A 57,671-nucleotide genomic window follows, 5' to 3' on the forward strand; every position below is an offset into this window, starting at 1 on the left:
AACACCCGGTCCCATTCCGAACCCGGAAGTTAAGCCCTTCAGCGCCGATGGTACTGCATGGGAGACCGTGTGGGAGAGTAGGACACCGCCGGACACATATTGCGAAGAGGCCCCGCCGATCACGGCGGGGCCTCTTCCATTTTCAGGGTGACCGGGCGGCCTCTAGCCGGCGGAACCCGGATGGGGAACGTCATCCAGACGCGGCTGTTCATTAGAGTAGGGTGGCTCTCCGACTGTTCCGTCGTCCGCCTCAGCCCCCGTGAGGACGCCTGCCGACATGAGCGAACCGCACGAGCCAGTCCAACCGCAGTGGGGAGGTCCGCCTCCGCAGCCGGGCCAGACCCCGCCCCCGGGAAATTTCGCGCAGCCATTCGGCCCGCCCGGGACGCCGCCCGGCGCGCCGCCAGGTCCGCCTCCGGGAATGCAGCCGGGCGGCCCGCAAGCCGCCGGATATCCGGCGCCTGGTTACCAGGGCACTCCGTACCAGCAGGCACCTCCCTACGGGCCGACGGGACCTCAGGCGACGCGTGGGCGCGGGCTGAATTGGTTCGGCTTGGTGATCGCGGGAGCGGCGGTCCTGTTGCTGGTCTCCACGATCCTGCCTTGGGTGCGGGTGTCGTTGCAGGAGAAGGGCCTCTCGTCGAGTGCCGCGCAGACCATCGAAAGGTCGTACAACGGGTTCGAGGGCAGTGTCGGCTGGGGTTACCTGACGCTGCTGTGCGCCCTGGCGGCCGGCGGTCTCGGCGTGCTGGGGGCGGTCCTCCGGAACGGACGGCTCGCCGGGGCGGCGACGATTCCGGGACTGCTCGGCATAGTGTCACTGGGCCTGGTGGTCACGCGCCTGAACGCCGCCAAGTCCGCGGTTCTCGACGGTCAGCCGCGTGCGCTTCCCCCTGTGGTGAGAGCGATCCTCGAGAAGGACCTCCATGCCTCGTTGGACGTCGGCTGGTTCCTGGCGCTGTTGATGACTCTGGTCATCACGGGCGTGGGCGTCGCGGCGTTCGTCACCGCCCATGGGCGTCCGGTGGACGTCCCCCGGCAGCCGCCTCCGCCGGGACGCTGAGTCACCGCATTGTTTCTCAGTGGTAATTGCGTGACAATTGCGAGGCCCGGAGCGCTGGTGGTGTAGAAAGCAGGTTCGGGTGCGGGGATGCCGGCCGGTGATGCAGCGGCCCGGGTCGTGATCGGAGAAACATGCTCAGGCGTACTTTGGTCGGTGCGTCCGTGGCCACGGTGGTGGTCGCGGGAACGGTGACCTACCTGGTCTCCAGTGGGTCGGACGCCACCACGTCGGCGAGCGGGAAGCCGAGTCCGGGGCAGGTGCGCCAGTACGCGCTGCGGGACATGACGGCCAGTACCGCGGCGAAGAAGGTGGCGGGGCTGCCGGCCGCGTCCACCGAGCCGTTCAGCCTCCTCGGCGTGACGTGGGACAAGCCGCGGTCGGAGCTGCGCGGGACGGTCCGGGTCCGGACCCGGGACGCCGCGTCCGGACGCTGGTCGGGGTGGCGCGAGGTCGAGCCGGAGACCGAGGACGCACCCGACGCCCGCGAGGGCGCGGCGCGGGGGAGCCGGGGCGGGACGAGCGGGCTGTGGGTCGGTCCCTCCAACGGGGTCGAGGTGCGGGTGACCGGGCATGGCCGGACGCTCCCGGCCGGCCTGCGCGTCGACCTCGTCGACCCGGGAAAGGGGACGGTCGGGAACGGGACGTCCCGTCCGCGGGCCGCCGGTGAGGGCGGCACCGACGCACGGCTGGCCGCCGCCGCCGATCCGATCGACTCGCCCGCTCCGGGCGACTCGTCGACCGCGACTCCGGAACCGTCCGCGCCCGCCGGCGCGGAACCGACGCCTTCCGAGTCGCCGACGGCGACGGACACGCCGACGCCGACGCCGACCGCGACCACGGCGTCACCGTCGGAACGTACGACGGCTGCGACCGCGGTGACGGCGCCGAAGCCCGCGATGGTGTCGCGGGCGGCGTGGGGCGCCGACGAGTCGCTGGTGAAGGACCCGCCGGAGTACGACACGTCGGTGAAGGCGGTGTTCGTCCACCACTCCGACACCGGCAACTCCTACACGTGCGCCGAGGCCCCGTCCGTGGTGCGGTCGATCTTCCTGTACCACGTGAAGAGCGAGGGCTGGAACGACATCGGCTACAACTTCCTCGTGGACAAGTGCGGCACCGTGTACGAGGGCCGCGGGGGAGGCGTCGACCGTCCGGTGCACGGCGCCCACACCTACGGGTTCAACACCGACACGGCTGGGATCGCCGTCCTCGGCACCTACACGAACGCGAACGAGACGCCTGCGGGCGTCGCGCCGACGCAGGCCGCGCTGAACGGCGTCGCGAAGGTGGCGGCGTGGAAGCTCGGCCTGACGGGCGTCGACCCGGCGGGGAAGACGACGCTGACGTCGATGGCGCCGAACGGGACCGGCGGGAAGTACCCGTACGGCGAGAAGGTGTCGTTCTACACGATCTCCGGGCACCGTGACGGGTTCGCCACGGCGTGCCCGGGTGCGCAGCTGTACGCCAAGCTCGGCGCGATCCGCACCGCCGCGAAGGCGCTCACCACCCCGGCGGTGGCCGTCACGCTGACGGACGCGACGAACGTGGGCGGGCGCTACTACACCAAGAGCGCCGTGACGGTCGGATGGAAGCCGGTCGAGGGGGCGACGTACGAGGTCCGCGTGGACGGAGCGCCCGCGGCGACGCCGGCCGCCGGTGCGTCGTCCGCGGCGCTGACGCTGCAGCCGGGCACGCACAGCGTGGTGGTGCACGCCAAGTACAGCGACGGCAGCACCGCGGACTCGCCGGCGTCCACGGTCGTCGCGGACGTCACCAAGCCCGTCTTCGCGACGCCACCGGCGCTGGCGCTGCGCCGGGCGACGGTCAACACGACCGCCGTCCCCGTCACGCTCGGCTGGAAGGCCACCGACAACACGCTGCTCTCCTCGGTGAAGGCGACGTCGCCGGCCGCCAAGACGTTCGCCGGCACCACGACGAGCTGGGCCGCGACGGCGACGCCGGGCGCGGCGCAGACGTGGTCGCTGACCGCCGCCGACGCCGCCGGGAACACCGCGGCGTCCGGCGTCTCCCGGAGCGTCGCGCTCATGCCGGAGGGCCAGTCGACCCGCACCGGGACCTGGAAGAAGACGACGAACAGCTCCTACCTCGGCGGGTACGGGCTCTACAGCGGCAGCAAGGGCGCGAGCGCCAGCTGGACGTTCACCGGGCGCAGCGCGGGCCTGGTCGTCAAGCGGCAGTCGAACGTCGGCGCGGTCGTCGTCTACGTGGACGGCGCGAAGGTCGGCACGCTCGACACCCGCGCGTCCAAGCTCGCGTACCGGCAGCTCATCTGGACGCGGTCGTGGAGCGCCAGCGGGAAGCACACCATCAAGGTCGTGGTGGCGGGGACGTCGGGGCGGCCGATCGTCTGCATCGACGGGATCGCCTACATGCGCTGACGCGACCCACCGCGACGACCGGACCGCGACGACCCACCGCGAAGGCCGACCGCGACATCCGGAACACCGCAGACACCGAAGGGCCCGGCGTGCGCGACGCCGGGCCCTTCGGCCGCTCAGGTCCCTCGGCCGCTCAGGTCCCTCCGCCGGTCAGATGTCCTCGCCGGCGAGGATCGCGTCGGCGTCGACGATCCGGTACGCGTAGCCCTGCTCGGCGAGGAACCGCTGCCGGTGCGCGGCGTAGTCCTGGTCGAGGGTGTCGCGGGCGACGACGGCGTAGAAGCGGGCGCCCTGCCCGGACGCCTTGGGCCGCAGGAGGCGGCCGAGGCGCTGCGCCTCCTCCTGCCGCGACCCGTACGCGCCGGACACCTGGACGGCGACGCTCGCCTCCGGCAGGTCGATGGAGAAGTTCGCGACCTTCGACACGACCAGCACGTTCAGCTCGCCGGACCGGAACGCGTCGAACAGCCGCTCGCGTTCGCGGACCCGCGTCTCGCCCTTGATGACCGGGGCGTCGAGGAGCGCGCCGAGCTCGTCGAGCTGGTCGATGTACTGGCCGATGACGAGGGTCTGCTCGCCGCGGTGCCGGTCGACGAGCGCCTGGATGAGCTTGGTCTTGGTGTCGGTGGTGGCGCAGAAGCGGTACCGCTCCTCCGGCTCGGCGGTGGCGTAGGCGAGCCGTTCGGAGTCGGTGAGGGTGACGCGGACCTCGACGCAGTCGGCGGGCGCGATCCAGCCCTGCGTCTCCATGTCCTTCCACGGCGCGTCGTAGCGCTTCGGGCCGATGAGGGAGAACACGTCGCCCTCCCGGTTGTCCTCGCGGACGAGCGTGGCGGTGAGGCCGAGGCGGCGGCGGGCCTGCAGGTCCGCGGTCATCCGGAAGATCGGCGCGGGCAGCAGGTGCACCTCGTCGTAGACGACCAGGCCCCAGTCGCGGGCGTCGAACAGCTCCAGGTGCGTGTAGACGCCCTTCCGGCGCGTCGTCATGATCTGGTAGGTGGCGATGGTGACCGGCCGGATCTCCTTCTTCGTGCCGGTGTACTCGCCGATCTCGTCCTCGGTGAGCGAGGTGCGCCGCAGCAGCTCCTGCTTCCACTGGTGCGCGGAGACGGTGTTGGTGACGAGGATCAGCGTGGTCGCCTCGGCGCGGGCCATCGCGGCGGCGCCGACGATGGTCTTCCCGGCGCCGCACGGCAGGACGACGACGCCGGACCCGCCGTGCCAGAACGCCTCGGCGGCGTCGCGCTGGTAGGAGCGCAGCTCCCAGCCGTCCTCGTCGAGGGAGATGGCGTGCGCCTCGCCGTCGACGTAGCCGGCGAGGTCCTCGGCGGGCCAGCCGAGCTTGAGCAGCGCCTGCTTCAGGGAGCCGCGCTCGCTCGGGTGGACGACGACGGTGTCGTCGGCGACCCGGTCGCCGATCATGCCCTTGACCTTCTTGGCGCGGAGCACCTCCTCCAGGACCGAGCGGTCCGAGGAGGACAGCACGAGCCCGTGCACGGGGTGCTTCTCCAGCCGCAGCCGCCCGTACCGCGCCATCGTGTCGGCGACGTCCACCAGCAGCGCGTGCGGGACGGGGTACCGGGAGTACTTGATCAGCGTGTCGACGACCTGCTCGGCGTCGTGCCCGGCGGCGCGGGCGTTCCACAGCGCGAGCGGCGTGACCCGGTAGGTGTGGACGTGCTCGGGCGCCCGTTCGAGCTCGGCGAACGGGGCGATGTCCTTGCGGCAGGCGTCGGCCAGCTCGTGGTCGACCTCCAGCAGCAGCGTCTTGTCGGATTGGACGATGAGCGGACCGTCGGTCAATGCAGAAGCCCCCGTCGATGATCGCGATGGCTCGTCCGGACGCCGTGCACGCTACCCGAGGCGTGCCGGCGCGTCGCGCGTTCCGGACGGGACCGCACTGTTCAACGCCGGACCCGGCCCGGATATTGCGTCACGCGGCGCCCCCTGCCCGCCGGGCGCGCCGCGGGGCTCAGACGCCGCTGGACGAGGAGTAGTCCGGGTCGTGGGTGAGGATGATCGCGAAGTAGACGACGGCGATGATGATGCCGATCAGCAGCGACGCCGCGAACAGCGACCAGCTCCAGATCGTCAGCCGCCGGGCCGAGGCCGGGTCGGTCTGCACCCGGCCGAGGGCGAGCGCGCCCGTGACGATGCCGGGGATCGCGACGATGTTGCAGCACATCAGCGCCACGACGCAGTTGCACACCAGCGCCGCGATCGCGGAGCCGTTGTTCGCCGGCGCGTGCGGGACGCCGGGCGGCCCGTACGGGTGGCCCTGCGGGCCGTAGGCGCCGCCGTCGTCCCACCCGGGCGTCCCGCCGTAGCCGCCGTAGGGGTCGTGCCAGCCGGGGGGCACCCCTCCGTATCCGCTCACCGCAATGCCTCCTCGCGCTTGAGGGCACGGTACCGCCCGATAGCGCACATGGTTGGACAGAACGGGGCGCCCGCCGGTTCCCTCAGGCCTCGTCGTCCAGCTCGGCGACGCCGGTGATGCGGTGCAGCGCGAACCGGTGCACGGCGGCGCGGGTCGCGTCGTAGCCGGTCAGGAAGCCGCCCTCGACCCGGACGGGCTCGACGATCCGGCTGGACGCCTGGCCCTGCTGGTCGAGGTAGCCGATCCAGACCCGGCCGCCGCGGTCGACGGCGCCGCGCAGCCGCTCGATCGTCGCCATCGCCGGGGACCGGGGCGGCTCGCCGGACGGCGCGTCCGCGCGCAGCCGCGCCTGCTCGGCGCCGTGCCGGGACGCCTCGTCGCCGGCCCGCAGCGCGCGCACCGCCGCGGAGATCATCGAGGCGTCCGCGGTGTCGTCCGGGCGGAGCCGGACGATCTCGGCGGTCGGCGGCGGCTCGGCGCGCTGCGCGTCCGGCCGCGTCACGATCACGCCGCCGCCGGGCGACTCGGCGACCGGCGCGAGGCCCATCGCGCGCAGCCCGTCGAGCAGCTCGCCGCGGTGCAGGCTGGACGCCAGCACGGTCGGCGCGAGCCGGTGGAGGCGCAGCGCCGCGGAGCGCCGGTCGGCGAGGATCTCGTCGAGCGTGCCGGCGGAGTCCGTCCGCACGTAGGAGGACAGCGACCCGACCCGCAGGTGCCCGTGCCGGCGCGCGACGTCGTCGATGAGGTAAGTGAGCGGCTGCGGCAGCGGCGTCGCCGAGTGCCGGGCCAGCAGGCCCGCGACGTCGTCGGCGCTGCGGCCGGCGTCCAGGGCGCGGCGGATCGACTCGGCGGTGAACCGGTACACGGTCGCGCCGCCGGTCGACTCGACGTCGGCGGCGAGCGCCAGCTCCCGGCTCAGCTCGGTGACCAGCGGGCCCGGCGCGACGGCGGTCAGGTCCGCCTGGATGAGGATCCGGTCGACCGGCTCGGGCAGGTACTTCTCCAGGCCGGGCTCGGGGTCGTCGCCGGCGAGCAGGTCGCGGGCGAACGGCGCGAGCTCGCCGAACCCGGTGACGCCGAGCGCCGCGGCCTCCCGCAGCGTCCAGCCGACGAGGCGGTCGCGGAACGGGCCGCCGCGGCGCGGCCGCAGCCACGCCAGCCGGGCCTGCAGCGCGTCGGCGTCGACGGGCGTGCCGCGCTCGGCGCCGGCGAGGATCTCCAGCGCGGTGCGGCGGGTCGCGGGGGCGCTGCTGCGCACCATCGCCTCGCTGAGCGCGTTGATCAGCCGGTCCCGGTCGTCGCGCTCCCCGGCGAGCCCGGCGGCCCGGTCCGACTTCAGCCAGCCGCGCGCCAGCTCCGTCCAGCGGCCCGCGGTGTCGCGCATCAGCCACAGGTCGTAGGCGGGGGTCGGCAGCCACTCGCCGTCGAGGTCGCCGCTGCGGGTCAGCAGGCCCGCCGCGTACGCGACCTCGACCAGCAGCGCCGCCTTCCACTCCGGGACGTCCAGCAGCGTCGCGGCGTTGCGCAGGTCGCGGACGGCGAGGCCGCCGCTGCGCAGCACCGGCGGCGGCTCCAGCCCCCACCGCTCCAGCAGCTCCTCGATCAGCCGGACCGCGTTGAACGCCTCGCCGGCGGCGGCGCGGACCACCATGTCCTCGCCGCGGGGGGTGCCGGACGGCTCCTGCCCGAGCGGCGGCGGCTCCGCCGGAAGGTCCTGGAACAGGCGGCCGCCGCGCAGGTGGAGCGCGACCTCGCGGGGCAGCGTGACCGTCCGGTCGTCCTCGGCGGCGAGGAGCCCGCGCGCGAGGAGCCGCTCGATCGGGGTCGCGGCGGTGTCGACCCGCACGGGACGGCGCGCGTCGGCGACCCGTCCCACCGGCGGCCCCCAGGCGAGCGCGTCCAGCGCGGACCGCGCCTCCGGGCCGGCGGCCTCGACCAGCGGCGCGGGGTCGGCGAGCAGTTCGGCGAGCCGGCGCAGCAGCCGCGCCGCGTCGGCGAACCCGCGCGGCGCCTCGCCCTGCAGGTCGGTGACCAGCGCGGTGAGCCGCTCGACGGGATACCCGGCGAACACCTCCTGGACCGGCGGGCCGAGGCCCGCCGGATGCGGCAGGCCCTGCCGGACGCCCGGCGCGGCGTTCAGCGCGCCGTCGCCGCCGTTCCAGACGAGCCCGAACCGCAGCAGCCGGTCGACGGCGTCCCCCACCCGGTCCGTGGCGGCGTCGAACGCGGCGGCCAGCGCGTCCGGGCGGACGGGCGGCGGAAGCACGAGCACCGCCTCCAGCACCGCCAGCGTGAACCGGTCGAGGCGGTCGAGGGCGCGGGAGACCGCGGCCGGCGTCGCGGCGCGCGCGGCGAGCGCGGTCAGGTCGGCGGGGACGGGCGCGAGCAGCTCCGGACGCGCGGACAGCAGCGCGCGGAGCTCGTCATCGGCTCGCGCGCGCAACCAGTCCGCATACGATTCCATGCCGTTCGCCACCTTAGTGTCGCGGGCGTCCCGGCTCGCCGCGCCCCGGAGGCGGGGCGTTTCCGCACGTCGGACGCTGCGAGTGCGGGACCCTCCCAGCGTATGGGCGGAGCGGCGCGGCCGGTGCGGTGCCGCGGCACGTGGAGGAACGCGTGCCGGACACGCCGTCCGGCACGATACGGGACCCGGCGGTGACGGCGGGTCAGGACGCCGGCGTGCGCTCCAGGTTCACGAGGCCGAGCCCGAGCCGGGCCCAGCTCTCCACGAACCGCTTCTCGTCGATCCGCGTCGGCGGCTCGTACATCGACTCGTTCGCCAGCCAGTAGTTGACGACGGCGCCGCCCAGGATCGAGGCGACCGCCGCCCAGTCCTCGTCGGCGCCCGCGTACTCCGGCTGCTGCGACAGCCACGTCGCGATCCCGTCGTACAGCGGGTTGACGATGCCCTCGCGCATCTCGGCGACCAGGTTCGGGAACTGGTCGAGGTCGCGGAACAGCACCCGGATCAGGTCCTGCTCCTCGCGCATCTTCGCCAGGCCCGCCTGGCAGGTCATCCGCAGCCGCACCTCGAGCGGGCGGTCGGCGAACACCTCCGCCTGGTCCAGCACGGTGCTGATCTGCTGCCGGGTCCGCTCGATGTGCTCCCGGATCGCGGAGGCGAGCACCTCCTCCTTCGACCGGAAGTGCCGGTACAGGCCCCCCGCGCCGGGCGACAGCCCGGCCGCCGCCTCGATCTCGGCCACCGAGGTCGCCGCGTAGCCCCGATCGGCGAACAGGCGCAGCGACTCGGCCACGATCCGCTCGCGCGTAGATGTCGTCATGGTGATGAATTCCTCCGGAAGAACAGTAAGGCATCTTCGACCTGCGGGCCGCTGCCGCGGCCCGGCGCGCCCGAATTCGTGACGCGTCTCGCCCCGCCCCGGGGGCGACTAGAGTTCGATGCCCCGCGCCCCTGTGCCGGAAGGGGCGTCGCCGGAAGGGTCGACGATGTTCATGTCTCCGCGGAAGGCGGCCGACGGGGCCTTCCTCCCCGAGGACTTCGTGGTGCCCACGCTGGTCGCCGGACCCCGGTTCCAGATCCGCCCGATCACCGTGCACGACGTCGTCAAGGACTACGGCGCGGTGATCGGCAGCCTGGACCGGCTCGCCGGCCGGTTCGGCCCGGAGTGGGGCTGGCCGGACCGCGAGTTCACCTTCGAGCAGGCGCTGATCGACGTCGCGTGGCTGCAGAAGGAGGGGCAGCTGCGCCGCTCCTTCAGCTACGTGGTGAACACGCCGGACGGGGAGCGCCAGCTCGGCCGCATCCACGTCGCCCCGTCCGGCGAGCCCGGCGCCGACGCCGTCGTGGTGTTCTGGGTCCGGGCCGACGAGGAGGACACCGCGCTGGAGAAGGACCTGGAGGACTTCGTCCGCGAATGGGTCACCACGGCGTGGCCCTTCGACGTCGTCCGCTTCCCCGGCCGGTAGCCCTCCGCGCCGGCCTCCTTACGCCGGATGCCGATCACCGGACGCCGTTCGCCGGATGCCCGGGCGGCGGGGGCGGGGTCAGGCGGCGCGGCGGACGACGCTCACGATGATCCGTCCGACGACGAGGTAGACGAGCGCGGCGAGCCCGTAGTTGACCGCGACGTCGACCTTGGCGTTGTCGGGCTGGAACACGTCCTTGAACTGCCAGGCCAGCTCGTCCGCGCGCGCGCCGAACCAGTGCACGATGTCGTTGCCGGTGTTCGCCTCGAACACCACGAACAGGATGTGCACCGCGAGGATCAGCACGACGATCGTCGTCACGACCGAGATCACCGCGGCGATCAGGTCGACGGTGCGCTTGCGGGCGGCCGCCGCGGAGGCGGCGAGCGGCCGCCGGGACCGGTGGTCGCCGGGGTCGATGCGGGTGCCGGTCATCGCGTGCCGTGCGGTCGTGCCCGTCCCGGCGGGTTCGGTCCGGGCGGGGTCCGGACGCACCGGTTCCTGCGCGGCGCTCGTGCGGTCCGTGTCGTCTGCCATTGGGCCCTCCTTCGCCGGGCCGGCCTGCGGCTGCTCGTCCTTGGGGTTCGGGTGGCTCGTTCGAGCCCTACGTTTTTCCTGGTCACGCGGTTTTCGCCAGGGGGCGCGGGTATCACGACGGCACGGGCGGCCGCCCGGGACCCGGCAGACCAGACCGGGCCGGGCACGCAAGGTCCCCGCGCCAAGAGTTCCCGCGCTCTCCTACTCGGATCCCGTCGCATCGCCACTACCGGGAGAGCGCGGGTACTTGCGTCCGGGCCCCCGCGGCCCGGTCCGTCCCGCGCGCGCACCGGCGTTGGCATTCGCTCCATACCGGACCTTTACCCTGTGTGGCGTGCTGGACCTTGATTCCCCGAAGATTCCCCGTCCGGATGGTGCCGGATTCTCCGTCGGCTTCGACCTCGACCTCACGCTCGCGGACACGCGCGCCGCCATCGGCGCGGTGTACGCGGCGATCGCGGCGGAGACCGGCGTCCCCATCGACATCGACACCGTCGTCCGGCGGCTCGGCCCGCCGCTGGAGGTCGAGCTCGCGTACTGGTTCCCGCCGGAGCGGATCCCCGCGATGGCGGAGCTGTACCGGGCGCTCTACCCGGACGTCGCGCTCCCGGCGACCGCGGCCATGCCGGGCGCCGCCGCGGCGCTTGCGGCGGTCCGGGCGGTGGGCGGCCGGGTGGTCGTGGTGTCGGGGAAGAACCAGCGCGACACCGAGCGCACCGTCCGCTTCCTGGGGCTGGACGTGGACGCCGTCGTCGGCGGGCTTTTCGGCGCCGACAAAGGGGCCGCCCTGCGCGAGCACGGCGCGCGCGCCTACATCGGGGACCACACCGGTGACGTGGACGCCGCGCGCGCCGCGTCCGCCGTGGCCGTCGGGGTCGCGACCGGCGCGTTCGACTCCGCCGCCCTGACCGCCTACGGCGCGGACGTCGTCCTGCCCGACCTGAACGCCTTCCCCGGGTGGCTGGAGGGGTTCGCGGCCGCCTGAAAGGGGCGGATATCGGGGTGCCGCGGAGGCGGCGTCCGGGATAGCTTCATCCCGTTGCCCCAGGGGGCTTCGCGGGGGTCCCGGCGTGTTCACCGGTACCCGGTGAGGCACTAATCTTGGGGTCGATTCAGGACGATTACCGAACGAGGTATCCCGTGCCGACTGGCAAGGTCAAGTGGTACGACTCCGACAAGGGGTTCGGCTTCCTCACCCGCGACGACGGCGGTGAGGTCTTCGTGCACTCCTCGGCGCTGCCGGGCGGCGTGACGACGCTGAAGCCAGGCCAGCGCATCGAGTTCGGCGTGGTCGAGGGCCGGCGCGGCCAGCAGGCGCTGCAGGTGCGCGTGCTGGAGAGCCTGCCGTCGGTCGAGCGGACCATCGCCAAGCAGCGGCGCAAGAAGCCGGACGAGATGGTCGTCATCACCGAGGACCTGATCAAGCTGCTGGACGGGATCTCCAACACCTACCGGCGCGGCAAGCATCCGGCCCCGGCCGAGGCGAAGAAGATCGCGACCGTGCTGCGCGCGGTGGCCGACGACATCAACCCCTAGCCGGGCGCGGGCCCGCTGCGGGCCGGCGCAGGTCGACCGGCGCGGGCAGCCGGCGCGGTGGTCGGCCGGGCGGGTCAGCCGGGGGCGCGCATCCGGGTGTGGGCGTCCTTGATCGGGGCGCCCGGCTCCGGGCGGACGCGGCGGTGCGCGCCCGCGCGGCGGGTCAGCAGCAGGCCGAGCGACAGCGCGAGCGCCGCCGCGACGATCGCCAGCGCGACCCGGCCGTCCGCGACGATCGACATGCCGAGCCCGAGCAGCCCGCCGACCACCCAGGCGAGCTGGTGCAGCGTCTCGGTCACCGCGAACGTCGACGAGCGGACCTCCTCGCCGATCTCCCGCTGCACGACCGCGTCCATCGACAGCTTGCCGAGCACCTGGCCGAGACCGGCCGCGAGCGCCACCGCGAGCGCGGCCCACAGGCCGAAGAACAGCGCGCTGACGGCGGTCACCGCGGTGACGGCGCCGAGCGTCGCGGTGACGATCAGCCGCGGCGCCCGCGCCTTCATCCAGGCGCCGAGGGCGGTGCCGATCAGGCCGCCGGCGCCCGCGAACGCCGCGAGCAGGCCGAGCGCGAGGTTGTGCGACACCGGGTCGAACCGCTCCTCGCGGAGCAGGAACGCCAGGTAGAGCACGAGGAAGCCGGACAGGGCGCGCAGCACCGCGTTCGCCTGCATCGCCTCCGCGACGACCGGGCCGACGCGCGGCAGCGTCCGCCAGTGCCGGGCGGGCTTCGCGGGCCCGGCGTCCGCCGCCTCGGCGGGCGGCGGCGCCTCGCCGGCGTCGGGGAGGTCCACGCGCCGGGGCAGCCGCATCGCGAACACGATGCCGAGCAGGAACACCGCCGTGCCGATGCGCAGCACCCAGCCGGGGCCGATCAGCACGGCGAGGCCCGCGCCCGCCGGGGCGGCGACCGACGAGGCGACCAGCCCGGCGAACGACGCCCGGGCGTTCGCCGTGACCAGCGTGATCTCGTCCGGCAGCAGCTGCGGGGTCACCGCGGCGCGCAGCACGCCGAACGCCTTCGAGGTGACCAGCACGCCGAACGCGGCGGGCAGGAACGTGATCGGGTCGTTGTGCGCGACGGCGCCCGCCATGCCCCAGCACAGCAGCCCGCGGACCGCGAACGTGGCCGCCACCGCGTACCGGCGGACGTGCCGCATCCGGTCGAGCGCGGGGCCGATCAGCGGCGCGACCAGCGCGAACGGTGCCATCGTGACGAGCAGGTAGAGGGCGACCTGGCCGCGCGCCTGGTTGACGTCCAGGCCGAAGAACAGCGTCCCGGCGAGCGCGACCGTGACCATCGCGTCGCCCGCCGAGTTCAGCGCGGACGCCTCGATGAGGTCGCCGAGGCCGCTGCGCCCCGCGCCGCGCGCGTGCGTGACGCGCCGGGTGAGCCGGCCGGCGCCGCACGCCGCCGAGCGCATGCCGCGCAGCGTCCTGCCCATGCCGCCCACACCGGCGCGCACGGAGCGTCGCAGTCCCATCGCGCCCTGATCTCTCCTCGCGGGGTCGTGCCGTTCCCGGCCGTCCGCGGCCCGCCTGGCCGCGCGTCCGGCCGCCTGATTGAGAGTACGTTCCCTTTCGGCGGGCCGGATCACCTCGCGCCGTCCACGGCCCGCGTGTCCGGTCATGCCCCGGGATGCGCGAGAATCGAGATGTGAGCCCAACGCGTCAGTCCAGCCCCGCGCGTACCGCCGCCGCGCGCACCACCTCCGGGCCCGCCCGCCGGACCCGCCCGCCCGCCGTCGATCCCGCCTGCGCCGAGGCGGTGGACCTCGCGCGGACGGCGGCCGAGGAGACCGCCCGGCCCGCGCCCGTCGGGGAGCATCTCGGCCTGCGCGCCGAGGGCGACCGGGTGGTCACGCACTATTTCGCCGCGCTGGACCCGGCCTACACCGGCTGGCGGTGGGCCGTCACGGTCACCCGCGCCGCCCGCGCCAAGATCGTCACGGTGAGCGAGTGCGTGCTGCTGCCCGGCGACGACGCGCTGCTCGCGCCGCAGTGGGTGCCGTGGCTGGAGCGGCTGCGCCCCGGCGACCTCGGCCCCGGCGACCTGCTGCCGACCGCGCCCGACGACGTCCGGCTCGCCCCCGGCTACGCGCAGGTCGACGAGTCCGTCGAGCGCGAGGCGCAGTGGGAGCTCGGCCTCGGCCGCGTCCGGGTGCTGTCCCGGGAGGGCCGCGACGAGGCCGCCGCCCGCTGGTACGACGGCGTCGCGGGGCCCCGCGCGCCGATCGCCGCGTCCGCGCCGGCGCAGTGCTCCACCTGCGGGTTCTACGTCTCGCTCGCCGGCGACCTGCGGCAGATGTTCGGCGTGTGCGCCAACGAGTACGCCCCGGACGACGGCAGGGTGGTGTCCGCCGACCACGGCTGCGGCGCGCACTCGGAGGCGGTGAACCTGCCGGCGGCGTCCGAGCACAACCCGCCGGTGATCGACGAGCTGGGCTACGACGTCGTCCCGTCCGCCGGCGAGGACGCCGAGTCGCTGGACGACGAGGCGCTCGGGCACAGCTGATCGCGACGGGACCGGATCGGGGGCGCGGGCCGTCCCCGCGACGAGCCGCGGCCCGCGCGGCGAGGTGGTGACAGCGGTGGCGCCGGATCCGTTCGGCACGCGCGTGCTGCGCGAGCGCGTGCTGCGCGCCTGGGACGAGTCCCCGGCGCGGTTCCGCGAGGACGCCAACACCGAGGAGGACCACGCCCTCGGCGGCTACCGGGACCGCGTCGTCATCGAGCTGGCGCAGAACGCGGCGGACGCCGCGCTGCGCGCCGCCGTCCCGGGCCGGTTGCGGCTGGCGCTGGACTCCGCCGGCGCGGTGCTGGCGGCGGCGAACACGGGCGCGCCGCTGGACGCCGCCGGTGTCGAGGCGCTCTCGACGCTGCGGGCGTCCGCGAAGCGCGACGACGCGGGCGCGGTGGGGCGTTTCGGCGTCGGGTTCGCGGCGGTCGTCGCCGTGACGTCCGAGCCGTCCATCGCGTCCCGGACGGGCGGCGTGACGTGGTCGGAGGAGCGGGCGCGCGCGCTGGCGGGCGGCCTCGCCGGGGTCGCGGACGAGCTGGCGCGGCGGGAGGGCCGGGTCCCGCTGCTGCGGCTGCCGTTCGAGGCGGAGGCGCCGCCGGAGATCCCGGACGGCTTCGACACGGTCGTCCGGCTGCCGCTGCGGGCGGGCGCGGTCGAGTCCGTGCGGCGGCAGCTGGAGCAGGTGGACGCGGCGCTGATGCTGGCGCTGCCCGCGCTGGAGACCGTCGAGATCGACATCGATGGCGACGTGCGGGTGCTCTCCGCTGAGCGGCGCCAAGCCGGGCTGGTCGTCGTCGACGGGCAGTCGTGGCGGACCGTCGAGGCGCATGGCGCGACGCCTGGGGAACTGCTTGAGGACCGGCCCGTGGAGGAGCGGGCCCGCGCGTCCTGGCAGGTGCGGTGGGCGCTGCCTGAGGACGGCCTACCGGACGGCACGCCCGCCGTCGTACACGCGCCCACGCCCAGCGACGAGCGGCTCGACCTGCCGGCGCTGCTCATAGCGTCGTTCCCGCTCGCCCCTGACAGGCGGCATGTCGCCCCTGGGCCCTTGACCGACTTCCTTGTGGAACGGGCCGCCGAGGCGTACGTGGAGCTGATGAAGGCGCGTCCGGCCGAGCCGCGGTTGCTCGACCTCGTCCCCGGTCCCGTCGGCGCGGGAGAACTGGACGCGCGGCTGCGGCGGGCCATCCGCGAACTCCTGCCCGAGGCGGCTCTGCTGCCCGTCCCGGACGACCCGGAAGGCCGCCGTATGCGCGGCCTGGACGCGGTGGCACTGGACGCCCCCGCGCCCTTCCTCGACCTCCTGGCGGGCCGCGCCGGTGACGAGGCCGTCGTCGGCGGGCTCCTTCCGCCCGGCTGGCCCGCGCGGAGCCCGTCCCTGGCCGCGCTGGGCGTCCGCCGCGTCGAGCTGGCCGACGTCGTGGACGAGCTGGCCGCTGTGGACCGCGGACCGGACTGGTGGCACCGGGTCTACGAGGCGCTCGCCGAGGCCTCCAGAGACGCTCTGGGGGCGCTCCCGGTCCCCTTGGCGGGCGAGACGGGACGGCTGGTGCGCGGGCCGCGCGGCCTGCTGGTCGCGGACGGCGTCGACCCGGCCGGCCTCGACGCCCTCGGGCTGCGGTTCGTGCATCCCGGCGCCGTCCATCCGCTGCTGCTGCGGCTGGGCGCGGTGGAGGCGGGCCCGCGGGCCGTGCTCGCCGACCCGGCGGTGCGGGCCGCGGTGGAGGACTCCTTCGACGCCGACGATCCCGGCGCCGTCGCCGAGGCCGTGCTGGGCCTGGTCGCGGCGGCCCGGATCGACCCGGGCGACGAGCCGTGGCTGGCGGAGCTGGCGCTCCCCGGCGACGACGGCGATCTCTATCCCGCCGGCGAGCTGCTCCTGCCGGACAGCCCGCTGCGGACCGTGATGGCCGACGACGCGCCGTTCGGTGTCGTCGCGCCGGAGACGCTGGAGCGCTGGGGCGCCGAGACCCTCACCGCCGCGGGCGTGCTGGACGGCTTCGCCCTCGCGCGCGCCGAGGACGTCAACCTGTCCGGCCTCCTCGATGAAGCGGAAACGCTCGAACTCGACGACGAGGACCGCTGGGCCGACGACGTCCTCGAACGGATCGGCCCGCAAGAACTGCCGCCGCACGTGCCGGAGTTCCAGGCCGTCCGCGATCTGGAGCTGGTCGACGACTGGGCCGCTGCATTGTGGCTGCTGGCCGCGCCGCCATGGCGCGCCGCGATCGTGGAGCCCGCCCATGTCGCCCTCTACACGGGACACCGCGCCGTGGTCCCGTCCTACACGGCGTGGTGGCTGAGCCGCCGTCCGATCCTGGACGGCCGCAGACCGGGCGAGTTCCGGCTAGAGGGCGACGACGCGCTCGCAGGGCTCTACGACCTCGCGCCTACGGGATTCGACGAGCAACTGCTCCTGGCCTTGGGCGTCCGTACATCGCTGGCGGATCTGCTCGACGAGCCTGGTGGCGCCCAAGAGCTGCTCGACCGGATGGGCGATCCGGGACGCACCGTCAGCCGCGTCCAGCTCGGCGGCCTATGGACGGCCATCGCCGACGCCGACGTCACGGTGGAACCGCCCGAGAGCGTGCGCGCCGTGGTGGACGGCGTCGTCGAGGTGGTCGACGCCACCGACGCCCTCGTCCTGGACGGTCCCGACGTGCTGCCGCTGCTGGCCGGGCAGCCCCTCGTCATCGCCGCGCAGGGACGCGACGCACGGCTCGCCGAACTCCTCGACCTGCCCCTGGCCGGCGACGAGGTGGCCGGCGCGGTGGAGACGGCGGGGGAGAAGCGTCCCGTACCGGACGCCGTGCGGGCCGTCCTGCCGGACGCGCCGGAGACCTACCTCGCGCACGAGCGGCTCATCGTGGACGGCCAGGACGTCCCGTGGTGGACGAGGGACGGCGAAGTCCACGCGAGCGGGACCGGCGGCCTCGCGCGCGCGCTCGCTTGGTCCTGCGGGGACTGGGCGGCCCGGCTCCTCGCCGAAGCCGTCCTCCGCGACCCGGACGCGCTGCCCGTGCTGCTGGCCGAGGACGACCTGGAGCCCTAGACGTCCGCCTCGGACGTCTCCGACGTCTCTCGCGGCTTCGCGGCGGCGTCCTGGCGCGTGGCCCCGGGCCCGGGCCCGGCGGCACCGCCCTCGGCGGGCTGCGCCGCGTCCTCGACGGCGGCCTCCCGGCGCGCGGCGCGGGACGCCTCCAGCCGCTCGCGGCCCGCCTGGAGCCGCGGGATGTACCAGACGCCGAACAGGCCGGTCACCACGCCGGTGACGCACACCCACAGCCACCAGCGGTCCCCGGACGGCGTCCCGGCGACCAGCAGGACGACGAGCGCGATCGCCCACGCCGCGGTGCCCGCGAGGGCCACGCGGACGTCGTTGGTCCGCATGGGCGGCGGGTCCGGGCGGCGCGGAGGGGTCATGTGATCAGGTTACGCGGCGGGCGGGGGAGAGGGACGTCACACCCTGGGCCCGGAGAAACCCGAGGTGAAGAGGGTGATCAGCCGCTCGTAGCTGGCCTCCAGGTCCTCCGGGAGGCCGAAGCCGCCCGCCGCCTCCAGGATGGCGAAGCCGTGCACGGCGGAGCGCAGGCAGCGGGTCGCGTGGACGAGGTCCGGGCCGTCCAGGCCGTAGCCGCGGAGGGCGGCGAAGATGACGCCGAGGAGCCGTTCGGCCGCCGCCTCGCTGAAACGCACGTCGTCGGCGGACTGCTCCATGGACGCGTAGCGGCTAGGGTGCTCCACGACGTAGCCGCGGTAGGCGCGCATCACCGCCGCCACGGCGTCGTCCCGGGAGCGTCCCATGGCGGCGGTCCCGAGGCGGTCGGCCAGCTCGTCGAGGATTCTCGCGGTCACCAGTTGTCGCAACTCGGCCAGGTTGCGGACATGCTTGTAGAGGGAGGGGGTCGCGACCCCGGCCCTTCCGGCGACCGCGGCGAGCGTGAGGGCGCCGGGTCCGCCGGCGTCCACGACGGCGATGGCGGCGTCCACCACCGCGTCCGGCGTGAGGCCCGCGCGCGGCATCCCGATCCTTTCTTCGACTACTTAATAGCCAAAAAGCTAATAGGGTTAGCTGAACGTGTCAAGGAGCGGGCGTGGCAGCATGGGTCACCAGCACGGGAGAACGATGACGATGACAACGCCACCGACCGGCGGCCGGACCGCCTCGCCCCCGGGGCTGGCCGAGGAGCTGCGCATCTCGATCGCGCGGCTGTCGCGCCGGCTCCGGCACCTGCGGCCGCCGGCGCCTGACGGCGGGCCGAACCCGCTGTCGCTCACCCAGTTCGCGGCGCTCGCCGCCATCGAGCGGCACGGCTCCATGACGCCCCGCGAGCTGGCCGACCACGAGAAGGTGCAGCCGCCGTCGATGACGCGCGTCATCGCCTACCTGGAGGCCCGCGGGCTGGTGGTGCGCAACCCGCACCCGACCGACGGGCGGCAGGTGGTGCTGAACGCCACCGAGGACGGCTCGTCGCTGCTGCGCGCCGAGCGGCGCCGCAAGGAGGCGTGGCTGTCCACCCGGCTCGGCGAGCTGACCGAGGCCGAGCGCGAGATCCTGCGCCGGGCCGCCCCGATCATCGACAAGCTCAGCCGCTCCTGACCCCGCCCGGACGCCCCTGACCTCGCCCGGACGCCCCTGACCCTGCCCGGCCGTGCGGCCCGTTCCGTGCGGCCGGTTCCTGCGGCCGGTTCCTGCGGCCGGTTCCGTGCGGCCGGTTCCGGTGCCGTGGCGCCGCGCGGTTGCCGGAATAGCGGTCGCGCGATTATCGTTAGCCTTGATAATGACTTCTGCTAACGATGGACACGATGAACCGGACGGTGCCCCGGCGCGCGGGGCGCGCTCCGGGCGGGCCGGGCGCTCCGGCGCCGCGCTCCCCGTAGCGTCCCGCGCGCGCCGTCGCCGCCCCGCCCCCCGCACCCCCTCCCGCCCCCTCCACGCCGCCCCGCACGCGACCGCCCATCCGGCGGGCCGGTCGGACGCCGCCGGGCCGCCGCCGCACGCCGAGCGTGCCGGGCTCCCGGATGGAGCGGTCCAAACGGCCGCCGAACCGGCCGCCGACCAGGCCCCCGACCAGGCCGCCGACACCGCCGAGGCCGCGGAAACCGCCGAAGGCGTCGTCGTCGCCGAGGAGACCGACGCCGTCGTCGAACCGCCAGAAGGCGCCGACGACGACGCCCCCGAGGACGCCCGGGCCGGCGGCATGTTCCGGTCCCTGCGGACCCGGAACTACCGCCTGTACGCCATGGGCCAGGTCGTCTCCAACACCGGCACCTGGATGCAGCGCGTCGCGCAGGACTGGCTCGTCCTCGACCTCGCCCACAACAACGGCACCGCGCTCGGCATCACCACCGGCCTGCAGTTCCTGCCGCTCCTGCTGTTCGGCCTGTGGGGCGGAGTGATCGCCGACCGCTACCCCAAGCGCCGCGTCCTGATGCTGACGCAGGTGTCGATGGGCGCGCTCGCGCTGGTCCTCGGCGTCCTCACCGTCACCGGCCAGGCCCAGGTCTGGCACGTGTACCTGCTGGCGTTCGGCCTCGGCCTCGCCACCGTCGTCGACAACCCGACCCGCCAGTCGTTCGTGATCGAGATGGTCGGCAAGCGCGACCTGCCGAACGCGATCGCGCTGAACAGCGCCACCTTCAACGGCGCCCGGCTGCTCGGCCCCGCCGTCGCCGGCGTGCTGATCGCCGTGATCGGCACCGGCCCGGTGTTCCTGGTGAACGCCGCGTCGTTCGGCGCCGTCCTGCTCGGCCTGTACGCGATGCGCGAGAGCGAGCTGCACGACTCCGGCACCGTCAAGCGCGCCAAGGGCCAGCTCCGCGAGGGGCTGCGGTACGTCCGGGGCCGCCGCGACCTGGTCCTCGTCCTGGTGATGGTCGGGTTCGTCGCGACGTTCGGCATGAACTTCCAGATGACGACCGCGCTGGTCGCCAAGGAGGTCTTCCACAGCGGCGCGTCCTCGTTCGGGCTCGCGTCCAGCATGCTGGCGCTCGGCGCGCTGACCGGCGCGCTGCTCGCCGCCCGCCGCTCGACCAGGCCCCGGCTGCGGCTGATGCTCCTCGCCGCGGTCGTGTTCGGCGTGATGGAGACCGCCGCGGGGCTCGCCCCCACGTACTGGTCGTTCCTGGTACTGCTCGTCCCCGCCGGGATCGCGCTGATGACCTTCACCACGTCGGCGAACGCGACGATGCAGCTCGGCGTCCAGCCCGAGATGCGCGGCCGCGTGATGGGCCTCTACATGTTCGTCTTCATGGGCACCAACCCGCTCGGCGCCCCCACCGTCGGCTGGATGGCCGAGCACTTCGGGCCCCGGCTCAGCATCGTGCTCGGCGGCCTGATCTCGATGGCCACCGCGATCGTCGTCGCGGCGCTGGCGGCGCCGCGCGGCTCGATCCGGCCCGCACTGGCCCGGCTGGCGCGCGTCCCAGCCGCGGGCCGCTGACGTTCCGGACGCGGGGCGCTGACGTTCCGGCCGCGGGCCGCTGACGTCCCGGGCCTCCGCCCCGCCGCCCCGACGGCGCCGGGGCGGCGGGCCCCAACCGGCGCCGATGGCGCAGCGCAACCGCGTGACAACAGGTGCCGTCTGCTGAAAAGCTGAAGTGGTGGCTCACCGGACGTTCCCATGAGGCTCTTCGTGGCGCTCGTACCGCCACCGGACATCCTGGACGAGCTCGAGGAGGCCGTCCTTCCGCACAAGGACGACGTCCCCGAGCTGAAATGGGTCCGGCGGGAGCTGCTCCACGTCACGCTGGCCTTCCTCGGCGAATGCGACGACCGCACCGTCGACCGGCTCCTGCCCCGGCTGGAACGCGCCGCCCGGCGGCACGAGCGGATGACGCTGTCGCTCGCCGGCGGCGGGGCATTCCCGAGCAACGGCGCGCACGCCCGCGTCCTGTGGACGGGCCTGTACGGCGACCGGCGCGGCCTGGCCCGGCTCGCGGCGTCCGTCGCCGCCGCCGGGCGCCGCGCCGGGACCCCGCCCGACAAGCACCGCTCGTTCCGGCCGCACATGACCCTCGCCCGGTCCCGGCAGCCGACGGACGTGCGGCCGCTGATGGAGGCGCTGTCGGCGTTCGCGACCGGCTCGTGGACCGCCGACGCCGTCCAGCTGATGTGCAGCCACCTGCCCGGCAAGCAGTACGACCAGCTGACCTACGAGCCGCTGAAGACCTGGTCGCTGCGCTACAGCTCCGGCGGGGGAGGCGCGGGCCGGTCGGCGTCCGGCGGGCCCCAGGGTACGCCGTAGCGCTCGCAGGCGCGGCGCAGCTCGTCCAGGTCCGGCGGGAACGTCACCTGCCGCAGGACGCGCCCTGACGGCCCCCAGACGACCAGCCGCGGCAGCCGCTCGGTCGACTCGTCGATGCCGACGCCGCCGATGCGGTCGCGGGCGAGGTCCCACTCGACCCGGCCCCGCCGCGTCACCACGGCCAGCCCGGCGGACGTCACGCGCAGCTGCGAGCGGTTCCGGTCGTACAGCCAGTAGCCCGCGAGGCCGATCAGCAGCCCGGCCGGTACCGACCAGCTCGCCGTCGTGCCGAACCCGCCGAGGTCCGGGCCGAGCCACACCGCGCCGATCAGCGCGACCGCCTCGCACAGCAGCACGCTCATCCCGTACGTGCCGACGCGGGAGCGGCGCGTGGCGTCCAGCAGCGCCCCCGGCGCGGTCACGGGACTCGGCGGCTCCGGCGCCGTGAACGCGAAGTCCGGCTCGCCGGGAAGCCCGTCCGACGCCCGCGACGCGTCCCGCGCGTCCCGTGCGCCCTCTGGCCCCTCGGACCTCTCGGACGCCGCGCCCGGCGCGGACAGCGGTGCCGTCGCCCGGGTCTCCGGCTCCGGCGCCGTCAGCGTCGACATCGCCGAATGGAACGCCGCGCTGAGGTAGGCGTCGTACTCCGCGTCGTTCACCGGAAGGCCCGCCTTCCGCGCCGACTCGCGCAGGTCCGTGCGGGAGATCCGCAGCGCCGACAGCGGCGCCGCGAAGAACTCGTCGCCGTCGCTGTCGTACAGCCGCACCCACGCGTGCCCCGCGATCGTCAGCAGCTCGATGCCGCCGATCCGGTCCTCCGGCATCTTCAGCACCACGTCACCGGCCGCGTCCGCCCAGCCGAGGCCGCCGTCCGCGACGACCAGCCGGCCGCCCGGGACCTGCGCGAAGATGTCCGGCAGCCCCTCCAGGCCGTACTCGGGACGGCGCGGCGCCCGCGCCCCCGGCGTGATCACGTGGTAGCCGTGGTCGTCGAGCGCGTGCGCGAGCTGGAAGCCGTCCAGGCCGTGCGCGGGCAGCCGCGCCACCAGCTCCAGCCGGTGCCCGAACGCCAGCGCCGCCAGCTCCGCCCGGCGCGGCTCCCCGCTCAGCGGATCCAGCCGCAGCCCCGGGCCGACGACCACCGCCGCGACCTTCCCGGACGGCAGGTCCTGCAACTGCCGGCGGCCCGGCCGGGCCCGCACCAGCAGCCGCTCAGCGGTGATCGTCCAGCGCACCCGGGCCGCCCGCAGCAGCCGCCGTCGCGCCGCCAGCACCCCGGTGATCGCGGCGAGCGCCCAGCAGCCCGCGGCCAGCCGCGCCTCGAACCCGCCCGCGCCCTGCACCGCGATCCGCACGATCATGACCGCGCCCAGCACGCCGGTGAGCGTGCCGAGCAGCGCGACCCGGCGCCGCCCCGGCAGCGGATCCGGCGTGTCGAGCCGGAACTCCCCGCGCTCCGGCGCCGCGCCCGCCGCCTCGCCCTTCGGACGCGGCGGCTCGTGCACCGCCGCGAGCAGCGCCGCCTCCTGGTCCAGCAGCCGCTTCTCCGCCGCGTGGTCGCGCGGCAGCGGCCCCGGCGCCGAGAACCCCGGACCCGGCACGTCCCCGTCCGGGCCCTGGTGCCGCAGCGCCTCGTCCAGCGCCGGATCGAGCAGGTCGCTCGCCTCGCCGTCCAGCACGTGCATCGGGATGCCGAGCCGGCGCGCCGTCACGAACAGCGCCAGCGGCTCCAGGCCCATCGCCGTCAGCCCGCCGACCGCCGTCCGCCCGAACCGGTGGAACACCGTCAGCATGCCGTCGCCCGTCGTGATGGCCAGCCCGTCGATGCGGTCCCGCTCGTACCGGACCATCGTCAGCTCGCCCTTGCCGACCCGCTCCAGCCCCGCCGCGGACAGCCGCCAGTACGGCCGCGGCCGACGCCGGCGCGCCTCCGGCGCCGCGCCGAGCACCCACGGGAACGCCGACACCGCCGCGATCAGCAGCGCCCACAGCCACACCGGCCGGATCGGCAGCAGCGCCAGCGCCACCGCCAGCAGCGCGAACGGCCCCGCCGCCACCGGCCGCCACCGGCCCCCGACCCCCGAGAGCCCGACGAGTTCGGTGTTGGTGCTCATTGCAGTGCCCTCGGCGGTCGGGCGCTGGGCGCCTGGGGGCCTCTCTGCGCGATCGAGTTCTCGCAAGCTCGAACTCGGCTTCGCACGCGATCGCGACGTTCGGGTCCGCGCGGGCCGGGGTTCGGGCCACTGACGATGGTCCTGGTCACCCGGGGGTTGCGGGGGGTTCGGGCGGAGGGGGTGTCACCCTGGGGCATGCGGCGCCCTCCTTCGGCGGGCAACTGGGCGAACGTGGGGGACGCTTCGGCTCGCTTCGCGTTCGGATTCTCGCAAGCGCGGCGGCGGGTTCGCAGACGTTCGGGGGTTCGCGGAGCAGACCGTGTCCGGACGGTCAGGTCCCGGACGGCCGCTCCCGCCGCACCGGTCGCGGAGGTCGCACCGGTCATCCGCGTCTCCGGAACAGGCCGTAGCCGACGAGGGCGGCGATCGCGAGGGCGACGAACAGGCCCGTCCGGACGCCGCCGGCGTCGCGGTGGCCCTGGTCGGCGTTGTCCTTACCGGTCTTCTCCGCGGCCTTCGCGGACGCCGGTGGCGAGGCGGACGGCTCGGCCGCGCCCGGCACGGGGACCTTGTAGACGGGCTGGTTCTCGCCTTCGGACCCGGCGAGGAAGTACCTGCCGTCGGGCGTGTAGGTGATCGACTCGCCCTGCGGCTGGAACGGCAGCGACACCGAGCCGAGCGACTTGCCGGGGCTTCCGTCCGGCTTCACGGCGTACATGCGGGCGCCGAAGTAGGTGCGGATGACGCAGGTGCGGCCGTCGGGGGAGAACGCCCCGTCCGTCGCGATCGCGGGCGCCTTGCCGATCTTGTGCATGACGTTGTAGCCGGACGTCCGCAGGCGCTTCGGCGCCTCGTAGACCGCGCCGCCGAACAGCTTGCTGGCGATGTACAGCCGGTTCGTGCGCGGATTGACCATGAGGGTCTCGGCGTTGCGCGGCCCGTCCGCGTACTTGATCCTGAACGCGGTGGCGCGGATGGTCTGGCTGCGCATCTGCGCGGGCTCGGGGATCCGGTAGACGGTGACGTACGGCCAGGCGCCGCCGAGGTTGTCGCCGATGTCGCCCATGTAGATCGCGGGACGGCCCCGCTCGTCCTTGCCGAGCGCCATCGCCTCCCAGTCCCGCGCGGACGCGCCGCCGAGCGTCAGCACGGCCCGCACCTTCCCGTCCGGGCCCAGCGCGTAGATCTTGGGGACGCCGCCGGAGTCGTTGTGGGTGTAGACGATGCCGGGGTGCGCCGTGCTCGCCGCGAGCCCGCTGGACTCGGTGATCCGCGGGTCCCGGATCGTGAAGGCGGTGGTGTCGCCGGCCGCGGTGCCGGCCGCCGCGGGCGGGGCCCAGCAGGCGGTCGCGGCGGCGCCGAGCGCCACCGCTGCGGCGCCCCCGGCCAGGGCGCGCGGGGCGGACGGACCCACTGACATCTCGCGATCAACCCCGTTCCCCCGCCCGGTCGATCATACGACGCGCCCCGCGGGCCGGGCCCGCACCGGCGGTCAACGCAGCAGCGCGCCGACGACCACGGCCAGGATCAGCGCGGTCAGCACGGTGGGGAGCAGCCATTGGGGCGCGCGGTTCACGCATTGAGCTTATGCGGCCCCGCGCACGGCGCGAACCGGACGGCGATGATCTGCATCTCATCTGGCATGTGCGGTTTGTTCGGGGTGGTCCGCTCGCCCTTCGCCGACGATCCGGGACGGGCGTCGGACGTGTTCGTGACGCTGGGGGCGCTCGCCGAGGAGCGCGGCACGGACGCGGCGGGCGTGGCGCTGCTCGGCGGCTGGCCGGGGCTCGGGCACGACGGCTGCCGGGTGGTGAAGGGCCGCGGCCGGTTCTCCGCCGTCTGGCGCGCCGAGCTGCTCGCCGAGCTGGACCGGGCGCCGGTCGCGCTGGGCCACACCCGCTGGGCGACGCAGGGGTCCCCGGCGGAGCCGGCGAACGCGAGCCCGATGCTGGTCGGCGCCCCCGGGGCCGCCGGGATCGTCGGGACGCACAACGGCGACGTCGACGCCGCGGCGCTGCGGGCGCGGTTCGCGCTGCCCGCCCCGTCCGGCGGGACGGACAGCGAGGCGATCTTCCAGCTGCTCGCCGGGCGGCGCGGCTCGTCCTGCGTCACCGGAGCGCTGGAGGCGCTGGTCGGACGGGCCGCGCTGGCCTGGGCCGACCGCGACCGCCCTGGCCAGGTGCATCTGGCGCGGGCCGCGCTGAGCCCGCTCGCCGTCGCCGTCGACTCCGAGCAGAACATCTACTGGGCGTCGAACCCGCGCTGGTTCCGGGTGGTGCAGCGGTACACGCGGGTCCGGTTCGTGACGATCGTCATGCTCCGCGAGGGCACGTACATGCGGGTCGGGACGGAGCGGGCGCCGGGGCGCCGCGACCGGCCGCAGGTGCTGGCGGCGGCGTCCTTTGTCCCGACGGCGCGTCCGGTGGACCACGACGACCGGGTCTGGACGGGCTTCACCGAGGCCGACCGCGCCCGCGACCAGTCCACCCTCCGCCACCGCCTCGCGACCCCCGGCCTCGTGACGGTGGCCTGAGCCGGGGCCGTCCGCGAAGACGGCCCCAGCCTGGGATTAAAGCCGCTCGACGACGTAGTCGATGCAGACGGTGAGGGCTTCGACGTCGGACGGGTCGATCGCCGGGAACATGCCGATGCGCAGCTGGTTGCGGCCGAGCTTGCGGTACGGCTCGGTGTCGACGATGCCGTTGGCGCGCAGCGCCTTGGCGACCGCCGCCGCGTCGACGTCGTCGTTGAAGTCGATCGTGCCGACGACCTGCGAGCGCTGCGCCGGGTCGGTCACGAACGGCGTCGTGTACGAGGTCTTCTCGGCCCAGGTGTACAGGCGCTGCGAGGAGTCGGCGGTGCGGGCCGTCGTCCAGGCCAGGCCGCCCTGCGCGTTCATCCACTCGATCTGCTCGGCGAGCAGGATCAGCGTGGCGACGGCCGGGGTGTTGTAGGTCTGGTCCTTGGACGAGTTGTCCCGGACGGTCTTCAGGTTGAAGAACTCCGGCACGTACCGGTCGGACGAGGCGATCTCGTCGATCCGCTCCAGCGCGGCGGGCGAGGCGAGCGCGACCCACAGGCCGCCGTCGGCGGCGAAGCACTTCTGCGGCGCGAAGTAGTAGACGTCGGTCTCGGCGACGTCGACGGGCAGGCCGCCGGCGCCGGACGTGGCGTCCACCAGGACGAGCCCGTCGCGCGCGGTGGTGCCGGCGGGACGCTTGATCGGCATCGCGACGCCGGTCGAGGTCTCGTTGTGGGTGAGCGCGTAGACGTCGACGTCCTCCTCGGCGGACGCCTCCGGGTGCTGGCCCGCGGGACTCTCGATGACCGTCGGGTCCCCCAGCCACGGCGCGCCCGTGGTGACCTTGGCGAACTTGCTGGAGAACTCACCGAACGCCAAGTGCTGCGAGCGCTGCCGGACGAGGCCGAACGCGGCGGCGTCCCAGAACGCGGTGGTGCCGCCGTTGCTGAGCAGCACCTCGTAGCCCTCGGGGAGGGAGAACAGCTGCGCCAGGCCCTCGCGGACCCGGCCGACCAGGGACTTGACCGGCTTCTGCCGGTGCGAGGTGCCCATGTACGTCGAGCCGGACTCGGCGAGCGCGGCGAGCTGCTCGGGGCGGACCTTGGACGGCCCGCATCCGAAGCGGCCGTCGGCGGGCTTGATGTCGGCGGGAATGGCTATGGCTGGATTCGCGCTTTCGGTCACTCGCAGAAGGCTACTTGGTGCGGTGTACGACCCAGGTAAGCAGGGCCACCAGCGTCACTCCGCAGACAGCGGCGACGACCCCCGGCGGGTAGATCCAGTCGCGGCCGTGGGCGTGGTCGTCGACGGCGGCGCGGACGGCGTCGTAGGTGAGGAACGCGAGCAGCGCGGCGCCGAGGGCGGCGGCGACGCGGCCGGAGACGGCGTTGGTGCGGCGGCGGCGTTCCTCGCGCTCCGCCGCGTACCGGCGCATCTCCTCGGCGGGGTCGGGCTCCGGCTCCGCGGGGCGGACGGCGCGGGCGGCGGGTCCGATGTCGCCTTCCAGCGGCTCGTCCGGGTCCTCGGTCATGACGCCCATGATGGCAAACACGTGCAGGTCGGGGCACCCCGACCGGGCCGCCGCGGTGGTGGAATTACCACGATCCGTAGTCGGATCTCGGAAAATTTCGATCCATTTCGCTGTACGCGACGTCCAATGTCTCGAAGGGGGCGCGCGGGAGGCGCGCGCCGGGACGAGGAGCCGCCGGGGGACGAGCGCGAGAGCGAGGGGTTTTCCATGCCGGGCGACGGCGACCGGATCCTGTCGGAGGATCGGCTGCGCGGAGTGCTCGACCTGTTCGAACGGCTGCGGGAGCGGCCGCCGTGGCGCTGGCGGGAGCGGCTGCGGCCGCTGCTCCTGCTGCTCGGCCCGGCGGGACCCGCCGCGCACGTCGCGGAGATGCTCAAGAACCGGTGCGAGCAGGAGCGCGCGCCCGTCTCGCACATCGCGGCCGACACCCCCGCCACCGACGTCGCGGGCGTGCTGCGCGAGGCGAAGCGGGAGCTGTCGCAGCCGAGCAGCCGGGCGCGCGGCGAGCCGGCGCTGCGGTTCCCGCTGCTGGAGATGGCGCTGTGGCTGCGGGACCTGCGGGAGATCCGGCTGGCCGGCGACCAGTCGCCGCCCCGGTACGCGTCCCCGTCGGAGCGGGAGAACTTCCAGCTCGTCCGGCGGCTCACGCACCCGCCCGTCGGCGACAACGAGAACGCGCGGCGCCGCGAGCTGAACCGGGTGATCCGGCGGCGCGGCCGGGACGTCCTGCGCGACCTGGAGGAGCCGCGCAGCCGCACCGCGACGTTCCTGTCGTTCCTGGAGCAGATCGCGCCGATCGGCGTCGCGGTCGTCGCGCTGATCAGCGCCGGGACCGCCGCCGCGCTGGACCTGGCGTCCGCGGTGCTGGCGGCCGTGGTCGGGCTGGCGTTCGTGACGGTGCAGATCGTCGCGCGGACGCGCGGCTGGTACGGGGTGCGGCGGTTCGGCTGGTTCGTCGGGCAGCCGTACCTGCAGCGCGACTCCACCGGCTTCCTCGGCTTCGCGCTCAACGTGTTCGACCCGCGGCCGGTCGAGCCGGACGACCACGCCGAGCAGCTCGACCTGCTGCTGGTCGCCGCGTTCCTGGAGGACCTGCGGCGCAACTACCGGCGCGACTACCGGCGGGCGGCGTGGGCGCGGGTCCGCTACCCGGTGCTGATCTTCGAGCATCTGGCGCCCGGGCATCCCGGCGTGCGGGTGATCGAGTACATCGAGCACGTGCGCGCCGACAGCGGCGACGGCGCGGCGCTGCCGGGCTTCGATCCGCTGGTCGTCACCGCGGGCGTCGACCCGGCCACGCCCGCTGAGGACGGCCCGTCCGCCGCGTCCGGGCCCCGGCTGGTGGACCGGCTCGCACAGGCGGTCCGCGTCGACCTGTGGTCGGGGGAGCCGCAGAGCGTGTTCGCGGCGCGCGCGCTGTGGGACCGGTACTGGCGCGAACAGCGGCGTGTGGGCGTCCTCGGGTCGCGGCGGGAGCTGCGCGTCGACATCACCCGCGACCCCGGCGGCGACATCCCGCCCGTCCGGCCGGTACGGCGGCGCCCGCGGCTGACGCATCCCGCGCTGCCGTGGATCGTGATGGTCGCGGTCGCCGCCGCGTCGATCACCGTCATCTCCGTCCAGGTGGACCGGTACTGCTCGCCGTTCGGCATCAAGCGGACGGCGTCCGGCGAGTGCATAGGGATCACCGACGGGTCGTTCAAGTTCGGCGAGGCCAGCGACGGCGAGAACAACGACAACCGGCTGTCGTCGGTGCTCGGGCGGCTGAAGAAGCAGAACGACGCGGTCGCGCGGTCCGGCAAGCCGCACGCGACGATCGTCTACCTCGGGCCGATCACCGCCGACCCCGCCATCCAGAACCGGCAGCTCGACCTGCTCGCGGGCGCGGAGGGCGAGCTGGTCGGCCTCGCCATGGCGCAGGAGGAGTTCAACGCGGCCAGCCAGAGCCTGCGGATGCGGGTGCTCGTCGCGAACGCGGGCGCCCGGTTCCAGCACGCCCGGCAGGTCGCCGAGCAGATCCGCGGGCTCGCGCTGAAGGACCGGTCCGTCGTCGCGGTCGTCGGGTTCGAGCAGAGCCGCGCCGAGACGCAGGACGCGATCAAGGTGCTGTCGAAGTCGGCGCTGCCGATGGTCGGCACCGCCAACAGCTACAACGAGACGGGGATGCTCGACCACGACGCGGGCTTCTCCCCGTACTACTTCCGCCTCGCGCCGCCCAACCGGCGGCTGGCGCAGCACGCCGCCTACTGGGCGAGCCACGGCCAGGTCGGCGGCAAGCGCGCCCGCACCGTGGACGTCATCTACAACGCCGACCCGCACGACCTGTACAGCAGGGACCTCGCCTCGTCCTTCAAGAGCTCCTTCACCGGCTACGTGAAGGACGGGCAGGTCGTCGTCCGCGACTACGACAGCCCGGGGAACCTCGGCAAAACCGTCCACGAGCTGTGCCAGAAGCCGCCGGACCTGTTCTACTACGCGGGCCGGTCGGACGAGTTCCGCACCTTCACCAACGTCCTCCAGCACACCTGCCCCAGCGGGCAGATCGTCCTCGCCGACGACGAGATCGCCAAGTACGTCAGCGACAACGCCCCGCAGATCGGCAAGGTCGCCACGTTCCGGCTGTTCTACATGCCGCTCGCCGCGCACGAGGCGTGGACGGACGCGTGGGTCGGCGACCGCCGCAACGTGTTCTTCAACGCCTACCCGGGCGCCGTCGACTCGATCATCGGGAGGAACGCGCCGCGCGACCTGCGGCCGTCGGAGACCCGCGCCGCCGTCAGCTACGACGCCGCCTCGGTGATCGGGTTCGTCGCGGGGCAGGTCTTCACCGCGCAGGCGGCGCCGCCGACCGCGGGCGGCGTGTTCGCGGCGCTCGACGACCCGGGCGAGGGCCCGCTGTGGAACGGCGCGAGCGGCGTCCTGCAGTTCACCGGGCGCGACGACGGCCACGTGGTGGAGGACAAGCCCGTGCTGCTCGCGACCGTCCGCGCGGGCGGCGCCGTCGAGGTCAAGGAGGTCTGCGGCCGCCTCGTCACCGGCCACCAGGCCCGCGCCGACTGCCCGGCGGGCGACGGCACGCCGTCCGAGCCGTCCCGCTGACACCGCCCCGGGACGTCCCGCTGACACCGCCCCGGGAGCGGCCCGGGCGAGGGCGCACGAAGGCCCCCGGTTCCGTGCGAACCGGGGGCCTCAGGCGCGTTCAGCGGGGGCGGGAGCCGGCGCGTCGGCCGGCCGTGCTGTCAAGCACTGCGCTTGAGGACCTCCGCCGCTCCGGCCACGTCGTCGATCGACCGGGTGCCCGGCCCGACGTACCGGGCGCTCGGCCGGACGAGGCGGCCGGTGCGCTTCTGCTCCAGGATGTGCGCGGCCCACCCGGCGGTCCGGCCGCAGGTGAACATCGCGGGCATCATCGCGGTCGGGACCTCGGCGAAGTCCAGGATGACCGCGGCCCAGAACTCCACGTTCGTCTCGATCGGCCGGTCCGGGCGGCGCTCGCGCAGCTCGGCGAGGGCGGCGTCCTCCAGGGCCTTCGCGGCCTCGAAGCGCGGCGCGTCCAGCTCCTTGGCGGTGCGGCGCAGCACCCGGGCGCGCGGGTCCTCGGCGCGGTACACGCGGTGGCCGAAGCCCATCAGCCGGTCGCCGGAGTCGAGGATGTCGGTGACGACCTTGCGGGCGTCGCCGAGCTGCTCGACCTTCTCGATCATCGGCAGGACGCGGGCCGGGGCGCCGCCGTGCAGCGGTCCCGACATGGCGCCGATCGCGCCGGAGATGCTCGCCGCGACGTCCGCGCCGGTGGAGGCGATGACGCGGGCGGTGAAGGTCGAGGCGTTCATGCCGTGCTCGGCGGCGGAGACCCAGTACGCGTCGATGGCCCGGACGTGCTTCGGGTCGGGCTCACCGCGCCAGCGGACCATGAACCGCTCGGTGATCGTCGCGGCCTCGTCGATGCGGCTCTGCGGCACCATCGGGACGCCGATGCCGCGCGCCGACTGGGCGACGAACGACAGCGCCGTCACCGACACCCGGGCGAGGTCGGCGCGGGCCTGCTCGTCGGAGATGTCGAGCAGCGGCTTCATCCCGTACGCGGGGGCGAGGGTGGGGAGCGCGCTCTGCACGTCCACCCGGACGTCGCCGGAGGTGACCGGCAGGACGTGCGGGTCGGCGGGGGCGAGGCCCGGGTCGAAGCTGTCGTCGACCAGCAGGCCCCAGGCGTCGCCGAAGGAGACGCGGCCGACGAGCTCCTCGATGTCGACGCCCCGGTACCGGAGGGCGCCGCCCTCCTTGTCCGGTTCGGCGATCTCGGTCTCGAAGGCGACGACCCCCTCAAGACCGGGTTTGAAGTCGGACATGTCGTCCTGCCTTTCGTCCCCAAGAGTGATAAGGCGGTGCCGTGCCATTGAACCCTGTCCGCCTTACTGACCAGTACCCAGGTCCATGTGAGATGCACAAACCCCAGGTGAGAGGCTCAGACGCTGTGGATTCCCCAACGCCCGACCCCGCACGGCTCCGCAGATCCTACGAGGGGGGCGAATTGGCCGAGGCGGCCGTCCCCGCCGATCCGCTCGCGCTGTTCGCCGCGTGGTTCGCCGACGTGCACGCCTTCGGGCTCCCGGAGCCGAACGCGATGGTGCTGGCCACGGCGTCCGCGGACGGCGTCCCGAGCGCCCGGACGGTGCTGCTGAAGGGGTACGGGCCGCACGGGTTCCGCTTCTTCACCAACTTCACCTCCGCCAAGGGCCGCGACCTGGCGGAGAACCCGCGCGCGGCGCTCGTGTTCCCGTGGCACGCGATGCACCGGCAGGTGCGCGTCGCCGGCCCGGTGTTCCGGCTGCCGCCGGACGAGTCGGAGGCGTACTTCCGGACCCGGCCGTACGGGTCGCGGCTCGGCGCGTGGGCGAGCGAGCACCAGTCGGGCGTCATCTCCGACCGCGCGGCGCTGGAGCGGCGGTTCGCGGAGCTGGCCGAGCGGTGGCCGGATCCGGCCGCGACGCCGGGCGGCGACGCGGTCGCGGAGGGCGACGCGGTGCCATTGCCGGACTTCTGGGGCGGGTTCCGGGTCGTCCCGGAGAGCATCGAGTTCTGGCAGGGCAGGCGCGACCGGCTGCACGACCGCATCCGGTACCGGCGGACGGCGCTGGACGATCAGGGCCGCCCGCTCGACGCGGACCCGGGCGCGGCCGGTCAGTGGGTGACGGAGAGACTGTCTCCGTGACACCGGAACAGCAGCCATCCCCCGCCTACGCTCCTGACACCCCCGGAGAGACCGCCCCGGACGCCGCGGACGCCGCCGCCGACGAGCCCGAGAATCCGCCCGGACGAGCGAAACCCGAGCGCCCCGAGTGCCCCGAAAAACTCGAGGAACCCGAGAAAGGCGAGGCCCCCGGCTCCCGGCCGGCCGCGCGGAGCCGCCGCGGCCTGGTCCGGCGGCTCGCGATCGACACCCGCCCGCTCGGCCACCCCCCGTACCGGCGGCTGTGGCTCGGGCAGGGCGTGTCGTTCGTCGGCTTCCAGGTCACCGCGGTCGCGGTGCCCGTCCAGGTCTACGACATGACCGGGTCGTCGTTCTGGGTCGGCGTGCTCGGGCTCGTCAACCTCGTCCCGCTGATCGTGTTCGGGCTGTGGGGCGGCGCGGTCGCCGACCACATGGACCGGCGCAAGCTGCTGTTCTCGTCGTCCTGCGTGATGTGGGGCGCCACGCTGCTGCTGCTCGTCCAGGCGCTGCTGCACCTGGACAGCCTCCTGCTGATCATGGTGGTGGTGGCGGTGCAGGCGACCGGGTTCGCGGTGTCCTCGCCGACCCGCAGCGCGATCATCCCGCGGCTGGTGGACAAGCCGCTCGTCCCGGCCGCCAACACGCTGAACTTCACCGCCAGCCAGGTCGGGATGCTCGCCGGGCCGCTGTTCGCCGGCGTCATCCTGGCCCGCTGGAGCTACGGCGCCGCCTACGGGATGGACGCGGCGCTGTTCACCGTCGGGCTGTGGGCGGCGCTGCGGCTGCCGTCGATCCCGCCGCTCGGCGACGTCGCGGGCTCGCCCGGCCTCCGGTCGGTGATCGACGGGCTGCGCTACCTCGGCACCCAGCCGGTGCTGCTGATGTCGTTCGTCGTCGACATCATCGCGATGGGGATCGCGATGCCGCGCGCGCTGTTCCCGGAGCTGGCCGAGACCCGGTTCGGCGGCGAGGGCGCGGTCGGCTACCTGTTCGCGGCGATCGCGATCGGCGCGTTCCTCGGCGGGCTGATCTCCGGCTGGATCGGCCGCGTGCACCGGCAGGGCATCGCCCTCGTCGTCTCCATCGTGGTGTGGGGCCTCGCCGTGGCCGCCGCGGGCCTCGCGCACCAGCTGTGGCTCGCGGTGCTGCTGCTCGCCGTCGGCGGCGGCGCCGACCTGGTGTCGTCGGTGTTCCGGCAGACGATGCTCCAGACGTACGCCCCCGACGAGATGCGCGGCCGCCTCCAGGGCGTGTTCACCGTCGTCGTCGCGGGCGGTCCCCGCCTCGGCGACGTGCGGGCGGGCGCGGTCGCGAGCGTCGCCGGCGCCACCGCGTCGTGGGTCGGCGGCGGCATCGCCTGCGCGGTCCTGGTCGTCGCGGTCGCCTTCCTCGTCCCGGCGCTCCTGCGCTACGACACGAGAACCGCCGAGACCGTCCCGACGGCCTGACCAGCGGGCGGCCGATCAGCGGGCGGCCTGACCAGCGGGCGGCCTGACCAGCGGGCGGCCTGACCAGCGGGAGGCTTGGTCAGCGGAGGGCCTGGGCGGCGACCTTGAGGTCGTCGACGAGGCCGGCGTACATGGCGTCGCGGTCCTCGGCGCGCAGCACGGCCGACGGGTGGATCGTCGCGACGACCTGGGCGTCCGCCTCGCCCGGCGGAGTCTCGTCGATCTCCCGCCCGGCGGCCGGGGTGCCGATCGTCTCCAGGTCGGGCAGGGCGAGCAGCCGCCCGCGCAGCCTCGTCACCCGGAACGACGAGCCCAGCAGCGCCTTCCCGGCCGTCGCGCCGAGCACGACGACGACGTCCGGGTCCAGGGTCCGGAGCTCGGCCAGCAGCCAGGGACGGCACGCGCGCATCTCGCCCGCGTTCGGCGTCTCGTGGATCCGCCGCTTCCCGCCCGCTTGGCGCTTGAACTTGAAGTGCTTGACGGCGTTGGTGACGTACACGTCGCCGCGCTCGATCCCCGCCTCCTCCAGGGCCTGGTCGAGGACGCGTCCGGCCGGGCCGACGAACGGGTGGCCCTTGCGGTCCTCCTGGTCGCCCGGCTGCTCGCCGACCAGCACCACGCGTCCGCCGGCGGAGCCCTCGCCGAACACCGTCTGCGTCGCGTTCTCGTAGAGGCCGCAGCCGCGGCAGCCCTCCGCCGCACGGCGCAGCGCGCCGAGATCGGAGCGCTCCGCGGGGGAGTCCGGGAGGAACGGCTCTGCGTCCTGGGAAGTTTTCGCGTTCATCTCGCGTTTCCCCGTACCCGCTGCCCGCGGGATATTCGCGGGGCCCGGCGGCGGGGGACCCATAGCAAGTAGACTTCAAGGCCATAAGACTGGAGGGAGCTGTGACCTCACACGGCCTGATCGATACCACGGAGATGTATCTCCGGACGGTGTTCGAGCTCGAAGAGGAGGGGATCATCCCCCTCCGCGCGCGCATCGCCGAGCGGCTCTCCCAGAGCGGCCCGACGGTGAGCCAGACGGTCGCGCGGATGGAACGCGACGGGCTGCTGCGGGTCGAGGGCGATCGGCACCTCGAGCTGACCGACAGCGGCCGCGGCCTGGCCACCCGCGTGATGCGCAAGCACAGGCTCGCCGAGTGCCTGCTGGTCAACGTCATCGGGCTGCCCTGGGAGGACGTCCACATCGAGGCGTGCCGGTGGGAGCACGTGATGTCGGAGGAGGTCGAGCGGCGGCTGGTCGCGCTGCTGGACAACCCGACCACCTGCCCGCACGGCAACCCGATCCCCGGCCTGGACGAGCTCGGCGGGCACGGCGACGACGCGGCCGCCGCGCCGCTGTCGGTGATGACCGCGGTCGCGAGCGCGTCCGGCGCCGCCGCCGTCGTCCGGCGGATCAGCGAGCAGGTGCAGATGGACAGCGACCTGATGCTTAGACTCAAGCAAATAGGGATACAACCGGGACGAGAGGTGACTCTCCGGGCGACCGATGACGGGGTGCGGGTGACCTGTGACGACGAGGCCGACGGTGCTGCGACGGAACTGCCGCGCGACATCGCCGAGCACGTCTTCGTCAGCAGGCGCTGACACGGTCGGCGTGCCGCCCCCCGCCCCCGCCGCGACGGTCTATACCGAAGATCTCCATACCATCGCGCCGTTCGGGCGTATCCCGGTGGCGGGTTCGTCGTTCAATACGACGAGGCAAACACGTACGAGGACCGCGCCGCGACGCCAGGTGATCATCACGGCGGGCGGTGCGGACCGGCCGCGCGGAGGCGGCGCGGCCGCCGGCGGGACCGCGACTGTGATCGGGATGGGGAGATGAAGCGTTGGGGGGAAGCGCCCTTCGAGGCGCATCTGCCGCCCGAGACCGTCCTCAACCAGATGGAGATGGCGGTCATCGTCTGCGACCGCTTCAGCAACGTCATCTACGGCAACGCGTTCGCGCGCCAGCTCTTCGGGTTCGGCGGCGACGAGATCATCGGGCACTCCATCCTGTCGCTCGGCATCGCCGAGGAGGACCACGAGCAGGCCACCGAGCTCGCCCGGCACGTCCTCAAGGGCGGCGTCTGGGAGGGCACGTTCTGCAACCTGCGCGCCGACGGCACCACCGTGTACACGCGCGCGCACGCCGTCCCCCTGCGGCACCCGTCCGGCGCGGTCGACGGCGTCGTCATCTTCGCGCGCGAGGCGCTGCGCTCCAACCAGCGCGACCAGGAGCGGTACGGGCTGCTGGAGCGGATCGGCGAGCGGCTCGCCGGGTCCCTCGAACTGGAGGCGACGCTGCGGCGGGTCGCCGACACCCTCGTCCCGCAGTTCGCCGACCACTGCTTCATCGACCTGTACAGCGGCGACCGCCTCTACCGGCGGGTGTCCCGGCACGCCGGCAACTGGGAGCCGCCGCCCGGCACCTGGGCGGAGGTCGGCGAGCCCGTCTCCTACCCGCCCGGCCACTTCAGCGCCAAGGCGATGGCGCGCCGCGACGCCGTCCTCGTCGAGGACATGGTCCAGCACCGGTTCGCCGCGCCGACCGAGTCGTCGCTGCGGCTCGGCGAGTCGATGGGCATCACCTCGGTGATCTCCGCGCCGCTGCTGGTGCGCGGCGAGCTGCTCGGCGTGATGAGCCTGGCGCTGTCCAACCTGTCGAAAAGACCCGACCCGCACTACGACGGCTTCGACCGCGACCTGCTCGGCGCCATCGCCAGCCGCGTCGCGCTCGCCGTCGACAACGCGCTGCTGTTCGAGGAGGAGCGCGAGACCGCGCTCGCCTTCCAGAAGCACCTGCTCCCGGGCGACCGCCCGCCGCCGCTGGACGGCCTGCAGATCGCCTGGCGGTACGAGCCGGCCCGCCCGCTGGAGGCGCACGGCCACGGCATCCAGACCCAGGTCGGCGGCGACTGGTACGACGTGATCCCGCTGTCGGCCGGGCGCGTCGGGCTCGTCATCGGCGACGTCGAGGGCCGCGGCGCCCGCGCCGCCGCGGTGATGGGGCAGCTGCGCGCCGCGCTGCGCGCGTTCGCGCAGGACGACAAGCCCCCGGCCGACATCCTGCGCAAGCTCGACGAGTGGGTCCGCACGATGACCCGGCCCGAACGGATGCGGTCCGGCTGGAACAGCGACGATCTCGTCCGCCCGCCGCTGGTGTCGTGCACCTACTTCGTGTACGACGCGTGGTCGCGGGTGCTGGAGTTCGCCAACGCCGGCCACGACCCGCCGCTGCTCATCGTGGACGGCGAGGTCGGCGAGCTGGAGTTCGAGAGCGAGGGCGCCATGCTCGGCGTCCGCGCGCCCGGCATGGGCGGCGAGATCCTGTTCAACGAGGAGCAGTCGGAGCTGAAGCCCGGCTCCACGCTGGTGCTGTACACCGACGGGCTCATCGACCGGCGGCCGAAGGACGACGGCGAGTACTACACGCGGGAGGAGTCCCGCGAGATGGTCCGCGCGGCGGTGCAGGAGGTCGCGCGCGGCGGCGTCGAGGCCATCGCGAACGCCGCGTACGACGCCGTCCCCGGCGACATCGACGACGACGTGGCGATCGTGGTGATCCGCACCGCCGCCGACGAGCTGGCGGTCGAGGAGCGCACGTTCCCCGCCGAGCCGATCATGGTGTCGGAGGCGCGCCGGATGGCGGCCGACGCGTTCGCGTCCTGGGGGATGCTCGACGAGCAGGCCGAGCTGGCCTGCCTGCTGGTCTCCGAGGTCGTCACCAACGTCGTGCTGCACGCCACGTCGACACCGCAGCCGCGCCGCGAGATGGTCGTCCCGGTGCCCGCGGGGCCGCCCGGGCGCGGCGGCGAGCCGCTGAGCGCGCCGCCGCCCGTCCAGTTCAACACCGCGCAGGTCGGCGGCTCGTTCGAGGCCGGTCTCGACCCCGCGATGGACGCGGGCGGGTTCGACGAGGACGACTGGAACCTCGGCGCCGACCTCGGCCGCCGCGAACCGCCGACGAAGGAGTTCCGGCTCCGGCTGCGGCGCGGCGGCGACGCGATCTGGGTCGAGGTGTTCGACTCCGACATGCGGCTGCCGCGGATCCGCAGCGCCGGCGAGACCGACGAGGGCGGCCGGGGCCTCTACCTGGTCGACCAGCTCGCCACCCGGTGGGGCGCCCGGCCGACGAACGACGGCAAGGCCGTCTGGTTCGAGCTGCCGCTGACCCCGTGATGCGGGCGTGGGCGGTGGACGCGCCGGCTCCGATCGCCTCGGGGCCGCTGCGCCGCGCCGACCGGGACGTCCCGTCGCCGGGGCCGGGGGAGCTGCTGGTGCGCGTGCTGGCCTGCGGCGTCTGCCGGACGGACCTGCACGTCGCGGAAGGCGACCTGCCCGTCCACCTGCCCGGCGTGACGCCCGGCCACGAGATCGTCGGGGAGGTCGCCGAGGCGGGCGCGGGCGCGCTGCACGCCGCCGGCGACCGGGTCGGCGTCGCGTGGCTGCGCGGGACGTGCGGGGCCTGCCGGTTCTGCCGCAGAGGCGCCGAGAACCTGTGCCCGTACTCGGTCTACACCGGCTGGGACGCGCACGGCGGCTACGCCGAGTACGCCCTCGCCGTCGACGCCTACACCTACGCGCTGCCACCCGAGCTCGACGACGTGCGCGCCGCGCCGCTGCTGTGCGCGGGCATCATCGGCTACCGCGCCCTGCGCCGCGCCGATCTCCCGCCGGGCGGGCGGCTCGGGATCTGGGGGTTCGGCGGCTCCGCGCACCTCGCCGCGCAGATCGCGATCGCCGAGGGCGCCGACGTGCACGTGTTCACCCGCAGCCCCGCCGCCCGGGAGCTGGCCCGCTCGCTCGGCGCGTCCTGGGCCGGTGACTCGTTCGACACCTCGCCCGACCCGCTCGACTCCGCGATCGTCTTCGCGCCCGCCGGCGGGCTCGTCCCGGCCGCGCTCGAACGCCTCGACCGCGGCGGCACCCTCGCCATCGCCGGCATCCACCTGAGCGACGTCCCGTCCCTGGACTACCAGCGGCACCTGTTCCAGGAGCGGCAGGTCCGGTCGGTGACCGCCAACACCCGCGCGGACGGCGAGGAGTTCCTGCGCCTCGCGGCCCGCCTCGACGTCGCCGTCACCACGCACCCCTACCCGCTGGACGAAGCCGACCGCGCCCTGGCGGACCTAGCCGCCGACCGCTTCACCGGAGCTGCCGTCCTCGTCCCGTAACTGTTACGACCACCTCAACCGACGCCCCGGCCACGCAACGACCTGGACCGTCGCGATCGCGAGCGAAGCCGGATTCGAGCCGGCGAGAATCCGATCGCGCAGCGAGCCCCCAGGGCGAGTCGGAGCGATGCAGCGATCGCACGAGCGCCCGTTGAAGGGAGGGCGTCCAACGCCCGACCGCCGAGAGCGGTCAAATAGGCACAGCCGCGACGTGGGCCCAGGACTGGGTGAACCACAGCTCGCCGCCGATCACGCGGGGCTTCGCGCCGGTCTTGGGGCCGCCGTCGACCTCGTCGGTGAGCGCCTCGCGGATCCGATCGGCGGACGCGTCGTCGCGCGCGCCCGCGAGCCACGGCTCCACCGGCCGCTCGACGGTGAACACGTCGAGCCGGCGGATCGTCGCCCCCGCCGACGTGATCATCTCGGTGAGCCGGGCGATGGACGGGGTGCCGGGGTGGTCGGGGTCGCGCAGCCGCTCGATCCGGTCCCGCTCCGGGCCGGCGAGGTTGCCGCGGACGAGATCGGCGATGATCAGCCGTCCGCCGGGCCGGCAGACCCGCAGCAGCTCGCGCAGCACCCGGTCCGGCTCGCCCAGCGTGTACAGCGAGAACCGTGCCGTGACCAGCGAGAACGCGTTGTCCCGGTAGGGCAGCGCGGTGGCGTCGGCCTGGACGGCCGGGCCGGTGGGCTGCGGGCGCGGATCCTCGCGGGTCGCCATCGCGGGCGGCCGGTCCCCGTCGCCGGCCGGGCCGGTGATCCGCACCGGGCCCGTCCCGAACTCGACCGTCGACATCCGGCCGCCCCGTCCCGGTTCCTCCGGCGCCGGCGTCGCGTCCACCGCGGTCATGTGCCGGACCCGGGGGCGCAGCGCGGCGGGCATCGGCCCGCGGCCGCGCGCCACGTCCAGGCACACGTCGTCGCGGTCGGGTTCGACGAACTCCAGCAGGCGCCGCAGGTGCGGGGCGATGCCGCCGGCGGTCTCCTGGACCGCGGTCGCCGGATGCGGCACGGGTGGTCTCCCTCGGCTCGGACCGGCTCCTCGGGCACGGGGACAGGCGTGAAGCCGGTTTCGCCAGTTATGACTCCCGGTGCGGGCGGGAAGTTCGGATCCGGGGGCGGGGAAATTCGCCGCCGGCGGCGTCAGCCTCTCAGGTGCTCGCCGTACAGCGCCCCCACCACCAGCACGAACACGATGATCACCGCGGCGCGGGTGGGCATCGGCATGCGCAGCTTCACCGCGACCCAGCGCACGCAGAACGCGGCGAGCAGCGCGACGACCGCGAGGCTGAGGAGGCCCTCGTCCATGGTCACCTTCAATCCGGGGGGAGTGCCGCCATCTAGAACGATAGACGCGTAAGGCAAGGGTTACCTCGGAGTAGGAGCCGCGCGAGCCGCCCGATAATCTCGCGAATGTGGCAGATGCGAAGGAAGTAGACGGCCGGGACCGGCTGGACGACCTGATGACCAACGTGGCGCGGGCGCGGGTCGCCCTCGGCCTCGCGGCGTTCGCCGCGCCGAAGCTGACCGTGAAGCTGATGACGTCGGCGGGCGGCACCGACCCGGGACGCGACTACGTCGCCCGGATGTTCGCCGCCCGCGAGATCGCCCTCGGCGCCGGCTACCTGCTGAGCGACGGGCCCGGGCGGAAGCTGTGGGCCCGCGCGGGGCTGCTCGTCGACTCCCTCGACACCGTCAGCGGGCTGCGCACCCGCCGCGGCCTCCCGCTGTGGGTGACGGCCGGGGCCACCGCGATCGCGGGCGGTTCCGCCGCCCTGGGCGCCGCCAAGGTCGCCCGCGACATCATGCGCTGACGTCCCCGGACGGGTCCCGGCCTCCGCGCCGGGGCCCGGATCCGGCGCCGCCGGGTCCCGATTTGCGGTGATCTCTGTGGGTAGACCTCCCTCGTCCGGCAGGCGAGGGGGGACGGCGGTATGACCGCTGACACGGTGGCGCGCGGCGAGCAGACCATGCCCAAGGGCAGGGACCTCTACGTCATCCTCGGCGCGCTGATGCTGGCGATGCTGCTCGCCGCGCTGGACCAGACGATCGTCTCCACGGCGCTGCCGACCATCGTCAGCGACCTCGGCGGCCTGAACCACCTGTCCTGGGTCGTCACCGCGTACCTGCTGGCGTCCACCGCCTCGACGCCGCTGTGGGGCAAGCTCGGCGACCAGTACGGCCGCAAGCGGCTGTTCCAGGGCTCGATCGTCATCTTCCTGGCCGGGTCGGCGCTGTGCGGCATCGCGCAGGACATGAACGAGCTGATCTTCTTCCGGGCGCTGCAGGGGCTCGGCGGCGGCGGGCTGATGGTCCTGGTCGTCGCGATCGTCGGGGACGTCGTCCCGCCCCGCGACCGCGGCCGCTACCAGGGGATGTTCGGCGCCGTCTTCGGCATCGCCAGCGTGTGCGGGCCGCTGCTCGGCGGCTGGTTCGTCGACAACCTGTCGTGGCGCTGGGTGTTCTACATCAACCTCCCGATCGGCGTCGTCGCGCTGGCGGTCATCGCCGCCGTCCTGCACGCCTCGGGGGAGCGGGAACGGCACCGCATCGACTACCTCGGCACGCTGCTGATCGTCGGCTGGTCCGTCGGGCTGGTGCTGATGACGACCTGGGGCGGCACCCGCTACGACTGGCTGTCCGCGCCGATCGTCACGCTCGCCGTCGTGTCGGTGGCGCTGATCGCGGTGTGGCTGCTGGTGGAGCGGCGCGCCGCCGAGCCGATCATGCCGCCGCACCTGCTGCGGCACGCGGTGTTCTCGCTGTCCTCGGCGATCAGCTTCGTGGTCGGCTTCGCGATGTTCGGCGCGCTGACCTTCCTGCCGATCTTCCTGCAGGTCGTGCACGGCGTCTCGCCCACGCTGTCCGGCGTGCACCTGCTGCCGATGATGATCGGCATGCTGGTCGCGTCGATCGGCTCCGGGCAGCTGATCAGCAGGACCGGCCGGTACAAGATCTACCCGGTGGTCGGCACGCCGCTCATCGCGATCGCCCTGTACCTGCTGTCGCGGCTGGACGAGAACTCCTCCACGCTGTCGATGAGCCTGCGGTTCGCGCTCCTCGGGTTCGGCCTCGGCCTGGTGATGCAGGTCCTCGTCATCGCGGTGCAGAACGCCGTCTCCTACCAGGACCTCGGGTCCGCGACCTCGGGCGTCACGTTCTTCCGGCAGATCGGCGGATCGTTCGGCGTCGCGGTGTTCGGCTCCGTCTTCAGCAACGAGCTGGCCTCGCACGTCGAGGACCTCGCCAAGGGGCGGCTGCTCCCGCCCGGCTTCGACCCGTCGGCGGTGCAGGGCAACCCGAAGCTGCTCGACCGGTATCCCGGGCCGGTGAAGCAGGGCGTCCTGCACGCGTACGCGCAGTCCATCGACACCGTGTTCCTGTGGGCGGTGCCCGTCGCGGCGGTCGCGTTCGTCCTCACCTGGTTCCTGCGCGAGGTCCCGCTGCGGGCCACGTCCCAGACGCCCGACTACGGCGAGGGCTTCGGCGCGGCGCCGACCGTCCGCTCGTCCCGGCACGAGATCGAGCGGTCGCTGAGCGAGCTCATGCGGCGGGACGCGAAGGCCGCGGAGGTCTACAACCGGCTCGCCCGCCTCTGCGGCGTCGACATGCCCGCAGGCAGCATCTGGGCGCTGTGCCGCATCGCCAAGGACGAGACGGTCGCCGGGACGGACCTCGCCGACCGCGCCGGCGTCCCGATCGAGCAGGGCCGCCCGTACGTCGACCGGCTCGTCGACGCGGGGTACGTCGACCGGACCGACGGCGTCCTCGCCATCACCCCGTCCGGCCGGGCGACCGCCGAGCGGCTGTTCGCCGCCCGCCGCGAGGGCCTGGCGAAGCACGTCGAGGGCTGGTCTCCGGAGGAGCATCCGGAGCTGTCGGACGTGCTGACCCGGCTCGCCCGCGTGTCGCTGGGGCAGGACGCCGACGGCGGCGTCCTGAAGCGCGGCCCGGCCGCCGAGACCGCCACCTGACGCGCCCCCCTCCCGGGGCCGCTGGCGCCGTTCCGTCCCGCGGTGAGCATCGGGTCGCCGAGACTCAGCTCACATGGCGTTGCGCAACGAGGGATGTAATCTCATACTGACGACCGAATCTCACTCGGTTTCGGGACGGAACCCCAGAATTTTGGAGGCGTAGTGGCCGAGGCGTACATCGTCGGCGCGGTCCGTACCCCCGTCGGTACCAAGAAGGGCGCCCTCAAGGACGTGCACCCCGCCGACCTCGGCGCGCACGTGCTCAAGGAGCTCGTGAACCGGACCGGCGTCGACCCCTCCGCGGTCGAAGACGTGATCATGGGCTGCGTCATGCAGGCCGGACCGCAGGCCCTCGACATCGCGCGCACCGCCTGGCTGTCGGCCGGGCTGCCGGAGAGCGTGCCCGGCGTCACCATCGACCGCCAGTGCGGCTCCTCCCAGCAGGCGATCCACTTCGCCGCGCAGGGCGTGCTGTCCGGCACCCAGGACCTCGTGATCGCGTCCGGCGTCGAGCACATGGCCAAGGTGCCGATGGGCGCCACCATCGTCCAGGGCCTCGACTTCCCGTACGGCGAGGGCTGGGGCGAGCGCTACGGCCAGCAGGAGATCTCCCAGTTCCGCGGCGCCGAGCTCATGGCCGAGAAGTGGGGCTTCACCCGCGAGGACCTGGAGAAGTTCGCGCTGGAGAGCCACCGGCGCGCCGCCAAGGCCATCGAGGCCGGCTACTTCGACCGCGAGATCGCCCCGCTCGCCGGGCTGACCAAGGACGAGGGCGCCCGCCCCGACACCACGCTGGAGAAGATGGCGGGGCTGAAGACCCTCCGCGAGGGCGGCGTCATCACCGCCGCGGTCTCCTCGCAGATCTCCATCGGCTCGTCGGCGCTGCTCATCGCCTCCGAGGAGGCCGTCAAGCAGCACAACCTGACCCCGCGCGCCCGCATCCACACCCTCGCGCTCACCGGCTCGGACCCGGTCTACATGCTGACCGGCCCGATCCCGGCGACGGAGAAGGCGCTGGCCAAGTCCGGCCTCAAGATCGACGACATCGACGTGTTCGAGGTGAACGAGGCGTTCGCCCCGGTCCCGATGGCGTGGGCGCACGACACCGGCGCGTCGCTGGAGAAGACCAACCCCAACGGCGGCGCCATCGCCACCGGCCACCCCCTGGGCGCGACCGGCGGCATCCTGATGACCAAGCTGCTGCACGAGCTGGAGCGCACCGGCGGCCGCTACGGCCTGCAGACGATGTGCGAGGGCGGCGGCCAGGCCAACGCCACCATCATCGAGCGTCTGTAGTTTCTGCAATCCCTGGCGTTCCTTCGTGGCCCATCCCCGGTTCGGGGGTGGGCCACGGGTGTTCGCGGGGGCGGGATGATGGCCGGGTCGTTCCCTGGACCGCTGAGGGTGGAGCATGTACGAGACGATTCTTTACGAGGTCGCGGAGCGGGTCGCGCGGATCACGCTGAACCGGCCCGACGCCCGCAACGCGCTCAGCGACCAGATGATCGACGAGCTGCTCGACGCGTTCGAGCGGGCGAAGGGCGACGACGGCGTCCGGGTCATCGTGCTGACGGGGGCGGGCGACCGGGCGTTCTGCGCGGGCGCCGACCTCGGCGGGCTCGGCCGGGCGCAGGCGGACGGGCGGTCCGTCGCGGACGCCGGCGCGATCCGCGAGAGCGCCCCGTTCCGGCTGTTCACCGCGTTCCCGAAGCTCGGCAAGCCGATCATCGCGCGGCTCGGCGGGCACGCGGTCGCCGGCGGGCTCGGCCTCGCCGCGGCCTGCGACCTGGTGGTGGCGGCCGACGACGTGAAGCTCGGCACCCCCGAGGTCAACGTGGGCCTGTGGCCCATGATGATCATGGCGATCATCAACCGGAACGTCGCGCCGAAGCACGCGTTCAAGCTCTACTACACCGGGCAGCGCGTCACCGCCGCCGAGGGCCGCGAGATCGGCCTGGTCACCGAGGTGGTGCCGCGCGCCGAGCTGGACGCGCGGGTCGACGAGCTGGCCCGCACCATCGCGGCGAAGAGCCCGCTCGGCCTGCGCCGGGGCCGCGACGCGTTCTTCGCGATCGAGGGCCGCCCGCTGGAGGACCAGGTGGAGCACCTGCTGTCCGAGCTCGTCGGGCTGGCCGCGACGGAGGACGCCAAGGAGGGCATCACGGCGTTCCTGGAGAACCGCGCCCCCGACTTCCGGGGCCGCTGACGGCGCGCGCCCGGCGCGCGCCCGGCGCGCGCCCGGTGCCGGCGGCGTCAGGAGACGGCGGTGAGGGTGAGCGTCCGCTGCAGTTCGGCGGCGCGGGCGTGCATCCGGTCGGCGGACTTCTCGATCCGGGAGAGCTTGCCGGTGCGGCAGGAGATGGCGAGCGCGCCGACCGCGGTGCCGGTCGCGTCCGTGACCGGGACCGCGGCGCAGCCGGTGCCGAGCGCGTACTCGTCGCGGTCGAGGGAGAGCCCGCAGGGCGAGCTGAGCGTGCTCAGCAGCCGCGCCGGTTCGGTGATGGTGTTCGGGGTGAGGTCGACCAGCGGGTGCCGGGACAGGTAGTCGCGGCGCCGCTCCTCGTCGAGCTGGCTCAGCATGCACTTGCCGAGCGCGGTCGCGTGCGCGGACTCGTCGAAGCCGACCCACAGGTCGACGCGGGGCGCGCGCGGGCCGTCGGCGATGTCGATGAGCCGGATCTCGTCGTCCACGTGCATGCCGAAGTAGCACGCGACGCCGAGCTCGTCGCGGAGAGCGATCAGCGTCGGGCGGACGCGGGCGAGCAGCTGCTGCGTCCGGCTCCGGCCGTGCAGCGACTGGACGCGGTCGCCGAGCACCCAGACACCGTCCGGCAGGCGCATGGCGTAGCCCTCGTAGGCGAGGGTGCGCAGCAGGTGGTAGGTGGTGGCGAGGGGCAGCCCCGCCTCACGGGCCAGCTGCTTGGCCGGCGCGCCGCTCGGGTGCGACGCCACCACCTCCATGAGGTGCAGGGCCCGCTGCACCGAGGCGATGAGAGTGGGTCTGCGTGTCTCATCCATCACGCACAGCGAACTCCTCCGGCCCGGCCGGGTCAAGGGCTTTGCCGGTACTCGGCCCTGGCGGCCGCGACACGCCCGCACGGCGGAGAAGTACACGGCGGGCCGACCGGGGAGTAACTTCGGGACAGTGCAACCTCTGGGGGCGGATCCCCCAGACCCCCAAGGGCTGCCGCCCGGTGGGCGGGCGGGAGCAGCGGGAATCGCTTCCGAGGAGCCGGCATGAGCCAGCCGAGTCGCAGCCAGACGACCGTCGACGAGCGGACCGCCCGGCGGGTCGCCGAGGAGGCCCGGGAGACCGAGTGGCGGCTGCCGAGCTTCGGCAGGCAGCTGTTCCTCGGCGACTTCCGGCTCGGCCTCGTCCACCCGCATCCCCGCCCGGACGACGACGCGCGGCGGCGCGGCGAGGCGTTCCTCGCGCGGCTCACCGAGTTCTGCGCGACCCGGATCGACCCCGCGCTGATCGAGCGGGAGTCCCGCATCCCCGACGACGTCGTCGAGGGGCTGCGGGAGATGGGCGCGCTCGGCATGAAGATTCCCGAGCGGTACGGCGGGCTCGGGCTCAGCCAGCTCTACTACGGGCGGGCCCTGATGGTCGTGGGGTCGGTCAGCCCGGCGCTCGGCGCGCTGCTGTCGGCGCACCAGTCCATCGGCGTCCCGCAGCCGGTGAAGATGTTCGGCACCGAGGAGCAGAAGGACCGCTGGCTGCCGCGGTGCGCCAAGCAGATCAGCGCGTTCCTGCTCACCGAGCCCGACGTCGGCTCGGACCCGGCGCGGCTGCGCGCCACCGCCGTCCCCGACGGCGACGACTACGTCCTCAACGGCGTCAAGCTGTGGACGACGAACGGCGTCGTCGCCGACCTGGTCGTCGTCATGGCGAGGGTGCCGAAGTCGGACGGGCACAAGGGCGGCATCTCCGCGTTCATCGTGGACATGGCCGCGCCCGGCATCACGGTGGAGAACCGCAACGCGTTCATGGGGCTGCGCGGCATCGAGAACGGCGTGACGCGCTTCCACGACGTGCGCGTCCCGAAGGCGAACCTGATCGGCGCGGAGGGCGCGGGCCTGAAGATCGCGCTCACCACGCTGAACACCGGGCGGCTCTCGCTGCCCGCGATCTGCGCGGCGAGCGGCAAGTGGGCCGCCAAGATCGCCCGCGAGTGGTCGCGGGAGCGGGTGCAGTGGGGGCGGCCCGTCGGCGAGCACGAGGCCGTGGCCCGCAAGGTCGCGTTCATCGCCGCGACCGCGTACGCGCTGGAGGCCATCCTCGACCTGTCCGGGCAGCTCGCCGACGACGAGCGCAACGACATCCGGATCGAGGCGGCGCTGGCGAAGCTGTGGTCGTCGGAGATGGCCTGCCGGATCGCCGACGAGCTGGTCCAGCTGCGCGGCGGCCGCGGCTTCGAGACGGCCGAGTCGCTGGCCGCGCGGGGCGAGCGCGGCGTGCCCGCCGAGCAGATGCTCCGCGACCTGCGGATCAACCGGATCTTCGAGGGCTCCACCGAGATCATGCACCTGCTGATCGCGCGGGAGGCGGTGGACGCGCACCTGTCCGTCGCGGGCGACATCATCGACCCCGACGCGTCCGCCGCGACGAAGGCGCGCGCGGCGGCGAAGGCCGGCGGGTTCTACGCGCGCTGGCTGCCGACCCTGGTGACGGGCGCGGGGCAGCGGCCGAACGCGTACGCCGAGTTCGGCGCGCTCGCCAAGCACCTGCGGTACGTGGAGCGCGCCTCCCGCAAGCTCGCCCGGTCCATCTTCTACGCGGCGGGCCGCTGGCAGGGCAAGCTGGAGTACAAGCAGGGCTTCCTCGGCCGGATGGTCGACATCGGCGCCGAACTGTTCGCGATGAGCGCCGTCTGCGTGCGCGCCAATGCCGATTCTTCCGGTCTTGGTCCGCTTTCCGGATCCATTGTCGACGGCGCGAGCGAGGCCAATGTTCCGGGCGCGTCCGCGGTGCTGCTCGCCGACGCGTTCTGCCGGCAGGCGCGCGTCCGCGTCGAGGAACTCTTCGACGGGTTGTGGCGCAACACCGACGAGATGGACGTGAAACTCGCGCGCGCCGTCCTCGCCGGAGATTTCGCCTGGGTCGAGGAAGGCGTATTGGACCCCTCCATTCCCGGCCCGTGGATAGCGCCCGCCGAACCAGGGCCGAGCGAGCGGCCGAGCGTGCACCGCACCATCGGCTGAGAGAACCCGTGCCGACCTGCGGTGCGTGACCGCCGGGCCGCTGTGCGCTACGGTGACGTGTCCCGGTCGCCGGTCCGTGGGACCGGTCACACCGGGACAGACCGGTCGCCGATTCCGTAGGCCGATTCCCGAACGCCGGGCATTCCGGTTCCGTACGGGTGGGTAGACTGTCCCGACCTTGCGCCAGAGATCAGACCATCCCGAGGGATCCGGTCCGTCGATCCGGCGAAAACAAGCAGAACGCCAACGCACCCAGCGAGCGGGAAGTATGCAGCAACCTGGTCAGAAGAAGTCCATCGCAGGCACCCTACTCAACCTCCTCGGCAGCGGGCCGAAGCCCGAGCCCTCGGCGCCCACCGCGGGCGACGGCGAGGTCATCCAGCCCGCCGCCGGCGACGGCGCCCTGGAGAACCACCTGGGCGGTGACGAGGCCCGCAACTACCGCAAGTACGAGTACGAGACCGTCGCCCCCCACGTCGGGCGCTCCCTGCTGGAGATCGGCTCCGGGCTCGGGCACTTCTCCGAGCAGTTCGCCGGACGCCTCGACTACCTCGTCGTCAGCGACAACGACCCGTACTGCGTCGGCGAGCTGCGCAAGCGCTACGACGGCAACGACGACGTCGAGGTCATCGACCTCGAGCTGCCGGCCGAGATCGAGATCCGGCAGAAGGTCGACACCGTCGTGATGATGAACGTCCTGGAGCACATCAAGGACGACGTCCAGGCGCTGCGCGACCTCGCGTCCGTCACCCTGCCCGGCGGGCGGATCGTGATCTGGGTGCCCGGCTACATGCAGCTGTACGGCGACTTCGACCGCAAGGTCGGGCACGTCACCCGCTACACCCCGGCGACGCTGGAGGCCTCCGTCCGCGAGGCCGGGCTCGTCCCCGAGGTGCTCAAGCCGATCAACTTCCTCGGCGGGATCGCCTGGTGGTTCGCGGTCCGCCGCGGCGGCGCCGGCTACCCCGACCCGCGGCTGGTCAAGATCTACGACCGGACGGTGGTGCCGGTGACCCGCGCCATCGAGCGGCTCGTCCGGCCGCCGTTCGGGCAGACCGTCTTCTGCGTGGCCCGCGTCCCGCGCTAGCGCGGCGGCCGCCGCGCGCCCGCGCGGCGGCCCGGCGACGCCCCGGCGGGCACGAGATCATCACCATGTGAACTCGTGCCCGCCGTTTTCGGTATGTCGCCCGTTACACGGCGCAATGGGCGGAGCACACTGGGAAGTGGCCGGAACGGTCGCGGACCGCCTCTCCGGGGGGAGGAGCACCGCATGCTTCCGCGGTGCGCGCCCGTGAAGGCCGGCCACGTCCGTTCCCGTGTGGTCCGACGGTTCAGTGGCGGGGGTCCGGGAGGGGGGCTCCCGCCACGGAACCATGCCCGTTCGCGGCGGAGCGCCCGCCGGAGCGGGCGGCGGAGCCGGCGAACAGCGCCAGCCGGTGCGCGGTCGCGGCGGCCTCGCCGCGGTTGGCCACGTCGAGCTTGCCGAGGATGTTCGACACGTGCACGCTCGCCGTCTTGACCGAGATGAACAGCGCCTCGGCGATGTCGCGGTTGCTGCGGCCCTCGGCGACCAGGCGCAGCACCTCGTACTCGCGCGGAGTCAGCCCCAGCGGCGCGGACGGCTCGGCGCCGCTCCGGCGCGGCGCCCGCGTCCGGCGCAGCAGGTCGGCGACCTGCCCGGCGAGCGGCTCGGCGCCGAGGCCGGCGGTGATGTCCGCCGCGATCCCCAGCCGCGCGGCCGCCGCGTCGTGATCGCCGTCCGCGAGCGCGGCCTCGGCGGCGTGGACGAGCGCCTGCGCGCGGGTGTACGGGTTGCCGATCCCCTCCCACGCGGCGGCGGCCGCGTCCCAGGCGGCGAGGTCGAGGACGCCCCGGGCGCGGGCCGCCTCGGCGTCGAAGACGAGCTTGTGGGCGCGCTGCAGCGGGCCGCTGATCGTCAGGCCCGCGGCGCGCTCCTCGATCCGGCGCAGCACCGGCGCGGCGGGCGCGCCGATCTCGGCGCAGGCGGTGACGCCCGCGACCAGCACCGGCAGCGCGTAGCGGGCGTCGTCGGGCAGGCCCGCCTCCTCGATCACCCGCTCGACCGGCGGGAGCACGTCCTGGGGGCGGCCCTCGGCGAGGGCCATCCGCGCCTCGAGCCACAGGGTGCTGAAGTAGTCCTGCGTCTTCAGCCACTTCATCTTGAGCCGCATGATCTCGCGGGAGCCCGCGAGGCGTTCGCGGGCGGTGGCGAAGTCGCCGCGGGCGAGCGCCACGGCGCCGGACAGGACCAGCAGCGACGTCCGGATCGTCACCGCCGGCTCCTGCTCCATCGCGTGGTTCATCACCGCGATGGCCTCGTCCCAGCGGCCGAGGGAGACGAGCGGCTCGGCCTGGTTGATGCACAGGAACGTGCCCTGCGTCCGCGCCACGCCGTACTCGCGGGCCAGTTCCTTGCCCTGCGCCGCGACGGCCGCGGCCTCCTCGTGCCGGCCCGCGCCCTCCAGGAAGTGCGACTTGATGACGTAGTAGCGCAGCAGCACCCGGTGGTTGCCGGCGGCGGTGACGATCCGCTCGATCTCGGCGAGCGTGCCCTCCGTCGCGGCGCTGTAGTCGGAGTAGTCGATGTCGGCGCAGAACAGCGTGATGAGCGCCTGCGCCTCGGCGACCGGGTCGTTGAGCTTGCGCGCGATGGCCAGCGATTCCGCCGCCGCGGCCTGGGCCTCGGGGATGTCGGTGGAGAACCGCACATAGGTGGCGAACGTCGCGAGGACGCGCGCGCGGAGCACGGTCGGGGGATCGGCGGGCAGCGCCTTCACCGCGGCCCGCAGGTCGTCGACGAAGCCGGGCCGCGCCATCTCGTAGCGCATGTGGCCGCGCAGCTCCAGCAGCGACGCCCAGCGCTCGGTGTCCATCGCGTCCTCGCCGGCCGCCTCGACCTCTTTCAGCGCGGCGGTCGCGAACTTCAGGCCCCGGTCGTACTCGCCGGCGAGGTCGGCGGCGGCCGCGGCGTCCTCCATCACCTTGGTGTGGTCGGCGCCGATGCGTTCCGCCGCGTCGGGCACCCGGTCCCAGAGGTTCAGCACCCGCGACAGCATCGTCAGGCACTCGGCGTAGGCGAGCGCCTTGCGCGCGTCGGCCGCCGCCCGCCACGACGCGACGAGCGCCCATGTGGCGTCGTTCGCGGCCTTCCAGTGGTGGCTGAGCTCCACCCAGAGCCGTCCGGACGGGACCAGGCCCGGGTCGTTCTCCAGGGCCTCGGCGTAGCGGGTGTGCAGGCGCGTGTACTCGCCGGGCAAGAGGTCGTCGTGGACGGCCTCGCGGATCAGCGCGTGCCGGAACGCGTACCCGTCGCCGTCCACGACCAGCACGTTCGCGGCGACGGCCGGGCGCAGCACCCGGGTCAGCGCGGCGTCGTCCAGCCCCGACACGGCCGCCAGCAGCGCGTGCTCGATCCGGGTGCCGCCGCCGCTGGCGTCCCGCAGCACGTCCTGGGTCTCCTCCGGCAGCCGCTGCACGCCCGCCAGCAGCAGATCGCGCAGCGACTCGGGCAGCTCGCAGGCGAGCGTCCCGTCGTCGTCGAGCAGCGCCTCGATGAACAGCGGGTTCCCCTCGCTGCGGGCGTCGATCCGGTCGACCAGGCCCGCCGGCGGCGCGTGCCCGAGCACCTCGGTGACCAGCGCCGCGACGTCCGAGCGGGCCAGCCGGGTGATCTCCAGCCGGCTCACCCGGTCGACCCGCTCCAGCCCGCCGAGCAGCGGCCGCAGCGGATGGGCGCGGTGCAGCTCGTCCGACCGGTACGTCACCACGATCAGGACGGGCGCGACGCTCAGGTTGCGCACGAGGAACGACAGCAGGTCGCGGGTGGAACGGTCCGCCCAGTGGGCGTCCTCGATGACGAGGACGACCGGCTGCCGCTCGGCGAGCCGCTCCAGCAGGGTCAGGACCACCTCGAACAGCCGCGCGCGCTCCTCGCCGGACGCGGCGTCGCTCTCCGGCTCGCCGAACTCCGGCAGCAGCCGCGCGAGGCTCCCGGTGTCGCCGCGCGGGACGAGCGCCGCGACGCCGTCGATGCCGATGTCGCGGACCAGGCCGCGCAGCACGGTGGTGAACGGCGCGAACGGCAGGCCGTCGGAGCCGAGCTCCAGGCAGCCGCCGAGGAGCACGCGGGCCTGCCCGCCGCCGCCGACGGACGCCGCGAACTCGCGGATCAGCCGGGTCTTGCCGAGGCCGGCCTCACCGCCGACCAGCACCGCGCCGGGGGCGGCCGCCAGCGCGTCCTCCAGCACGGCGAGCTCGGCTGCCCTGCCGACCAGGACGGGACTCATCGCACGCGCGCTCACGTCACAAGGATGCCAAATGAATCCGACAATCCCACCTGAATATCAGTCGGTGAGATGGCGCCAGCCCTGACCGCGGTGCTCGTCCAGCCCGGCGACCGGCCCGCCCGGCAGCGGCGGGTGCGCCGAGGTGCGGACCGGACCCGCGTCCAGCACGCCGCGCGCGCGGAAATGATCGAGGTCGAGCATCTCGGCGCCGGTCAGCAGCGGCGCCACCGGCGCCCCGGCCGCCGACAGCCGCTCCATCGCCTCGTCCCTGGTCAGCCGGGCGATGGCGGCCGCCACCTCGGCGTCCAGCTCGGCGACCCGGCCGAGCCGCTCGGCGAACGGGACGCCCGCCGCCTCGTCCAGGCCCAGCGCGCGGCACGTCGCCGCCCACAGCCGCTCCTCCGACACGACCCCGAGCGTGATCTTCAGGCCGTCCTTGGTGGCGTAGACCCCGTAGCCGGGCACCGGCCCGGTCACGTGCGGCGCCGGGGCCGCCGGCTCGACCGGTTGCGGCCGCGTCGCCTCCGGGACGGTGCTCGTCCAGTGCGCCAGCACGTCGGCCATGCCGAGGTCGATCCGGTCGCCCTCGCCGGTGGCGCGGGCCTTGAGGCACGCGGCGGTGATCGCGAACGCCGCCATCGTCGCGGCGGCCATGTCGGCAACCGGCAGCTCCTCCAGGGACGGTGACACCGCGTCCGGCGGCAGCGTCGCCGCGTACGCGCGGTAGTTGACGTCGTGCCCCGGCACCTGCGCGAGCGGCCCGTCGGCGCCGTAACCCGAGATCGAGCAGTACACCAGGCTTGGGTTGCGCGCGCGCAGCACGGCGTCGCCGACCCCGAGCCGGTCCGCCACACCGGGGCGGAACCCTTCGACGAACACCTCGGCGTTCTTCGCGAGCTCCAGGCACCGCTCGCGGCCCTCGTCGGACTTGAGGTCCAGCACGATGCTCCGCTTGCGCCGGTTGAGCAGGTCGAAGTGCCCCTGGAACATCCGCATGGGCTCGCCGCCGGGCGGCTCCACCTTGAGGACGTCGGCGCCGAGCTGGGCGAGCAGCTGCGTGGTGTACGGGCCGGGCCGCCACATGGTCAGGTCCAGCACGCGCAGTCCGTCCAGCGGCGCCATGTGATCTCTCCGCGGTCTCGGCCCTCCGGCGGGCGGGCGCCCGTCCTCCCGCCATCGTGTCGATCTCCGGACCGCTCAGTCAAGCAAATGCTTGGTCAGACCGGCGTGGTCGGAACCGGCTTGGTCAGAACCGGCGTGGTCAGAACCGGCGTGGTCAGAACCAGCAGGGCCCGGTGCCCCAGGCCCATGACCACTCCTCCGGCACGAGCAGGTGGATGTGGCACGACATGTCGCCCCAGACCACGTACGGCCCCTTGTCGTCCCAGCCGACGAAGCCCAGTTCCACCTGCGTCCGGAGCTGCGCGGGCAGCTGCTGGGGCGTCGCCTTGGGCTTGGGCGCGGCCTCCGCGGGCAGCGTGCCGAGAGCCAGCGTTCCGGACAGCGCGAGCGCCGCGACGGCGGCAGTGACCTTCCTCATGCGCCGATCCTGCCTCCCCTCACCCGAAAATGCCAGTGTTTACTGGCAAGATCCTGCGGGCGGGCTCGGGAACGGACGTCACGGTCGCTCCCGTCCTATCCGGACCAGTTCCACCGGAGATCGCGCCACGAGGATGAGCATGGGGATGCAGACCGTCTGGATCGGCGAGAAGCGGCTGTGCCAGGTGACCGTGTCGGGCTTCCAGGACGTACCGGGCTTCGGCCTTCTTCCCAGGGGCCGGGTGAACGGGGGCGCGGAGATCGTGCGGGGCGCGCGGGCGAGGCTGCTCCGGCACGGCGTGGTGATCGCCGAGGACCTCCGCATCGGGGCGCTGATGGGAAAGGCCGGCCTCACGTCCCGGCTGGAGGCCAGGGAGCGGATCGGCATCCTGGGCCGGTGCGTCCTGGCCATCGGTCACCGGGGCGTCCTCGACGGCGATCAGATACAGGCGTACGTCCGCGCGGAACCCGCGGGGGTCCCGCCCGATCTCGTCCTTGGGTACCAGGATGCTTTCCCGGAGCAACGGCGCCTGCTCGGACGAGCCGAGGTCCGCGAGGTCGCCGCCGACCCCCTGGCAGGGCCCGTCGCGCGGGCCGTCGTCACCGAAGGCGGGCTGGCGGTCGGCGCCCGGGTGCGGGTCGTGCGCGATGGGCGTCCGGTGGCCGAGGCGCTGCGCCTGCTGGCCCTCGCGGACGGAGGCGGCGGACCGCTGGACGAGCTGACCCAGGCGAGCACGGGGACCCTGTACCTGGGCCATCCCGACGTGCGTCCCGGGGACGTCGTCCAGGCGTATGACGTGCCGCCTCCGCAGCAGACCGAGGGACGCAAGCGGCTCCTCACCGTCCTGTCCGCGGGGTCGAACGCCACGGTGGCCGTGGCGCGCGTCCAGCCGGTGCAGTTCTCGCCCCACGGAGGAGAGGAACTGGCCGTCGGGCACCGCGCACGGGTGCTCCGCGACGAGGTCGTCGTGGCCGACGGGCTGACCGTCGGCATGGTCGAAGAGCCGGGCATGCTCAAAGAGGTGGGCGTCAGTTACGGCCTCGATACGCGCGTCGGCTGGCTCGATGTCGGCGTCGACTTCCCCGGCCTCCAAAGTGGAGACGAGATCGAGCCGTATGAGGTCCTGCCCGCCGGCCACGAGCCGGAACCGGAGATCAGGCGGCCCGAGAGCAGGCGGTTCCTGATCGGCCTCACCATCGGACTCGGCGCCGTCATCGCCTCGTTCGGTTCCGCGGACATCTGGGCGGCCGTTATGGCATGGCGGTCGTTCCGGACACCGTCCGCGGACGACGGCGCCCTGGACGGGGGCTCGGCGCTGGGTCTCGTCCTGCTCTTCACCGTGCTCACCGCCCTGTGCACCTGGATGCTCGTCCTGGGCCACGTCCGCCAGCGCCAATGGCGCGAGCAGGCGCGCCGGCGGTCCGGTGCCGCCGGGGGCGTCCGTTGACGGAGCGTCCAGTTCGGGTGATGCTGGCCGGGTAGGGCCAGGGGCGCGGCCTGTTTCCGCTGGTCACCACTGTGGGGGTGGTTGAGATCCGCTTCGGCCTCTTCTACGAGCACCAGCTGCCCCGGCCCTGGGCGGACGGGCAGGAGCTGCGCCTCTACCAGGACGCCCTCGACCAGGTCGAGATCGCCGACCGGGTCGGGTTCGACTACGTCTGGGAGGTCGAGCACCACTTCCTGGAGGAGTACAGCCACTCGTCGGCGCCGGAGGTGTTCCTCGCGGCGGCGTCGCAGCGGACGGAGCGGGTGCGGCTCGGGCACGGGATCGTCCAGCTCCCGCCGGCCGTCAACCACCCGGCGCGGATCGCCGAGCGGATCGCCACGCTCGACCTCGTGTCGAACGGCCGGGTGGACTTCGGGACGGGCGAGTCGAGCTCCGGCGCGGAGCTCGGTGGGTTCGGCGTGCGGCGCACCGAGAAGCGGGCGCAGTGGCAGGACGCGATCGACGCCGTGACCAGGATGTTCGTCGAGGAGCCGTTCGCCGGATGGCGGTCGCCGTACCTGCGGATGCCGCCCCGGAACGTCATCCCGAAGACCGTGCAGAAGCCGCATCCGCCGCTGTGGGTGGCGTGCTCCAGGCGGGAGACCATCCAGTTCGCGGCCCGCAACGGGATAGGCGCGCTGTCGTTCTCGTTCGTCGAACCCGAGGACGCGGGGAAGTGGGTGGACGAGTACTACCGCATCCTGGAGTCGGACGAATGCGTCCCGGCGGGGTTCGCGGTGAACCCGAACGTGTCGGTCGTGCTCCCGATGATGCTGCACGAGGACGAGGCCACCGCGATCGACCGGGGCATCGACGGCGCGCACTTCTTCGCGTTCGCGCTGGCCCACTACTACGGGACGACGCCGCACGACCCGGGGCGCACCAGCGTGTGGGACGAGTTCCAGGAACGGCGGGCGTCCAAGGGGTTCGACCGCGAGCAGATCATCGCCAACGCCGAGTCGCTGAACGTGAACGTCGGCTCGCTGCGCGGCGCGGTCGGGACGCCCGGGCAGGTCGTCGATCTGATCCGGCGGTACGAGTCGGTCGGCGTCGACCAGATCTCGTTCGTGCTGCAGGCCGGCCCGAACGAGCACGAGCACATCTGCGAGAGCCTCGAGCTGTTCGGCGAGGCGGTGCTGCCGCACTTCACCGAAGGACGCGAGGAGCGGGAAGCGGCCAAGGCGGAGCGTCTCGCGCCCGCCATCGAGGCGGCGCTGGCGCGGCGGAAACCGCCCCGGAGGTCGCCGCCCGGCTACCGGATCGACGAGGACGCCGAGGTCGCCCGCGCCCGGCGCTCGTCCCGCTCCCGCCGTCCCGCGCGCCAGGAGATCCGCGCGGCGGCGAGGCGGCGGGCCACGCGGGGCTTCTACAAACTGGTCCACGGCAGGACGGACGAGCAGATCGAGCGGCGCTTCGGGCCCGGCGCGCAGCGGCTCTTCTTCACCGGGATGGCCCGCGCGTACGATCCGTCCGCCGCGGCCGGGTTCGCGGGCGACATCGAGTTCCGCCTGACCCCCGGGCACGGGCCCGCGACCGCATGGACGATCCGGGTCTCCGGCGGGCGGGCCAG

At 73.9% G+C, this 57,671-nt stretch carries 45 protein-coding genes and 1 rRNA gene (1 of these 46 running past the window's edge); 26 read left to right on the top strand and 20 right to left on the bottom strand.

The annotated features are described in order from the left end of the window. The 3 genes from rrf to AB0C78_RS35685 all read left to right on the top strand — a co-directional run. Positions 1-94: ribosomal RNA gene (gene rrf, locus AB0C78_RS35675) — 5S ribosomal RNA — on the top strand; the annotation flags it as partial. Between the two features lie 462 nt (positions 95-556). Further along, a complete protein-coding gene (locus tag AB0C78_RS35680) occupies positions 557-1,063 on the top strand; it encodes a hypothetical protein (protein ID WP_360756820.1) in 507 nt (168 codons plus the stop codon). Positions 1,064-1,224: 161 nt separating this feature from the next. Next, positions 1,225-3,462: an N-acetylmuramoyl-L-alanine amidase gene (locus tag AB0C78_RS35685; RefSeq protein WP_360756822.1), complete on the top strand. Its 2,238-nt coding sequence runs from the start codon at positions 1,225-1,227 to the stop codon at positions 3,460-3,462. 150 nt (positions 3,463-3,612) lie between these two features. Here AB0C78_RS35685 and AB0C78_RS35690 read toward each other — a convergent pair whose 3' ends face one another. The 4 genes from AB0C78_RS35690 to AB0C78_RS35705 all read right to left on the bottom strand — a co-directional run bounded on the left by AB0C78_RS35690 (position 3,613) and on the right by AB0C78_RS35705 (position 9,123). Next, positions 3,613-5,265, bottom strand: coding sequence for a DNA repair helicase XPB (locus tag AB0C78_RS35690; protein ID WP_360756824.1), 1,653 nt, complete (start codon positions 5,263-5,265; stop codon positions 3,613-3,615). Between the two features lie 169 nt (positions 5,266-5,434). Next, positions 5,435-5,839 (bottom strand): hypothetical protein, encoded by a 405-nt coding sequence (locus AB0C78_RS35695; RefSeq protein ID WP_360756826.1) that lies wholly within the window; start codon positions 5,837-5,839, stop codon positions 5,435-5,437. 82 nt (positions 5,840-5,921) lie between these two features. Then, complete coding sequence (locus tag AB0C78_RS35700; RefSeq protein WP_360756829.1) at positions 5,922-8,303, bottom strand: helicase-associated domain-containing protein; 2,382 nt, start codon at positions 8,301-8,303, stop codon at positions 5,922-5,924. Between the two features lie 202 nt (positions 8,304-8,505). Beyond that, complete coding sequence (locus tag AB0C78_RS35705; RefSeq protein WP_192809273.1) at positions 8,506-9,123, bottom strand: TetR/AcrR family transcriptional regulator; 618 nt, start codon at positions 9,121-9,123, stop codon at positions 8,506-8,508. A 166-nt stretch (positions 9,124-9,289) separates the two neighbouring features. Here AB0C78_RS35705 and AB0C78_RS35710 point away from each other — a divergent pair, with 166 nt between their 5' ends. Next, on the top strand, positions 9,290-9,769 hold the full coding sequence (locus tag AB0C78_RS35710; protein WP_225992458.1) for a GNAT family N-acetyltransferase: 480 nt from the start codon (positions 9,290-9,292) through the stop codon (positions 9,767-9,769). Between the two features lie 78 nt (positions 9,770-9,847). Here AB0C78_RS35710 and AB0C78_RS35715 read toward each other — a convergent pair whose 3' ends face one another. Then, on the bottom strand, positions 9,848-10,306 hold the full coding sequence (locus tag AB0C78_RS35715) for a hypothetical protein (RefSeq protein ID WP_360756832.1): 459 nt from the start codon (positions 10,304-10,306) through the stop codon (positions 9,848-9,850). 334 nt (positions 10,307-10,640) lie between these two features. On the opposite strand from AB0C78_RS35715, the gene AB0C78_RS35720 reads away from it, so the two are divergent. Further along, positions 10,641-11,291: a haloacid dehalogenase-like hydrolase gene (locus AB0C78_RS35720; RefSeq protein WP_360756835.1), complete on the top strand. Its 651-nt coding sequence runs from the start codon at positions 10,641-10,643 to the stop codon at positions 11,289-11,291. Between the two features lie 155 nt (positions 11,292-11,446). After that, complete coding sequence (locus AB0C78_RS35725; RefSeq protein WP_151546065.1) at positions 11,447-11,842, top strand: cold-shock protein; 396 nt, start codon at positions 11,447-11,449, stop codon at positions 11,840-11,842. Positions 11,843-11,916: 74 nt separating this feature from the next. Here the strand turns inward: AB0C78_RS35725 and AB0C78_RS35730 are convergent, their stop codons facing one another. After that, positions 11,917-13,326, bottom strand: coding sequence for an MFS transporter (locus AB0C78_RS35730; protein ID WP_360756837.1), 1,410 nt, complete (start codon positions 13,324-13,326; stop codon positions 11,917-11,919). A gap of 284 nt (positions 13,327-13,610) precedes the next feature. Here AB0C78_RS35730 and AB0C78_RS35735 point away from each other — a divergent pair, with 284 nt between their 5' ends. Both AB0C78_RS35735 and AB0C78_RS35740 read left to right on the top strand, forming a co-directional pair. Beyond that, entirely contained in the window at positions 13,611-14,357 is a 747-nt protein-coding gene (locus tag AB0C78_RS35735) for a DUF3027 domain-containing protein (protein WP_360756919.1), read from the top strand. A gap of 76 nt (positions 14,358-14,433) precedes the next feature. After that, a complete protein-coding gene (locus tag AB0C78_RS35740; RefSeq protein WP_360756840.1) occupies positions 14,434-17,415 on the top strand; it encodes a hypothetical protein in 2,982 nt (993 codons plus the stop codon). Here AB0C78_RS35740 and AB0C78_RS35745 read toward each other — a convergent pair. Together AB0C78_RS35745 and AB0C78_RS35750 are read right to left on the bottom strand one after the other, a co-directional pair. Beyond that, the gene (locus AB0C78_RS35745) at positions 17,412-17,786 is read right to left on the bottom strand and encodes a DUF2530 domain-containing protein (protein ID WP_360756843.1); all 375 of its coding nucleotides are present in this window, start codon (positions 17,784-17,786) and stop codon (positions 17,412-17,414) included. The two genes, AB0C78_RS35740 and AB0C78_RS35745, sit on opposite strands and share 4 nt — an antisense overlap. 36 nt (positions 17,787-17,822) lie before the next feature. Further along, positions 17,823-18,386: a TetR-like C-terminal domain-containing protein gene (locus tag AB0C78_RS35750; RefSeq protein WP_360756845.1), complete on the bottom strand. Its 564-nt coding sequence runs from the start codon at positions 18,384-18,386 to the stop codon at positions 17,823-17,825. 109 nt (positions 18,387-18,495) lie between these two features. Here AB0C78_RS35750 and AB0C78_RS35755 point away from each other — a divergent pair, with 109 nt between their 5' ends. The 3 genes from AB0C78_RS35755 to thpR all read left to right on the top strand — a co-directional run bounded on the left by AB0C78_RS35755 (position 18,496) and on the right by thpR (position 21,610). Further along, positions 18,496-18,963 (top strand): MarR family transcriptional regulator, encoded by a 468-nt coding sequence (locus AB0C78_RS35755; protein ID WP_360756847.1) that lies wholly within the window; start codon positions 18,496-18,498, stop codon positions 18,961-18,963. Between the two features lie 601 nt (positions 18,964-19,564). Continuing rightward, complete coding sequence (locus AB0C78_RS35760) at positions 19,565-20,806, top strand: MFS transporter (protein ID WP_360756921.1); 1,242 nt, start codon at positions 19,565-19,567, stop codon at positions 20,804-20,806. Between the two features lie 180 nt (positions 20,807-20,986). Beyond that, a complete protein-coding gene (thpR, locus tag AB0C78_RS35765) occupies positions 20,987-21,610 on the top strand; it encodes an RNA 2',3'-cyclic phosphodiesterase (RefSeq protein ID WP_151547085.1) in 624 nt (207 codons plus the stop codon). On the opposite strand, the gene AB0C78_RS35770 is transcribed toward thpR, so the two are convergent. Then, positions 21,547-23,724 carry a hypothetical protein gene (locus AB0C78_RS35770; protein ID WP_360756850.1) on the bottom strand — a complete coding sequence of 726 codons (2,178 nt, stop codon included), beginning with the start codon at positions 23,722-23,724 and terminating at the stop codon, positions 21,547-21,549. The two genes, thpR and AB0C78_RS35770, sit on opposite strands and share 64 nt — an antisense overlap. Positions 23,725-24,106: 382 nt before the next feature. Continuing rightward, positions 24,107-25,144 carry a hypothetical protein gene (locus AB0C78_RS35775; protein WP_360756853.1) on the bottom strand — a complete coding sequence of 346 codons (1,038 nt, stop codon included), beginning with the start codon at positions 25,142-25,144 and terminating at the stop codon, positions 24,107-24,109. 240 nt (positions 25,145-25,384) lie between these two features. Here AB0C78_RS35775 and AB0C78_RS35780 point away from each other — a divergent pair, with 240 nt between their 5' ends. Next, a complete protein-coding gene (locus AB0C78_RS35780; RefSeq protein WP_360756923.1) occupies positions 25,385-26,257 on the top strand; it encodes a hypothetical protein in 873 nt (290 codons plus the stop codon). A 36-nt stretch (positions 26,258-26,293) separates the two neighbouring features. Here AB0C78_RS35780 and serC read toward each other — a convergent pair whose 3' ends face one another. Continuing rightward, positions 26,294-27,430, bottom strand: coding sequence for a phosphoserine transaminase (serC, locus tag AB0C78_RS35785; protein ID WP_360756856.1), 1,137 nt, complete (start codon positions 27,428-27,430; stop codon positions 26,294-26,296). Between the two features lie 10 nt (positions 27,431-27,440). Then, the gene (locus AB0C78_RS35790; protein WP_360756859.1) at positions 27,441-27,776 is read right to left on the bottom strand and encodes a hypothetical protein; all 336 of its coding nucleotides are present in this window, start codon (positions 27,774-27,776) and stop codon (positions 27,441-27,443) included. Positions 27,777-27,983: 207 nt separating this feature from the next. On the opposite strand from AB0C78_RS35790, the gene AB0C78_RS35795 reads away from it, so the two are divergent. Then, positions 27,984-30,875 (top strand): ABC transporter substrate-binding protein, encoded by a 2,892-nt coding sequence (locus AB0C78_RS35795; RefSeq protein ID WP_360756861.1) that lies wholly within the window; start codon positions 27,984-27,986, stop codon positions 30,873-30,875. Between the two features lie 140 nt (positions 30,876-31,015). Here AB0C78_RS35795 and AB0C78_RS35800 read toward each other — a convergent pair whose 3' ends face one another. Continuing rightward, positions 31,016-32,125: a citrate synthase 2 gene (locus AB0C78_RS35800; protein ID WP_360756863.1), complete on the bottom strand. Its 1,110-nt coding sequence runs from the start codon at positions 32,123-32,125 to the stop codon at positions 31,016-31,018. Between the two features lie 92 nt (positions 32,126-32,217). Here AB0C78_RS35800 and pdxH point away from each other — a divergent pair, with 92 nt between their 5' ends. Together pdxH and AB0C78_RS35810 are read left to right on the top strand one after the other, a co-directional pair. Further along, positions 32,218-32,988 (top strand): pyridoxamine 5'-phosphate oxidase, encoded by a 771-nt coding sequence (pdxH, locus tag AB0C78_RS35805; protein WP_360756866.1) that lies wholly within the window; start codon positions 32,218-32,220, stop codon positions 32,986-32,988. Next, on the top strand, positions 32,985-34,436 hold the full coding sequence (locus AB0C78_RS35810; RefSeq protein WP_360756868.1) for an MFS transporter: 1,452 nt from the start codon (positions 32,985-32,987) through the stop codon (positions 34,434-34,436). The genes pdxH and AB0C78_RS35810 overlap by 4 nt, the downstream gene beginning before the upstream one ends. 79 nt (positions 34,437-34,515) lie before the next feature. Here AB0C78_RS35810 and AB0C78_RS35815 read toward each other — a convergent pair whose 3' ends face one another. Further along, positions 34,516-35,220: a UdgX family uracil-DNA binding protein gene (locus AB0C78_RS35815; protein WP_360756871.1), complete on the bottom strand. Its 705-nt coding sequence runs from the start codon at positions 35,218-35,220 to the stop codon at positions 34,516-34,518. Between the two features lie 101 nt (positions 35,221-35,321). Between AB0C78_RS35815 and AB0C78_RS35820 the strand changes: the two genes are divergently transcribed. From AB0C78_RS35820 to AB0C78_RS35830, 3 genes are all read left to right on the top strand, one after another. Beyond that, the gene (locus AB0C78_RS35820; RefSeq protein WP_151542213.1) at positions 35,322-36,023 is read left to right on the top strand and encodes a metal-dependent transcriptional regulator; all 702 of its coding nucleotides are present in this window, start codon (positions 35,322-35,324) and stop codon (positions 36,021-36,023) included. A 234-nt stretch (positions 36,024-36,257) separates the two neighbouring features. Continuing rightward, positions 36,258-38,597 (top strand): SpoIIE family protein phosphatase, encoded by a 2,340-nt coding sequence (locus tag AB0C78_RS35825; protein ID WP_151542212.1) that lies wholly within the window; start codon positions 36,258-36,260, stop codon positions 38,595-38,597. 14 nt (positions 38,598-38,611) lie between these two features. Continuing rightward, on the top strand, positions 38,612-39,592 hold the full coding sequence (locus AB0C78_RS35830) for a zinc-binding alcohol dehydrogenase family protein (protein ID WP_360756876.1): 981 nt from the start codon (positions 38,612-38,614) through the stop codon (positions 39,590-39,592). A 190-nt stretch (positions 39,593-39,782) separates the two neighbouring features. Here the strand turns inward: AB0C78_RS35830 and AB0C78_RS35835 are convergent, their stop codons facing one another. Further along, complete coding sequence (locus AB0C78_RS35835) at positions 39,783-40,601, bottom strand: methyltransferase domain-containing protein (RefSeq protein ID WP_360756879.1); 819 nt, start codon at positions 40,599-40,601, stop codon at positions 39,783-39,785. Positions 40,602-40,732: 131 nt separating this feature from the next. Continuing rightward, the gene (locus tag AB0C78_RS35840) at positions 40,733-40,897 is read right to left on the bottom strand and encodes a hypothetical protein (protein WP_173096635.1); all 165 of its coding nucleotides are present in this window, start codon (positions 40,895-40,897) and stop codon (positions 40,733-40,735) included. A gap of 107 nt (positions 40,898-41,004) precedes the next feature. On the opposite strand from AB0C78_RS35840, the gene AB0C78_RS35845 reads away from it, so the two are divergent. The 4 genes from AB0C78_RS35845 to AB0C78_RS35860 all read left to right on the top strand — a co-directional run bounded on the left by AB0C78_RS35845 (position 41,005) and on the right by AB0C78_RS35860 (position 45,769). After that, positions 41,005-41,403, top strand: coding sequence for a hypothetical protein (locus AB0C78_RS35845; protein WP_225991877.1), 399 nt, complete (start codon positions 41,005-41,007; stop codon positions 41,401-41,403). Positions 41,404-41,523: 120 nt separating this feature from the next. After that, positions 41,524-43,563, top strand: coding sequence for an MDR family MFS transporter (locus tag AB0C78_RS35850; RefSeq protein WP_360756883.1), 2,040 nt, complete (start codon positions 41,524-41,526; stop codon positions 43,561-43,563). A 162-nt stretch (positions 43,564-43,725) separates the two neighbouring features. Further along, positions 43,726-44,859 (top strand): acetyl-CoA C-acetyltransferase, encoded by a 1,134-nt coding sequence (locus AB0C78_RS35855; protein WP_151542209.1) that lies wholly within the window; start codon positions 43,726-43,728, stop codon positions 44,857-44,859. A gap of 115 nt (positions 44,860-44,974) precedes the next feature. Then, a complete protein-coding gene (locus AB0C78_RS35860; protein WP_360756885.1) occupies positions 44,975-45,769 on the top strand; it encodes an enoyl-CoA hydratase-related protein in 795 nt (264 codons plus the stop codon). 47 nt (positions 45,770-45,816) lie between these two features. Here the strand turns inward: AB0C78_RS35860 and AB0C78_RS35865 are convergent, their stop codons facing one another. Continuing rightward, positions 45,817-46,581, bottom strand: a complete 765-nt coding sequence (locus tag AB0C78_RS35865; RefSeq protein WP_360756926.1) for an IclR family transcriptional regulator — start codon at positions 46,579-46,581, stop codon at positions 45,817-45,819. A gap of 219 nt (positions 46,582-46,800) precedes the next feature. On the opposite strand from AB0C78_RS35865, the gene AB0C78_RS35870 reads away from it, so the two are divergent. After that, a complete protein-coding gene (locus AB0C78_RS35870) occupies positions 46,801-48,768 on the top strand; it encodes an acyl-CoA dehydrogenase family protein (protein WP_360756888.1) in 1,968 nt (655 codons plus the stop codon). Between the two features lie 268 nt (positions 48,769-49,036). After that, positions 49,037-49,855 (top strand): methyltransferase domain-containing protein, encoded by an 819-nt coding sequence (locus tag AB0C78_RS35875; protein ID WP_360756891.1) that lies wholly within the window; start codon positions 49,037-49,039, stop codon positions 49,853-49,855. A gap of 244 nt (positions 49,856-50,099) precedes the next feature. On the opposite strand, the gene AB0C78_RS35880 is transcribed toward AB0C78_RS35875, so the two are convergent. The 3 genes from AB0C78_RS35880 to AB0C78_RS35890 form a co-directional block, all read right to left on the bottom strand. Further along, the gene (locus tag AB0C78_RS35880) at positions 50,100-53,090 is read right to left on the bottom strand and encodes an AAA family ATPase (protein ID WP_360756894.1); all 2,991 of its coding nucleotides are present in this window, start codon (positions 53,088-53,090) and stop codon (positions 50,100-50,102) included. 42 nt (positions 53,091-53,132) lie between these two features. Further along, positions 53,133-54,197: a CoA transferase gene (locus AB0C78_RS35885; RefSeq protein WP_360756897.1), complete on the bottom strand. Its 1,065-nt coding sequence runs from the start codon at positions 54,195-54,197 to the stop codon at positions 53,133-53,135. Between the two features lie 154 nt (positions 54,198-54,351). Beyond that, complete coding sequence (locus AB0C78_RS35890) at positions 54,352-54,615, bottom strand: hypothetical protein (protein WP_151542204.1); 264 nt, start codon at positions 54,613-54,615, stop codon at positions 54,352-54,354. Between the two features lie 139 nt (positions 54,616-54,754). Here AB0C78_RS35890 and AB0C78_RS35895 point away from each other — a divergent pair, with 139 nt between their 5' ends. Together AB0C78_RS35895 and AB0C78_RS35900 are read left to right on the top strand one after the other, a co-directional pair. Continuing rightward, the gene (locus tag AB0C78_RS35895) at positions 54,755-56,062 is read left to right on the top strand and encodes a hypothetical protein (protein WP_360756899.1); all 1,308 of its coding nucleotides are present in this window, start codon (positions 54,755-54,757) and stop codon (positions 56,060-56,062) included. 77 nt (positions 56,063-56,139) lie between these two features. Then, positions 56,140-57,671: the 5' portion of an LLM class flavin-dependent oxidoreductase gene (locus AB0C78_RS35900; RefSeq protein ID WP_360756902.1), read on the top strand. Its footprint extends 187 nt past the window's final position; only the first 1,532 of its 1,719 coding nucleotides appear in the window; its start codon is at positions 56,140-56,142; the stop codon falls past the right edge of the window.

Origin of the sequence: Actinomadura sp. NPDC048394, from assembly GCF_040651755.1 — a bacterium.
Taxonomy (GTDB): domain Bacteria; phylum Actinomycetota; class Actinomycetes; order Streptosporangiales; family Streptosporangiaceae; genus Spirillospora; species Spirillospora montaniterrae.

Excerpts from the sequence above, each read along its gene's own strand:
- pdxH (WP_360756866.1), top strand. The coding sequence starts at position 32,218 with ATGCACAAACCCCAGGTGAGAGGCTCAGACGCTGTGGATTCCCCAACG.
- AB0C78_RS35870 (WP_360756888.1), top strand. The coding sequence starts at position 46,801 with ATGAGCCAGCCGAGTCGCAGCCAGACGACCGTCGACGAGCGGACCGCC.
- thpR (WP_151547085.1), top strand. The coding sequence starts at position 20,987 with ATGAGGCTCTTCGTGGCGCTCGTACCGCCACCGGACATCCTGGACGAG.
- AB0C78_RS35815 (WP_360756871.1), bottom strand. The coding sequence starts at position 35,220 with ATGAACGCGAAAACTTCCCAGGACGCAGAGCCGTTCCTCCCGGACTCC.
- AB0C78_RS35750 (WP_360756845.1), bottom strand. The coding sequence starts at position 18,386 with ATGCCGCGCGCGGGCCTCACGCCGGACGCGGTGGTGGACGCCGCCATC.
- AB0C78_RS35850 (WP_360756883.1), top strand. The coding sequence starts at position 41,524 with ATGACCGCTGACACGGTGGCGCGCGGCGAGCAGACCATGCCCAAGGGC.
- AB0C78_RS35825 (WP_151542212.1), top strand. The coding sequence starts at position 36,258 with ATGAAGCGTTGGGGGGAAGCGCCCTTCGAGGCGCATCTGCCGCCCGAG.
- AB0C78_RS35890 (WP_151542204.1), bottom strand. The coding sequence starts at position 54,615 with ATGAGGAAGGTCACTGCCGCCGTCGCGGCGCTCGCGCTGTCCGGAACG.
- AB0C78_RS35775 (WP_360756853.1), bottom strand. The coding sequence starts at position 25,144 with ATGTCAGTGGGTCCGTCCGCCCCGCGCGCCCTGGCCGGGGGCGCCGCA.
- AB0C78_RS35875 (WP_360756891.1), top strand. The coding sequence starts at position 49,037 with ATGCAGCAACCTGGTCAGAAGAAGTCCATCGCAGGCACCCTACTCAAC.
- AB0C78_RS35885 (WP_360756897.1), bottom strand. The coding sequence starts at position 54,197 with ATGGCGCCGCTGGACGGACTGCGCGTGCTGGACCTGACCATGTGGCGG.
- AB0C78_RS35795 (WP_360756861.1), top strand. The coding sequence starts at position 27,984 with ATGCCGGGCGACGGCGACCGGATCCTGTCGGAGGATCGGCTGCGCGGA.
- AB0C78_RS35840 (WP_173096635.1), bottom strand. The coding sequence starts at position 40,897 with ATGGACGAGGGCCTCCTCAGCCTCGCGGTCGTCGCGCTGCTCGCCGCG.
- AB0C78_RS35865 (WP_360756926.1), bottom strand. The coding sequence starts at position 46,581 with ATGGATGAGACACGCAGACCCACTCTCATCGCCTCGGTGCAGCGGGCC.
- AB0C78_RS35770 (WP_360756850.1), bottom strand. The coding sequence starts at position 23,724 with ATGAGCACCAACACCGAACTCGTCGGGCTCTCGGGGGTCGGGGGCCGG.
- AB0C78_RS35755 (WP_360756847.1), top strand. The coding sequence starts at position 18,496 with ATGACAACGCCACCGACCGGCGGCCGGACCGCCTCGCCCCCGGGGCTG.
- AB0C78_RS35700 (WP_360756829.1), bottom strand. The coding sequence starts at position 8,303 with ATGGAATCGTATGCGGACTGGTTGCGCGCGCGAGCCGATGACGAGCTC.
- AB0C78_RS35710 (WP_225992458.1), top strand. The coding sequence starts at position 9,290 with ATGTTCATGTCTCCGCGGAAGGCGGCCGACGGGGCCTTCCTCCCCGAG.
- AB0C78_RS35790 (WP_360756859.1), bottom strand. The coding sequence starts at position 27,776 with ATGACCGAGGACCCGGACGAGCCGCTGGAAGGCGACATCGGACCCGCC.
- AB0C78_RS35715 (WP_360756832.1), bottom strand. The coding sequence starts at position 10,306 with ATGGCAGACGACACGGACCGCACGAGCGCCGCGCAGGAACCGGTGCGT.
- AB0C78_RS35860 (WP_360756885.1), top strand. The coding sequence starts at position 44,975 with ATGTACGAGACGATTCTTTACGAGGTCGCGGAGCGGGTCGCGCGGATC.
- AB0C78_RS35705 (WP_192809273.1), bottom strand. The coding sequence starts at position 9,123 with ATGACGACATCTACGCGCGAGCGGATCGTGGCCGAGTCGCTGCGCCTG.
- AB0C78_RS35745 (WP_360756843.1), bottom strand. The coding sequence starts at position 17,786 with ATGACCCCTCCGCGCCGCCCGGACCCGCCGCCCATGCGGACCAACGAC.
- AB0C78_RS35895 (WP_360756899.1), top strand. The coding sequence starts at position 54,755 with ATGGGGATGCAGACCGTCTGGATCGGCGAGAAGCGGCTGTGCCAGGTG.
- AB0C78_RS35730 (WP_360756837.1), bottom strand. The coding sequence starts at position 13,326 with ATGGGACTGCGACGCTCCGTGCGCGCCGGTGTGGGCGGCATGGGCAGG.
- AB0C78_RS35760 (WP_360756921.1), top strand. The coding sequence starts at position 19,565 with ATGTTCCGGTCCCTGCGGACCCGGAACTACCGCCTGTACGCCATGGGC.
- AB0C78_RS35800 (WP_360756863.1), bottom strand. The coding sequence starts at position 32,125 with ATGTCCGACTTCAAACCCGGTCTTGAGGGGGTCGTCGCCTTCGAGACC.